The organism is Brevibacillus sp. 7WMA2 (genome assembly GCF_010748895.1).
GTDB lineage: Bacteria > Bacillota > Bacilli > Brevibacillales > Brevibacillaceae > Brevibacillus_B > Brevibacillus_B halotolerans.
Genome location: NZ_CP048799.1, coordinates 3,685,858 through 3,743,528 on the forward strand (window position 1 = coordinate 3,685,858; position 57,671 = coordinate 3,743,528).

A 57,671-nucleotide genomic window follows, 5' to 3' on the forward strand; every position below is an offset into this window, starting at 1 on the left:
CTACTTAAAAAGTGATTTTGGTTTTACTACAACTCAAATCGGTCTATTAAGCTCTGTTATGGCTATTACCTATGGCGTAAGTAAATTCTTTATGGGTAACCTGGCAGACAAGGCTCATACACAACGCTTTATTGCTTTTGGTTTAGTACTGTCTGCCTTGGCTAACATTTTCTTTGGTTTCACTTCGAGCTTTGGTCTGTTTATCGTTTTATTGTTCATGAATGGTATGTTCCAAGGTATGGGGGCTCCTCCATGCAGTATCGTAATGGCAAAGTGGTTCTCCAAGAAAGAACGCGGAACAAAAATGGGTATCTGGAATTGCTCTCATAATATTGGTGGCGGTATCATCGCTCCAATCGTTGGTGTGGGTCTAGGTATTTTCGGTACACAATTCTGGCAAGCAGGTGTATACATCTTCCCAGCAGCTCTAGCTATTCTTATTGCAATTTTTGTATGGTTCTGCGGTAAAGATACACCTCAATCTTGTGGACTTCCGCCAATTGACGAGTATCGTAACGATTATGATGATGTAAAAGATGAATCAAATGGTACTGATCTATCTCCTAAAGAGATCTTGATGAAATATGTTGTGAAAAACAAATTTGTGTGGTTCCTCTGCTTTGCTAACGCATTTGTTTACTTGATTCGCTTCGGTGTATTGAACTGGGTTCCTCTATACCTAACAGATGTAAAAAGCTTTACGCAAGCACAATCCCATATGGCATATCTTGCATTTGAATGGGCTGCGATCCCAAGCTCCCTACTTGTTGGTTGGTTGAGCGACCGTGTGTTTAAAGGTAATCGTATGCCATTATGTATCATTAGTATGGTAGGCGTTGTACTTGCAACATTGGTATATTGGAAATCTTCCAACGTACTAGCAATCAGTATTGCGGTATCTGTTATCGGTTGTTTGATCTATGTACCACAATTTTTAATCGGGCTATCCGCTATCGACTTCGTACCAAAGTTCGCTGTAGGTACAGCAGTAGGTATGACAGGATTGTTCGGGTATGTAGGCGGTAGCTTCGTAGCTAATGCCGTAATCGGATTTTTAGTTGATGCTTCTGGCTGGGATGGTGGCTTCATGCTAATGCTAGCTGGCGGTGTTGCAGCTAGTGCCTTCCTAATCCTTATTCAAATGGGACAAAAGAAGCAAAAAGAAAAACTAGCATAACAGCGGTTTAAAAATAAAAGATGAGGGACGTCTCTATGATGGAGACATCCCTCATTTTTTTGCTTCCATAAAAAATACAGATAAAAACTTCCTTACATTTATGCGACATTTCGTAGTTTTTTCGCCGGCCTCAAGCTCCTTCATTCGCAATCTCACCTCTTTGAAATCAAATAAGCGAGGAGCAAAATGTTCAAATGTAGGATTTGCATAATCGGTTAAGCCTAACGAGGATAAATGTGTAAAGGCTTGTAGCACCATTCGGCGAATCCGTTGCTCCATAGCTCGAACTTCCTTTACAAGTACCTGCTCATCTATTTTATTAGACATTCTCTGCAATACCCGGGCATACAGCTCCTTTAGCTGCATATCCCGCAATAAATGCCCCCCACGTTCTTCCGTAGCCAGCCATTGAATCATGGCAAAAAGATCACGTGCCCCTGCCTCACCTGCAATTCCTAGCTGTAGTAAGAGCTGGCGTGCACTTTGTTCCAGATGGTTCTGTTCAAACGTTCCCAGACGTGGCGCATGAAAGCCTTGATACCCCTGATTAAGCTGTTCCTTCCCCTTAATATCCAATATCTGAAGCGATTTGCGAATAGATTGTAAGGATGCTTCCAATGAGAGATGGTCGGCTACCCGTTTTAATACAGAAAGCACCTCAAGCTTATTAATCGGCTTTTGAATAAAGGTATCTATTCCTTGTAAGTAAGCTTCCCCGATCATTTCCTTATTTTCTACCTGCGATACCATGATAAATTTACCGGTAAAGCCCTCCCCTTGAAGCTTTTTAATCGTCTGTATACCATCCATCCCTGGCATTAATAAGTCAATTAAAACAACGTCTACACCATATAACTGGTCAATCGAAACATGGATACCATCGCTTGCTTGTCCAATGATTTCCCCTAGCTTGCTTTCATGAATCAGTCTCTCCAGCATCCTACGTACAACAGCATCATCTTCAATTAGGAAAAACCGAAGCATAAGCCCCCCTCCTCTCTTAGCAACTGATCGGTTGGTATTCTCACCTCAAAATGTGTGATTGGTTCTGATTCATGTATGATCCTGAGTGTACCATCCAAGCTATGTATGATGCCTTTTGCATGCGTAAGGCCTATGCCTGTAGAGGGCTTTCCTTCTCTGTCATACTTTGTGGTATAGCCTAGTTCAAACACCCATTCCCGATCTTCCTGCAAAATACCCGCCCCATTGTCCCTAACATGAAAAATAATTTCTCTCTTATCAAAACCCACTGAAAGCTCAATTTTTCCTTCAATAGGAATGGCCTCTACTGCATTGGCTACCAGATTATTTAACACAGAGAGTAGCTCATAGATTTGACTAGTGGACAGATTAACATCGCACTTCCCGGTGAACTGTATCCTCTTTCCCATCATTTCGGCATATTTCTGATTTGCGCGTATAACTAATCCACATAATTCCGATATGGATAGCTGAGGCGCTAATTCCTTTTGATTAATAATTTTTAATAATCCAGCCAGCATGCGTTGAGAATCCTTTTTTACCTCATGCACATGCTCCGCTATGTGTAAGGCTCTCGATGATTCAGTATTTTCTGACGATAAAAGCTGTCGATATAATTGATAGCTCTCCCTGGTAATTTCCTCCAACTGCGTCATGGATTTACGCAGGTAAAAGGTTTCCTCATACAAGCCGGTGTTAATCATTCGTAGCCGTTCCAGCTCCTGCTGTCTAACTTCCCCTACCGCTCGTACTTGGCGAATGGAAAAACTATTATATAGACCCACCGCAAAGAAGCTGCGCAGGGCTCCAAAGAACAAAAGCACCAATATACTTTCTCCCCAACTGGCAGGAGCTACTCCACTTATCTCACGTACCCACAGCTCTACTAAATTTGAAGCACAGTCTATCGTAGCGCCTATCAGCCCTAACAGTACCGGAGATTCTACATAGCGGCGGGCGCTCACTATCTGAAACAATAACGTGAAGCTACAATAATAAAAGACGGAGGGCAAATGAATGAACAAGCTTTCTTGCCAGGCTGTCCCGTATGCCACAATGTCCAAGCCTACCCGGAACCACATAGTAAACGCACCCGTTAACAATCCAATCAGCAATACTGGCACAGACTGGAACCACAATAACCCGAAGAAGAAGGCAGCAATCCCTAACGAAAACCGAAACGTCCCTCCAAATGGATTCACTTTCATTTCTCCAAAAAAGGCGGTTGCTAGCATAATTATCAGCAATAACAGAAGACGTTCGCGCATAAAACCTCCTTTTCTAAAAAAAAGAAAAATCTCTTTCCCCTATTTTACTAGGAAAAAGAGATGTGCAAAACCATTTCCTTTATATATGTTTATTTTCTAAGCGTTTAGAGACTCGTGACAAGCTGTAATTCACTACAAAATACATCATCGCCACCATCAAAAAGGTTGGTATCACATAATTAACGTTTCGGCCGTTAATAATTTGGGCATGATTCATTAATTCTGGCAGCGCAATAACAACTGCAAGCGACGTATCCTTAAGTAAGGAGATAAATTGACTTACAATAGGCGGAACCATTTTACGCAGAGCTTGCGGAAGCACCACATGCCAAAGTGTTTGCATATAAGATAGACCGGATGAACGTGCCGCTTCTATTTGCCCCCTATCAACTGAATGCAAACCGCTGCGAACAATTTCAGACAGCATAGCCGCTTCAAAAATTACCAGTGCTAAAATAGCCGCTGCTACCTTATCCAGCTTTAAGCCAACCTCTGGCAAGGCAAAATACGTGAAAAAAATGATTAACAGAAGCGGCAAATTACGAATAAGCTCAACCACCGTAGCAAGCGCCTGAGACACAACAGGAATCCGAGCATATCGCATGGTTCCGATCATAATCGCAATAGCAAAGCTCAAGACAATCGAAATGAATGCTACTTTGAGCGTAACCCCAAAGCCTTCTACCAAAAAGACAAGATACTGAGGAGAGTATGCTCCGATAAAATCCATATATGCCCTCCCCTTTATTTATAGCTCGCCAAGCGTCGCTCCAGATATCCTACGAGGAAGCTTAGCGGCAGAGTTATCATGAGATAAAAAATAGCAACAAATATATAAACATCAAATGTAACAAAGGTCTCGGCCGATATCAGATCACCAAAATACATTAAATCAAGGCCAGCAATCACCCCAAGTATCGAGGAATTTTTCACTAGATTGATAAATTGATTCCCCATGGGTGGAATTACAACTTTAAACGCCTGCGGCAAGATAATGTAGCGCATGGTTTGTACGTAAGTAAGGCCTGACGAACGCGCTGCCTCACTCTGCCCCTTAGGTATAGCCATGATCCCTGCGCGTATCGTTTCTGCAATAAACGCCGCTGTGTAGACTGTAAGCCCCAGCGTACCAGCCAGAAACGGTTTTAATACAATTCCCAATGCAGGTAATCCCACAAAAAATAAAAACACAACCAGAAGGAGAGGAATATTTCGAATAAATTCTACATATGCTACCCCTATCCAATTTAGTGGGCGTACTGGTGCAATACAAAAAACGGCAATAATTGTCCCTAATAACAAGCTTCCCGCTAATGCCAGCACACTCGCTTTAAGCGTATTTCCAAAGCCTTCTATAAATAGATCGGAGTGCTCTAAAAGAATAGAAAAATCGATCATCTCTGCTGTAATCCCCCTTTATCTTCATGACATAAAGGAATGAGCGGTAGGGAGGACGCTCATTCCATTCAGGTCTTCAAATCACTCGGGTCTAATTTTTTGGCTTTTCACCAATCCATTTTTCGTATAGCTTGTCATATTCACCATTTTGCTTCATTTCCTTTAGGAGATCGTTGACCAATGCTACGAATTCCGCATCACCCTTTGGCAAAGCAATTCCATAGGGTTCTTCCGTAAATGTTCCCTCTACGACACGGAAATTCGGATCTTGTTTAGCCATTCCGTATAACAAAGCATTATCTGTAGTTAACGCATCACCTTGACCTGCCTTTAATGCGGTAAAGGCTTCTGCATAGTTTTCAAATTCAAGAACCTCTGCCTCTGGAGCATTTTCACGTATGTTTTTGGCTGAAGTAGAGCCCTTTGCCGTCACTACTTTTTTACCCTTTGTAAAATCCTCAAGACCTTTGATGGTGCTGTCTTTCTTCACGAGGAAGGACTGACCGGCCATGAAGTATACATCAGAGAAATCGACTTCCTTCTTGCGTTCATCAGTAATTGTCATCGTTGCAATAATGGAATCAATCTCTCCGTTTTTTAACATCGGAATACGAGTCTTAGAGGTTACTTCCTTCAATTCAATTTTATTTTCATCGCCTAGAATTTTTTTAGCAATTGCCTTCGCTATATCAATATCAAAGCCTTCGACATTCCCCGTGGCTGGATCTTTTAACCCAAATAAATTCAAATCATACTTAACCCCGACCACGTACTTGCCTCGCTCTTTAATCTTGGCTACTGTACTAGTCGCTGCGGCCTTTCCTGATGAGCTAGCCCCATCCTGTGTTTTACTAGACCCGCATGCTGCTAATGCTGTTGCGCTCAACATTACTGCCAAGCCTACACCCAATACTTTTTTCCAGGTTTTATTTGCTTTCATTTGATTACCCCTTTTCCTTATTTTTATCTAGAAAAGATTAATGATTTAAAATCCGGCTTAAAAATAACTGGGCCCGCTCCTCACGCGGATTGGCAAAGAACTGATCGGGATGCGCTTCCTCCAATATTTGGCCTTGATCCATAAAGACAATTCGATCAGCCACCTCACGTGCGAAGCCCATTTCATGTGTTACCACGACCATCGTCATTCCTTCTTTAGCGAGCTTTTTCATTACATCAAGAACCTCTCCGATCGTTTCCGGGTCAAGTGCAGATGTAGGCTCATCGAACAGCATAATTTTGGGCTTCATGGCTAGCCCGCGTGCAATGGCGACACGTTGTTGCTGACCTCCGGATAATTGGGAGGGTAGCTTATCCGCTTTATCAGGTATCCCGACTTTCTCTAAGTAAGACATCGCCGTCTCTTTTGCTTCTTTCTCAGAAATACCCAATACCTTAATGGGAGCTAATGTGATGTTTTGCAACACAGTCTTGTGCGGATACAGGTTAAAATGCTGAAACACCATACCGATATCGCGACGAAGCCGATTAATATCGGTATTTTTGTCATTGACCTTGATGTTGTCTACAATCAGTTCTCCATTTGAAATCGTTTCTAGGCGATTCATACAGCGAACTAATGTGCTTTTCCCAGACCCGGAAGGTCCGATGACCACGACAACCTCTCCCTGGTTGATGTGAAGATTAATGTTTTTAAGCACGTGGAAATTTCCGTAATGTTTGTTCACTTGATGAAAGCTAATCAACCAGAATCCCCCTTATTTATGGTTTTATATTTCGTATCGTAAAGAGAACCTACCCAATTCTACAGAAAAATACAAAGAATTTTCTTTTTATTAGAATTTTTAAATAAAATGAAAGCTACTCTCCCTATCAAGCTACATAAAGCAGTAAGCCTGTTCCTCTCTGTTGTCCATGTTCTACCTAATTTTTTCTACCTGTTTTGGTAAATAAACGTAACAAAGTTTCCTACTAGAACGTCTAAAGCTAATAGAGCATTTTTTAAAAAAAATCTATTGATTCGGGAGGATTGTAAGAATGAAGCTTCGCCAGTTATTCGCCCTGCTTCTTTTGTTCACACTATGCATCCCCATGATGGGCCAGTCGGTGCAAGCTCAGGCTTCCCAGGGGATTAGTATCTACCTGGATGGACAAAGAATAAATAGTGATGTCCCACCGTACATCATTCCAAAAGTAAATGTCACCATGGTTCCGCTTCGTGTTATCAGCGAAGGCCTAGGTGCCCAGGCTAATTGGGATCAATCTAAGCAAACCGTGACAATTCGTAAGCCAGACACCAACATAAGCATGACCGTAAAGCAAAATTATGCAACGGTAAACGGATCGAAAGTTAACTTAGACTCTTCCGTAGTAAACAAGCAAGGTCGTGTCATCGTTCCGCTACGCTTTGTAAGTCAACAATTAGGTCTTCAAGTAGCTTGGGATCAGCCTACACAAACCATCACACTGCAATCAGGCAACCAAGCGCCACCAGATATTGTAGGTCCGGAAAACGGACTATACCCTGAATATCCTGGCAATGTCATCAGTCCTGAAAATACAAACCCTGGTTTCCCTCCTAATCCCGGAGTGCCTACTACCACCGAGCGTTCTTTGCGAGGTGTTTGGGTATCTACCGTTTATAATTTAGATTGGCCTTCTGCCGCTTCCTATAGCAATATGGGCAAACAACAACAGGAGTACATACAATTGCTAGACTCTATACAGGGAATGGGCTTAAATACTGTATTTGTCCAGGTTCGTCCTTCGGCAGATGCCTTTTATCCATCAACACTAGTTCCATGGTCTAAATACCTGACAGGAACACAAGGGAAAAACCCTGGCTATGATCCTCTTGCTTTTATGATTGAAGAAACACATAAACGCGGTATGGAGTTTCATGCTTGGTTTAACCCTTTTAGAGCTAACGTTGATGCAAACACCGATCAATTAGCTGCTAACCATGTAGCAAAACTCCATCCAGAGTGGATCATTAATGCGAAAAACAAGCTCTACATTAACCCAGGAATCCCTGAAGCACGTCAACAAATCATCACGGAAATTATGGAGGTAGTAAACCGATACCAAATCGATGGCGTTCATCTGGACGATTACTTCTATCCGTCTGACGGGGTATTCCCTGATGACGCTACCTTCAAGGCTTATAACTTCAATTCGTTTGCCACAAAAGCGGAGTGGCGCCGCGATAATATTAATCAATTTGTTCGTCAACTAGGGGAAGCCATTCATAGCGCTAAGCCACAAGTACAATATGGTATAAGTCCATTTGGTGTGTGGCGCAATAAATCGATGGACAGTACCGGATCGGACACAAAAGCCGGCGTGACTGCTTATGACAATATGCATGCAGACGTTCGTACATGGATTAAGCAAGGCTGGATTGATTATGTTATGCCGCAAATCTACTGGAGCTTCTCCTTCTCTGCTGCACAGTACGACAAGCTCGTTACTTGGTGGGCTAATGAAGTGAATGGAACTAATGTGAAGCTATATGTAGGGCATTCTCCTTATAAGCTGGGAACAAAGGAAGCAGGCTGGCAATCAGCTCAGGAGATTATTAATCAATTGCAGTTTAATACTCAGTTCCCTCAGGTAAAGGGCGATGTATTCTTTAGCGCTAAGGATCTTCGTAAGAATCCGCTTGGAATCGCTGATTTGCTAAGAAGCTATTACGGTAAATAGCAAAGGAATATTGGAAGTACGCAAAAACCCCCTCCTCACCCATTTAAAAGGGCGCAGGAGGGGGTTTGGTATGTTGGGGGTCTATCCTATCATATGCAATTACTTCGTTAGCTTCTCGACAATAAAATCAAGCTGTCCCTCTAACGAAATGGGGTCATTAAATACAGAGGAGTTTTTATCCATTGTAAATACGCGATCGTTTTTGACAGCAGGTAGTGATTTCCAAATACTACTATTATAAACAACCTCAGGATTGGCATCATCTCCGGACCATGCGCTTGTAAAAATATAATCGCCTGCATAGGAAGGTAACGTTTCAAGAGATAAACTTCCAAATCCAGTACCACTATCAATGACTTCCTTCTGAATAATAGCTGGTGCTTTTAGCTGCAATTCGTTGTAGAGTACTTCGCCGCCTCTCGAAAAATTGCTACCGAATACATAAATACCCTTAGAGTAGGGATTTAGTATGGAAACCGTTTTGTCGCCTACTACTGCCTTCACTCTTGGCTTGGCTTCTGCTACCTTTTTATCCCACTTCGCAATCCACTCGTTAGCCTTATCCTCTCTATTTGTTATCTTACCAAATTCTCTTACTTGCTCTCTTACATCTTTCTTACCGTACTCAACTGCTACTGTGGGAGCGATTTTTTGCAATTGGTCTATGTTCTCTGCCCCACTGAAGGTAATAATTAAGTCAGGCTTAAGCTCCATAATCTTTTCAGTTGACGTGCCATCCCCGATGTTTTGAATCCCATCTAGTTTTTCTTTAAGATAAATGTTATGAAATGCCTTTTGCGGAATTCCTACTGGCTTGATACCAAGGGCCAAAATATCACCGACGTAAATTTCTTCAGCAACCACCACACGCTTAGGGTCTTTGGGAATGTGGACCTCTCCATTTATCGCTGTGTAGGAGATCGTTTCACTTCCAGCATTGGCACCATTTTTGCCTGCTGTCTCAGTAACATTATTAGAATTCCCGCAAGCACTCAAAACCCCCGTTAGACAAATGGTCAGCATAACCTTGCGAGCTGTTTTAAACCCTCCGAATCTCATAAAAGCCTCCCTAGTTTCATTGGATAATAATGATAATCAATATCATAGTAAAAATCATACCTGAATCTATAAGGTGGCGCAAGACTGTCAATGTAGGCATATCACATATAAATGCAAGAAGGAGTGTTGATCAGCAAAAAAAGACTGCTACTCTTCAAGAGAGAAGCAGTCATCTGCAAGTCTGGTTTCATGCTGTAATCCTTACACTTTAAAACGCTCTAATTCCTCCTGCATTTGCTTTGTCATGCCTGCAAGCGAACTTGCCGTTGCATGAACTTCCTGAGCTGCTGCAGAAGCTTGTTCCGAGGTTGCAGCGATTTCTTCTGAGGAAGCTGCTACTTCTTCAGAAATGCTAGAGCTTGTTTCTACTTTTTCTAAAATCTCTTCTTTTTGTTTTTGCATTTGTTGTGCAGAGTAGCTAATTTGCTCCAGTTTCGGATTGATGTTCTCTATTTCGCGAATAATTTCACGGAAGGAGCTCATTGCCAAATCCATTTCTTCTTTTTGACCAGACATAGCTTGACTCATTGATCTTGCATTTTCTAGCATCTGATCGGAATCAGAGGAGACAGAGGTAATCATATCTGCAATCATTTGAGCTGACTGGCGAGATTGCTCTGCTAATTTGCGCACCTCATCTGCTACTACAGCGAAGCCTCGTCCTGACTCACCTGCACGTGCAGCTTCTATAGCCGCATTTAAAGCCAACAGGTTTGTTTGTTCGGCAATCTCATTGATGGCTGTCGTAATATGATGTACACCGTTTAAATTTTCATTTGCTGCAACGATTCTATCAATAAATTCTTTGAAAATATGATTCACCTGTTCTACCGATACAATCAATTTGTCCATGTTTTCATTGCTTTCACTTGCTCTTGCATGAATGTTTTTCCCGTTGTGGTCCACGTCCTCGATAGAGACTACCATGTCATCTAAGCCTTTGCCATACGAAGTCAGAATTTCACTGATTTCGACAAGCTCTTCTGTTTGAGAAGTTACTCCAGTAGCTACCTCTTGAATTGAATTGGAAACCGTTTCTGTCGCTGTACTCATCTCTTGCGAAATACTACTTAGATTATGGGAGGAACGATCAATTTCAGTCGACTGCTTTTGAATAACGCCAATTAAGCCACCAAAGGATCGTTTCATATCCTCAAGCAGGTGTGACATATCACCGATTTCATCACGGCGGTTTAGTAGCTTCTGATCAATAGCCGTAGATAGCTCACCTTTAGCCATGAAGGAGAAGATATTTTTGAAGCCCTGAATCGAACGTGATAGAGAATAAGAGTAGTAATAAACCGCAATACCTCCAAGAAGCAGGAAGACGGAGGAAATAGCAAATAAATAGTTGCGCATGATAACCGTTCCATTCAACAGGTCATCCTGCTCAATATAGATTGCAAGTCCGCCGCCAGTAAGTGGAATAGGGGCAAAGCCTACATATTTTTTTACGCCGTTATATTCGTAAGACCCTGTACCATTGACCCCACTGATCATTTTTTGGTCTAGCTCAGCCAAATCACGGAGCCCAGGATCAGTTTCAGCCGCTTTTATGACGTTCTCTTGAGAAAAAACTAACTCCATATTTTCATGGGCTACTACCGTTCCTTGTTTATTAAGCGCATAAGCTCGTCCTGTTTTACTAAAAGTTAGGTCTGAAATCATTTCCAATAACTTATCAACTTTATACTCCATGTACAACACACTATTTATTTTTTCTTCTAAGTAGATAGGAGTTGCAAAAATGATGATTAACGAATTATTTTCCATAGAAACAATCACATCTGAAGTATTGGAATGACCAGCACGGGCATTCTTAAAATAGTCTCGCTGTGCGATGCTCGTATTCGATTGAGGTCCTAAAACCACTTTTCCGGAGAGATCAGCAATTCCCCATTTACTTGCTCCACGTTTTTTTATCAGCCGAGAAACACTATCTTGAGCCTCCTGTGGGTTGGTTTGATAGTTTTCGATTTCCTTGCGGGATGCTACTCCCTCAATGAACGTAACCTCATTTTTTAGCTTATCCTCATAATAATTGGCCGTTTGCTGGGCAAGAGGTGAAAGCATCGTTTCGGCTGTATTTTCAATTTGTTTTTGAGCGGTAAAATAAGCTAACAACGTAAGCCCAATACATGTGGTAACAAGCAACCCACCAATGATAAAAAGCAGTTGCGCTTTAATCGATTTAAACTGAAGCCTAAAACTCAAAATAATCCCTCCACTTTCTGTGATATCCGTATTCGAATTTTTCTTGTACATTACTTTAATCGTACAAAACAGTAACAAAATCCATAGATAAACTGTTACAGATTTAATTTTAAATTTTATAAATATTTCTAAAAGTAAAATACCCGTTCAAAAAGGCCTCCCCCAAAACCAAAAAATAGGCAACGATCTACCCCAAATGGAATGCTGATGCATGAATATGAAATAACTAGTAGACTAGATAGCAGAAAACAATTTCTAGCAATCGGAGGATTCGTAACCAACTGGGTCAAAGCACTATCTTTAGGCTAGATTCCTTGGTTTACAAGCTAACGCTATGGATTATTTTTTCGATGAGGATTACCATTTTTTATTCTGACATAGAAGTAGTTTCGCGAGCTTTCGTGCTTTCGACGTTTCCCCTGCGTTATTGTTTCCATAATCTTGGGTAGGTGACTGACAGATGCAAATCAAGGAAATATCAGATAAACTTACTATTTCTCCACGAGCCATTCGCTTTTATGAAGAAAAGGGATTATTAACACCAGCTAAAAATCAGGAGAACAACTATCGTGATTTTACAGAGAAAGACGTCTGGCGCTTGCAAACCATTATTGCCTTACGGGAAGTGGGAATGTCTATTCCCGATATTAAAGTGGCCCTAAAGCAAATCGATGAGGGTAATCATGACGAGCTTCAATATTACTTGGAGCTACAGCGATATGTCATGTTTGCACAATGGCTGGAGCTGAAAGAAAACATTCGTACAACCGATCAAATGATAGAACGCTTGGTACAAAACAAGGAACTGTCGTTGGAGCAGATTTTTACTTTGGCAGAAGGCTCTAAACGTCTAAGAGACTTACGCAAAAACTGGCATGATAAGTGGAATTTTGATCATCAGGCTAGAACCCATGATGTGCATGTCTTATGTAACGAACAGAGCTTTCATATCTACCAAAACTACGAGGAAGCACTTGATATCACGCTTCAATGGGTCGATCCTATTCCTAAAGAAAGAGGATTGGACATGGGCACAGGTACAGGGAATTTAGCAGCACGTTTTATAGAGAAAGGCATCCAGATGGCAGGTGTCGATCAATCAAAAGAAATGCTGAAGCAATGCAAACGCAAGTATCCACAGATGGAAACGAAACTGGGCAATTTCCTAGCCATTCCCTATCTGGACAATCAGTTTGATTTTATTGTGACCAGCTTTGCCTTCCACCATATTACAGATGCTCAAAAGCTGATGGCATTGGACGAAATGCGCCGAGTCTTACAGCCACGCGGCCGGATTTGTATAACCGATTTGATGTTTGAAAATGAAAGACATAAAAAGCAATACCTAGATGGTTTGCTGAAACAGGGGAAAAGAGACATCCATACAGCTATTCAGGATAAATATTATGCAAATAGCGAACAGCTTCTCGATTGGTTTACTCGCAATGGGTATATTGTGAAGCACCAGAAACTACATGAGCTACTCTATGTCATGTATGCCGTTCCTATCAGATAGAGATGTGTCCCTTGGTATTGACCTTCTCGTAACGTCAAGCCTTATGCTAAAGTCCAATAACATATGAGGAGGGCTTTGCATGGCACAACCAAATCATCCCGATATCTATCAAAATCAAGCCGAGAAATACGAACGATTAATTTCAAAGCAACCAAGTCTCTATGCTGTAATGAACCAGATAAAACCGATTGAAAATACAGACATTATTGATCTGGGAGCCGGTACAGGTAGACTTACTACAGTGCTAGCTAAGCAGGCTAAATCCATCGTTGCTCTCGATGCATCCGAGGCTATGCTGCAAATAACAGCACACAAATTAAAGCAAGCCGGTCTGCACAATTGGAGAACACAGGTGGCTGACAACCGTGCTCTTCCCGTAGCTAATGACTCTGCTGATCTATTAGTCTCAGGCTGGAGCATTGGCTACCTAGCAAACTCTACCGATCCTACTTGGAAGCATAATATTAAGCAGGTAATGGAGGAAATAAAGCGCGTCCTTCGCCCTGGCGGTACAGCTATTATTGTGGAAACAATGGGGACCGGATATGAAAATCCGCATCCCCCGGCATTTTTACAGGATTATTACAGATCACTAGAACAAGATTATGGCTTTTCTTTTTCTTGGATTAGATTGGATTATCATTTTGAGAGTGTAGAAGAAGCGACAGACCTGACAAGGTTTTTCTTTGGAGAGGAGGTAGCAGAAAAAGTGGCTAGCCAATCGCTCCTTCAGGTACCAGAGTGCGCAGGAATATGGACCTTACAGGTGTAACAAAAACAAAGACCATTCTTCGTCATCAGTCGAGGAATGGCTTTTTTATATGTTATACTACATATTATTAACAATCAGGTTATAAAAAGGAAGTGGTTATTTTGGATATTGGAAGAAACTCACTCTGCCCATGTGGGAGTGGCAAAAAATATAAAAAATGTTGTTTACCTAAAGATGAGCAACGCGAGTTCCTTCATTCATCATCAACAGGAACCAATCAAGTGTTGCATAAATATATTGATTTAGATTTAACATGGGATAACGAGAATTATATAACTACAGCCCACAATATTGTGAAGAATATGCAGGCAGATTACAAGCCTGACACCATTGCTGCCGCCATCAATCTATGGCATAAATACGCTCATGCTACCCATCCCGTAATCCGAAAAGCTGGAATCATAGAAGCTTCGATTGAATATTCGATTGCGACGATTATGGATATTCCCATCACTCAGGCGGCATTAGCAAGCAAATATAATGTCTCTGCCGGAACAATCTCCAAACGCGTACAGGACATGCTTGATAACGATTGGTTTACAGAACAGACGACTTCATAACAACTACAACAAAACCTAGCACGTCATTGAGGTACTTGTTTTGTACCTATTGATCCGTGCTAGGTTTTTATTTCATAACTTTACATGGTACTGGTTTTTTCCAAACTATTTTTCATGATCCTGTGGTGTACATCTTTAAACCCCACAAATTTCTTGCTTTCCTCACTCCACAGACGGAAGCGGAGTGATCTTAGACTTGATAGCAATGTAATGCTTCTCACGTCCCGTAAGAAGGCATTATTCTTATACGCCGAAGCCAAGTAATAGTTAGGTACACGCGGACTTAAATGGTGAATATGGTGAAAGCCAATATTACCTGTAATCCAATGCAGGACCTTTGGCAATTTGTAAAAGGAGCTTCCTTGTAAAGCCGCTTTTACATAATCCCAATTCTCTTCTTGTTCAAAATACGTATCCTCAAACTGATGCTGTACATAAAACAACCATACACCTGCGGCACCTGAGATAAGAAAGATCGGTCCCTGAATGAGCAAAAACGCTTGCCAACCTAGAGTCCAGCATAGTACACCCGATAGGGAAACGATGCCTAGATTGGTTATATACGTATTGAGGCGTTCCTTTTGCCCTACGCCTTTGCGGTTAAATCGGTAATTAATCAAAAATATATAGATAGGGCCTAGACCAAACATGATGAATGGATTTCGATACAATCGATAGAACAACCGCTTACTAGGTGACAAGGCTACGTACTCATCTACTGTGAGTGTCCATACATCTCCCGTGCCTCGTTTATTTAAATTACTGCTTGTTGCGTGATGAATAGAGTGAGATCTCTTCCATTGCTCATAGGGGCAACACGTTAGAATCCCCGTAATCAAACCAACAATCTCGTTTGCCTTTCGATTTTTAAAGAAAGAGTAGTGGCAACAATCATGAAAGATTATAAATATGCGAATGAGAAAACCTCCGGCAGGGACAATCAATACTAGACTCAACCAATAGGATACCGATAAACATAGATATGCACCATACCAAAGCAGACAAAATGGGATCAACGTATTGATTAGCTGTCGTACACTATACTTGATCTGGGATTTTTCATAGGGGGCGATTTTCTTTCTCCAGTTAACTTGTTCTTCCAGCTTCACGCTAATAGTAATCTTCCTCTCTCTGAATCTTTCTTTTACAGTAAGTAACGCATGGATTCCGAATCAAAGGGGGAAGATGATTCATGCCCATCTATAGTACACTATAACAATGGAAAGGTTTTGATGGTTGTTACCCCTCTCTTTGTTAGCGACATATACGTTACGTTTCACTCGTAACTAATCGTACTTTTCCTTCCTAGCTACCTTTCATCATTATATTCGAAAACCGTTCTCAATTGCCTTATAATTTTTTGCCGAAATCCACCACTTTTCAGAAAATTTTTATTTTTAGTTCTGAGAATCATACTCCAGATTAATAGCTTACCAATAAGTGTGTATAGGCTCTATGTGTCAATAAGACTCTGACAGAAATCGTCCTTCATGAACCCCAATTTTTGGTATATTAAATAGACAAGATACTTCCAAACTCGTTATTTTAAATGGCACATGTGAGTATCGAAATAAAAAAGAGAAGATAGCATATTAATGACCTATCTTCTCTCAATCTATTTCATTTGACAATCAATCTTCAATAATGCTGCTTTTACTATCCAATCACTCATCTCATTCATTATGATGTAAACAGCCATTTCATCGCCTGTGGGAAGTGTTTAATAAAGAAAAGCCCGTCATGCGTCCCGCCTTCTTCTACCACGAGCTTCAGTTGCTCCTTTGGAAATCCATTTCTGATTAAAAACTCATGAGCCTTATACGTATACTCAACCATATTAGCCTGAATGTTGTTCTTATAGATGCCTTCTAGACTTCCTACATACATGTACATTCGTTGCTTACTAGAACCAATCTGATGGTCTCGGATAAAATCTAGCAGTCCTTCAAACCATAAGGAAGCAGATAGCAAGCCTATACGTCCAAATACTTCAGGATACAGGTAAGCGGCATATAATGAAATCATTCCGCCAAAAGAGCCGCCGATTATTCCCGTATGCTCCGCTTCCGCTTTTGTTCGATACACGGAATCTACATGAGGCTTTAACGTATGAACAACGTAAGAAAGGTATTCTGCGCCCTTACCACCAAAATCAGGGTAGCTGCTAAGCAGTGCTTTTGCAGGCCATGGCGTGTATTCATCATTTCGATTGTGCGGTGGGATACACACGAAAATCATTTCGGGTAGCTCCTTGGTAATAAAAAGATGCTCCAGCAAATTCATGCATTTTAGCACCAAATAGCTGCCATCCTGTACGTATACCACAGGAAAGCTCCCCCCGGCTTCATAAGTAGGAGGCAAGTAAATCATAATTTCTCTGTCTCCCACCGTTTCTGTAACGAAGACCTCTCTCATCTCCTTATCCCCCTTCTCATCATGTCTTCATAAATAGTAGTTGAAATAGGGACACGACAGCCATGGATTAAATCCCGAATCATAATGGAGAATTTGAGCTTTCTATAAAAAAAGAAGACCAGTCCAAATGAATGGACTAGTCCTCTTTTTTATAGGTAGGGCTCTTTGGCCACTCCTGCTTCTATTTTGTATACCTGCTCTATTTAGCTGGGACAGACGTTATGTTCACCGGTTTCACATTTGGCTGCAATAGCATATAGATTGGTGTGTTGTCTATTGATTCAGCCTGTCCCTTTTCCACAAATACCGGTGTAGCATCCTCCTCTTCACTAGTAACAGGTGTTGTTACTGTAGCAGGAAGGGTCGCTGGAATAGGAGCCTGGCTTTTGGAATAAAGCATGATCCCTCCAACTGTACCTACCGTAAGCATCGCTAGCAACCCGATCACAGCCATGCCCTTGTTTTGGCGAAAGAATCTCGATACAGCATTTGACGACTCACTCTCTGCCTCATGCAGTATTTCTCTAAATTCCGGGTTACGAATAGCGTACCAACGTTTTCGCCATTCTTTATCCCGTATTCTTTTAGCGTTATCATGCAATAGATATTGCTTCAAGACATGACGATAAGAAGGGACAAGCTTTCTATCTACCAGAAACATCCTTTGCTTTACTACCCATTGAATGAACAGATAGGTAGCTTCTTCTCCCCCATGTTGCCGAGCAAAAGTAAGCATGCTGTCAAAATCAAACGCGGTATGCGAATTCTGGGAATCGCCACGATAAAAAATAAGCGCTATCTTTGGGAAACTGCCTTCGTCTAATGGACTGCCTACCATCTTGCGAATCAGCTTCTGCTGGATTTGGATGTCAGCAGCGTCCCAATTCCGATAAAATTCTTCGGGCAAAGGCGTCCCCGTCGCTGTTTCTAGAGAAAAGACGTTCATTAGTAGTTCCAGCTTATATTCGCTCTGGGAATCTAGTGCTGTGAAAAAGCTTTGCGGTTTATGCTCAAACAACGAAACAATCTTCTTAACATCCTCCTTGGATAAGGCCTCCAAAGAAAGATGCTTCAGTAAACTTTTATCTAGCTCTTCTAACACCCTGCTCGTATAGCTGCGACCGACTTCCCACTTACCCAACGTTTGGTGAACCGACAGTGCCGCTTCTACCTTTCGTTTCTCCTCTTTAAATAAGTCCAGCAATTTTTGCTCCGTACGATTCATGAAAAAAGGATTCTGTAGAGCCTGGGAAGCATGAACAGCCCAAAAGCTCATTTCCTTGACTGCATCATCTAGTTTGGAGCAGTTTGCTAAGCGTTGAGCTACATATTCCTCAAATAAAGGCTTCACAACCTTTTCATAGCTCAAAATGGTATTCATCATAAATGTAAACAATTCATGATTACCTGAGAGTTGCTTGTATACCTGCTCAACGTACTCTGTTTGCTGAGAGCTTTTCCCTTTCAGAAGAACATCCATCAGGTACATCACGATCTCTTTGCGGTTATCTTGATTCTCAACAACGTTATACGCTTCACAGATCAAGGTAATCAGTTCGACGGAGGGCAGGCTCTTGGATGTAACAGCCGTTTTTTCCGCCCCAAATAAAAGTCCAAACAGCGCTAATACTCTCTGTTTGTTTATTAAGCGTTCATTACGAAGGTATTGTAGGAGTACCTGCCATACGGCCGCTTTATTGTGTTCATAGACGCTCAGTTTACCTGTTTCTATCAAAAACAGCGTACACAATTCATAATACGTGGCAATGCTCAAGCCCTTAGCTGAGTTCTCTCCCGCCAGAATTTCGTCAGCGAACTCGTAAAACGACTTGAGCACAACTGCTTCATTTAAGTTCGTCCACGCAAAGCTAAGATACTCATGCTCACCTTGGATATCAGCATGAAGTATCGATTTGTTTGCAAAATCAAACAGAAAATCTTTATTCATATGTCCGTTACCAGACCTAATGCTACCCTTTTCAACAAAAATAACGTGGAGATACTTTTTACTTTCTGGTTCATTTGTATAAGTAAGAAACCCAAATTGTCTACGCATCTCATAAGGCAAGCAGCCATATAAAACCTCTAATAATTGAGCAGCAGCTGTAGAGGTCTCACTGATAGCAACATCCAAGCTAATAAATACCTTTTTCTTGGTTGATAGAGAGCTCATGGTAGCGAATAGAAGCTGTTTAAAGGCTTGCTCATCAATCCCTAACCGCGCTAGAATCTGCTTTCTATCACCAGTGCTAAGACTCTGAAATGGTAAATCCTCTAACTCGGGCAACTCTTTCCCGTCTGTTTCCTCATGATGATTTACAAAGGAACTGATGCCGAAAATTTTTGCTGGCGTTTTACAAAATTCATCTCGTTGCACACTTGGGATCACATAATTATGGGTAAAGAATGTGTTCCGCTGTCCTGTAAAGTCTGCTCCTACATAAACGCTTTTCCCAATGACCATCTCGCCTGATTCAGCGCGAAAACAGAAAAGTGCCTCTGGATACTTCTCTACCTGTGTTTCTCCCTTTTCCTGTAGCTCTTTAGGAGCATTATAGACACAAAACGGATGAAGCGTCTTCTTGATAAATGAATTGTCCAGAGAAGCAGATTTCGAGACGGTGTCGTATCCTTCGTTTGAGCGGAAAATCCCTTGCCGCCCTCGCGTATAGTACTGCTGTTGAATATGCTGCCGTCCCACTATTGCTCCCTCCCATCAATATAATCCAATTGATGTAACAGCCAAATAAATGGTTCATCTACACGAACAGGCGTCACTACGCCAGTCACCTTTTGGTTAACCGGGTTACTTCCCAGCGCAGATACAGCAAAATAAGCCGTATTTGTAAAATAAACCTCCAGTGCATCCTTAAAAGGTCGATCTACTTTTTCAATGAAGCGCCTTATCTCTCCATTGATATTTTCGAATTCACTCGTGTTCAAATACTGTTTATGAACGAAATTTCGAAACACATTGCTATTTGATTTAATATACTCACTATCGTCTTCCTTCAGCATGTGTAGCATATCGCTTTTGGTCATTACAACAGCAGTCGGTATATTGGTTTTGCTCTGCTCCTCATATCCGATAAAGTTCTCAAATAGGGTAATGAGCACTTCACGAGGCTCATCATATCTAGCAGTAAACTCCCCTGGCTCATCGCCTACATTAAACATGATCTTGTCGCGTATCGTTCTAATTTGCAGCGGATCGACAAGGAATAGAATGCCTGAGGAATTTTTCACGTGGGATGCATATAGCTCCAAATATTCACGATCTACCATTCCCTCACCCGCCACATCAAAAAACACTAGAATGAGCGGGGGTTGTTCACTATCCTTAAAAATAAACTGAAAAATAAATGGCTCCTGCCGCTTTTCCTTTTGTGTAGAGTCAAGCAATTGGCCTCTCTCAAATAAAGGAGCCTCGTAATTTTCCCGGAACTTGCGACTAATCTGTGCGTTTAATGGCATGCAGGCAGCATTAAAATGATTTGCCGTTGTATTTTGCAGGGTGTGAATCAGCGATGTCATATAGACAGATTTACCTACCTGTGAGGCACCCACGATGGAAATAATATTACTTGGTGCTTTTCCGGCTGTAATCGGAAGTTCATTATGACATTTCGGGCAAAGTCTGCGTTTGGTAACCATACCGTATCGATCAGTCAGCCCTACCAAAACCTGATCAACATAAAGCTGATTTTCCTGCGGTATCGTAGCCGGGTCAATTACTGCTTCCAGCTCCTCGATCGCATCAAGACCGAATTTATCTCTATACTGGTTTAGAATCTCATCTTCCTGCAAAGCATAATTTTCGTCATCATCACGATGATGCGTGGCTCTAAATACTACCTGATCGGGGGAATATTTCGCAAAACAATAGGGACAGACAATATCATAAAAAGGAAGTCGTTCCTTGACCGGCTGTTTTTTCTCAAACATATTTTTCAAAAATGTAAACACGTTGGTTCCCTCCTATTCAGGAATCAGCTCATAGCTCTGCCCGTATTTTTTTCCGTCTGTCAAAAAGAGGCGAATGTAATCCTTTTTCTTGATCTCGATTTCAGGCATAACGTTCTCTCCTGGTTCAAGATCACGGATAAAAGCATACTGCGTGCCATCATCCTTATTCGCTGGAGGAGAGCCTTCCTTTTTCACATAGCATAAAGCTTCCTTGGGAATAAGAATCTCCGAAAAAATGCGAATCTGTAAAGTTTGATACTGACTAAACCATTTCTTCCCTCTTTTAAAGGAATAATAGATTTTAGCTTTACCGGAACTAACGTGAGCGATGTGATCCTCACCCTCCGGAATTAGCATAACCGGTCTGCCATTCTGTAGCTGGCACGGAAAAATTCGATACGTATATCTTCCATATCCATCAATATATTCACGATATCCCTGATGCACCTTGTACTCCTCACGTGTATAGAGCTTCATATCCTTCTCATTGATTTGGTCAGGATGAAATGGGGTCTCAAATCGGGATTTGTACACGTAGACGCAGGGAACGGATTCTGCCCAGTACCAATTTATCACGCATTCGTTACCCTGCATGTGGGAGGTGACATCCTTAATAAGTGCAATGGATAGCTCTTCCGTTCTGCTCATTTCACATCATTCTCCTACTCTACCTATCAAACTTATTAGTACTGATCTGCTTAGCTTCCTTGTTTTTTGCCGATAAATATCTACCACCGGTAAACCGACTTTTTTCAGAGGCTAGAGCTTGGTTAGGCATAGGGATAAAAATCGTAAACAAAGGCATGACAGCAGCTAACAGCAAGTCAGCTACAAGGCGAACCCCCATAGCCGGATACATGCCAGATGCCAATCCCTTCTCAAGAATCAATCCAGCAAGAAGACCAGACACGATTCCCCCTAAAGTGAAGCCCTTGGCTATATATTTGTTATCAAAGAATAGTCCTACTGCCAAACCTAACAATGCTCCAATCACAAGCAAGCTCACGACACGCAGTATTGCATAGAAAAGGCTATGTTCCGTTGCGCCTACTCTTTCCTTTACAAGCTCACGATCCTGACGACTCATATCATAAATTTGACCGAACACACCTGTAATTTGATCTGTATGTTCAATATCGTAGTAATTACCATTGGTCTCTTCTGCAATGCGCTTCAACAACTGTGTGCCATCTGCGCTAACCGTACTCATCCCCACTGTATGAACAATGATTTGAGATTGTTTGAATGGCTGAAGAGATTTATCTAAATCCACATCACTATAGCCATCTGACATGAGAATAACCGTGTTATTACCAGAATTGTTTGTCTCCCTGTTTATATGGTTTAAAGCGGTTTGCAATGCCTCTTCTATATCAGTGCCACCAGAAGGACCCTCATGACTATTTAGCTTTTGTATAACATCATCTCTTACCTTTTGATTGCTCAAAAGCACCAAGGGCTGTAGCACGCTCGCTTGTTGATTAAAGGTGATGACCGCTACTCTTGTATTAGCATCCATTCTACGAACCACATCGGCTGCTGATTTAAACAGCTGATTATCCTTATCCGACTCCTGCATGCTGGATGAAATATCTAGTAGCATAACAATGTTATTTGAACCCGACGCCTTCTGGAAATTTATTCCATAGAAAAATTGTAATAGCATAGCAACTACACCTAGCATGATAAAGGTACTCGGTACAAGCATCTTCCATGAGAATCCGACATAGCGCTGTCTCCAGCCCTGCCCGTTTAATCGAGGTGAAATTAATTCAGCTATTAAACACATAAGTCCAACAAATAAAGCATACTGTCCAAAATAAAGTCCCATAACCACCCACTGGGGTAGTTCATTAGACAAAAGGTTTACAATCATTTCGCCTACTACAAAGCCGATTATTCCACCTATCAAGCTACAGAAAACCATGAGCAGACTGATTTTTTTTTGACTCATGACAATTGCCCCCCTCCTTGTCGGCGAAATAAAAAGCCATTTTCCCGATAGGATTCATAATATTTCCTATTATTGCGGTAATACATGAGGTCTTCTATGCCGAAACCACCCATGAGCTTGATTTTCTCAATCCCGCTTTTGTTTGCTTCATGAATGCACCCCTGCTTATAAGTCCGCATTCCCTGCTCGGTTCGAAATACATATTGAACAAAATCATTCGTATAATCAGCAAAAAAGTATTTTTCCTCATATCTATACTTTTGCATAAATTGAAAGACTTCTATATGGACAGATGATCTGCTTTCCAACTCTAAAGCCAAATCTCTGTATAGCTGCTCTCGGGTCAAAACAGTCCTGTTGTCGTAAGCCGCCGTCACATTCGCTCTTGCTAGGAGTTCATCCTCAAAGGAAAGGGAGAACGGCTCACTGGTCATAATTTCCTTACGGCACATGTCACATAGCCGCTGGATCATTTCAGTAACTCCCTTATCTAATAGGAAAGAAATGCTCCCCATGTATCTATCCTCAAAGTAAAAGCCAGTTCCTCGTTTGGCTTCTACTATTTCAATCGATTCCTGTACAACAGCTCCGTAGTATTCCTCTATGTTTTTGTCTAGATAGTCTACAGCCTCTTGGATGCTTTTTCGCGCCATCTCACTGACTTGTACCTTGATTTCTTCTAGCTGCATGACCTGTTGTCTTAGCTTCTGATGAATGTCCTCCAATTGTCTTTCATAATCGCTAAGAAGCTCTATTTCCATTTCCAATCCTAAAATCTCATACTTCTTTCCATAAATGACCGGGAAAAAATGCCGTATAAAATTTCGTACACGCTCTTTATCTCGTGTAAAAAGACCACCCGTTTTTATCTCTTGTCGGTCAACCCTCTGACGATAAAGATCCTCTAGCTGATCCTTGCAATACTCTAGCTGTCGAATTGTATCTTTGATTCTGGAACGCAAGACATGAGCAAGACTCTTCTTAGCATCAGATCCCGAGGTTAATTGGTAGGCAGCATATAATCCGTATTTGGGATTTTCAAGAATCTCTTCTCTAATAAGCGGAGTGAGCTTATGCTTTTGTTGAGAAGAATCTCGTTTTGAACGCGCGGCAAGCACAAAATTCGTTGCAAAAAAGGTCTGACTGCTATCCTCGAACAATGCTACCTCTGCCTCTTTAAGAGTCATGCTCGTAAGCTCTTTGTAGCTAACGCCCGAAGTCATCAAACCTGTCATCTCTTCTAATTTGCTCTCATCGGGTAAAACTGACTTCACTTTTTGTAGAATCTGCGAGTCTGTGATCTCCAGTCTTTCTAGTACTTCTGAAACATCATGCGTGCCATTTTGCTGCAAACGTCCTAGAAAGTGATCATACACCTTTGCAAGTACAGTATGTGCAATAGCGTGAGTAGGTCGCTTTACTTTGGAGAGCCCGGCTGAAGCAAATGTAGGTCGTCCAGTAACCCCGGTAATATTATGGATAAATTGTGTGCGATTATAGCTTTCACTACCTTCGTATACTTCTGATTCCACTCGTTTATTGTTGAGTAGCACGATATCGCTAATCAACTCATAATTATCTTCCTTACCGTTATCAATGAACATTCCCTGCTCATTCTTATCACTTAGGATATACACAAGTGAATAAAGCGGAGAACTAGTATGCTCCACAGCCAGCTTCACTCGATCCTCTGTCATCTGAAGATCAGCACAGAATTGGTAATCAGGCTGTTGATATTCATTTAATTCATCAAGGAAGCTAACTCCTATTGACGTAGAAAATCCAAATTCCTGGCCATTATTCTTTTCCTGCATCAAAACATACAAATCCAACGAGACATTTTTAAATAATTCACTAAGATAGCTTTTTACAAGCAGCGTAAATTCCGGTAACAGCACATTAGCAATATCATCTGCTCTGGTGACTACTGCAATATTCATTTGTTGGTGATAAGTAAATAGCTTACCCATTTCTGCTACACGAACACTTACCATCTTCATCATTTTATTTAGTTCGATCAGCAATGATTCATCCTGATAAAACATGTCATAGAGAGAAGCCCGCATCGTTTTTTTATCAGCAGAAGGCTGCGGCAAGCGGCAGTTATACACATTCGCACGCTGTAGAGTCTCTTCCGAATAGGCGTGAACATAGAGCACTCCCTCGCTATTTTGCCACTTTTGTTCATTGGCAGCATAAATCGACTGGAGTGCCTCTAAGCTCTTATCACCTAAAAAGAGAAAAAGCACAGGGTTCTGAATGCTACGCTGTCCGTTCTCACTATCCAGTTGTTTTTCTAAATCCGACACATAGTGAGTTGCGAACTGTTCAATCAAATCCCTCATGCTTTTCTCCCCTAATAATTATTGTAATGTTTTGCGCATATCGTTTACTTTCGACCACACTTTTTTATAAAAACGATACATGTCTTCCCCGTTTACATAGTCATCGCGATCGTACTCAAGCTCGTTCTTCGCTTCCTGAAAAGCAACAGTGATTTCCTCTAGCTTCGTTAACAATTCCTGCGTATCAACAGACGATGTCATCTGATCGCTTCGTTTACTCACTTTGCGTTGAAGAGCAGTCATTTGTTTACCATCCAAATTGCGATATTGATTGTAGATCGCAAACTCTACATGCTTGTTCACCTTCATCAGATTAACGAAAGGCTCCCAAGCCTCTTCTTCCTCGTCCTTATCATACACATACAAGGCGCCCTTTTTACAAATAGTACCTGTGTATAGTGCTTCAATGAAACGATTTAGCAGCTCTTCCTCACCTTGAATCGATTGGATGATCTGTTCTAACTCATTGATTTTACTCTCGATGTCTTCGTATTTACGCACTTCCTGCTGAAGGAGACGAATCAGTTCTGGAGAGCGGATTAAATTTTCCTTGGCCATCTCTTCGTTGATGCTGCCAAACAAATCCTTTGTATATTCCTGCTCCAATCCCTGTTCCATAAAGCCCTTCAATTCAGCAAGACATCTCTTAATCTCCCCTGGGCTACCTTTAGATGGATCGTTGTCCAGCTTGTATGTAGCCAAGAAGGCAGTGATTTCGAACGGCTTGGTAATGATACAGTCGTATCGGTTGCTTGTTTGATTTTCACTGTCTTTTTCGATGATGCATCCGAAACGAACAGCTCTGTCAAATAGCTCACGAATCCTAGCATTGTAATCTTTCACACGAACATTCAGATACGTTTCTCCCCAAGATTTCTCTGGAATAGGAGATGGTAGGTACGTCCAGTTATTCTTGTCTGATTGAACTAAGTGACGACCAACACCCTCTTTTTCAAGAATGGTTCGTTCATAGCTTTCCTCATACACTTTGAGCGGTGTATAAGCAAACAAAGGAACACCATTTTTTGTATTCAACCAGAATATACGATTTTTTACTCCGCTCTCCTTCACTGTAAAACGCGAGCCGCTGATTGACGTATTTTGAAAGTTCTTGATCCCCTTCAAAATAGACGGAGCCTGAAGTGGCACCGAAACAAAGCCCCATGAAGGGAAATTCATATTACCCAGATTATTGCTGAGGTGGAAAACTGGAATCGCTTCTTCATCTAATTTACTAGCTATTTTTCGTTCTACGATACGATCCAGCGTTTCGTCCTGCCCGTATTTCATCAGCAAAAACTCTTCCATCGACGTTGTAATCAGATGGCTGAACTTATCGGATAAAAAGTCTGAAATAGCACCGACGATATCTACTTCTGTTTCCTTGATCCAGTGATCGGAGCGCTTCAGCAATTCAGCAGTGAAATCACGTATTAAATCATCTGTATCCTTTTCATCAATGGTGTTTGCTATAACCTTCGCAATATCAGGTACGCTCACAATATTCCAGTAATACGTTTTATTTCCGGTACGATCCATCTCCTCCCCACCGTTGATGAGGATGTCACCGTTCTTTTCAAAAATTTGGTTGAGCGTATTTAAAATCTCCGTAAATACACTGTAAATCCGATTGTTTTCATCACTTAATCTACGATATAGCTCCTCGTAGAACTCGATCATTTGCTCTAGCTTTTCATGATCTGCCAGAAGCTGGTATTCGGTGATTTTTGCTTCCAAATAGCTATTTTTCTTCTTTTCCTTTGAGATAAAGGCACTGCGAGCATCACCTAGCTTCTCATTAGCTGTTTCGCGCGCTCCCTCAATTTCTCTTGGGAAGCTCTCCAGGTTTAGTTTTAAGCTCTCGATATAAGAGAGTATCATTTTAAGCAAGGAAAAGCCCTTATCGGAATGAATCAGACTCGAAGCAAAAAACGGCCCTTGCTGTGCATGTAAAAATACTCTTGTAATCATTTCACCAAATGTAGTGGTCAGCTCGCCTGGAAGCTGTTTTTTACATTTGATATATTCCTCTCTCGCTTTAGCCAGATAGCCCTGCTCCAGCTCATGATCGATACTTACGACCTGTTGGCTAATGACATTGCTATAGCTGAGACGCTCACTATTTTCATAGCCTGGAATTGGTTCTGGAACACGCTCCTCAAATCTCTTGGAAATCGAGTCGATATCGATGCCTAATTTGCGAGCAAATTTTTCTACATCCTCCTGTGTAGGAGCGGCGATAAACATATTCTCCATCTTTTTAAACAATCGGTATGCCAAATATGTAGTCATCTCTTCAATCGGCAGTACCGCAGACGAAGCACCTATGACGTTATATTGGTAGTTAGCCGCATATGCTTTTGGCATCTGATTAATGTTGGTACGAATATTACTAATATAATCATGAATCGCAAACTCTTCGCCCGACCGTTTTTCTTCACTAGCCATGAAGTTGGTAATATTCTCAGCCGTAACATTCATGCAGTAATCGTAGGCATTTTCTAATGCTTTACCCTCAAGATTTGTTGCCGAAATAAGGTGGCACAAATTGAATGGAGGCATTGGGGAAGAGACATGTAAGGCGTTGCCATATTGCTGCTTAAAGCGATCCATACGTTCGTCTGCATTCATCCAATAATCCAGCTCTTTTAACGCAGCATAACCATTTTTCATGATGTAATCGCGCGTATGCGAGCTGAGGCTTTTATTCGACAAGTTAACATCTGGTGTAAACAGATAGCCAAGCGAGTTAACCTTATCGACCCCTGCACTGCCAAATTCCCGTTCTAAAATACCGCGAACAATATAGGCAATATCCATGAAGCAGCCACTACCGGTTCCGCCTGAGATACCCGTTAAGATAAATACGATCAGCTTTTTATTGGTGCCCTCGGTAAGCATCTTAATCTTTTTCTCAAGGGTTTGGACGACCTGCGTAATTTTAGTAAATAACAGCAACCGCCCCGCCTGTCTAACTCCTGATGCTCCACTGATTCCATCTGTGATTGTCAGCTCAGGTGAAAGCCAATCCGTAATGTATGGTTCTAAAATACTTCTATTCTGCAATACTCCGCCAATCTCCGGATTAGAAAGCAACACAAATTCCGAAATAGGATCAAGCCCAATACCCTTGTAACGTTTGTTGCGATCATGCTCATTTGTTTCAAAGGCGACAAACTCAATATTATCCGGTTTTTCCTTCCGTTTTTTCGATAAAGAATCCACCGGTAGCTTGAAACGTCTGTTTACCTGATATTTTAAACGGAGCAACGCATCAATCCCCGTTCCACCTAAACCAATAACAAGCATCGGGTTATCAATCGTATCTACACGAATCTTCTCACTAACGATTCCCCCGCCTAAAGATACATCCAACTGCTGAATATGTTCTCTCACAACTGCTCTCATATAATCGATCCTCTCCTAGATGATGTAGTCAATAAAGACTGATTTGTTTACACCAGAAAGGGATACCTTGATTCGATCGTTCTTTTTTAATTCCCTTCCTTTACTTGCATCTAGTACTCTTCCAGCCTTTTCAATCTGACAATCAGATTTGTTTTGAATGATAAGCGTGTCATTTTTGCCTGGTAGAAAAATGATTTTGTCTGTCTCCTGAAACTCTGGGGCAAGCTGCAACAATTGATGCAATTTAACCTTCCCTTTAAAGGCATTTAGTTTTTTATACTGTGGACTCGACTTTTCGCCTGTATCCTCATTGATAATTTCGATAGCCATTTGTCCCATAAATCCTTTGTTTGCCTTTTTCCACATGGACAGTACATATAGCGCAATCGCAATAAGTAAAATCAGACCCGAAGTACCACCAATCGTCATGACCCACGGAAAAGGCTTTTCTTCCCCTGTTGGGGCGGTTGGAGGTTGCTGTGACCCCGTTGCCCCTGCATTTGCTGCATTCACAGTAACAGGCTGTGTTTCTCGATAAAAGCTGCTATCCTCCGCTTTCACCTTAATCTCGTATTGATGGGAAGCTGGGATACTAAAGGTTCCTGTAAATCCACTACCTGTATTCGTTAGTTCCATTTCACTTGTTTTATTGTCTGTTACATCGTTAACGAGTAGCTTTGCCTTCATGCTTTTGTAAAGATCAGTGCTAGTCATTTTTTGTCCATTACTAACTAGTTCTGCTTTAATTTGGATATCATCGCCAGCTTTATATGTCTTAGCAGGGATCGGTTCCATTGCGAGCTGCACGTCATAGTTAAAGATCATGTTGATATCAATCTTATCCTTGGCTGCTCCTTTAACCTGTAGCTTCCAATCTCCCTGCTGGGGTTTTAGCATTTTAATCATGGAATATGCATTTGATTTCGAGAAATGAACCTGATTAGACGGAACCGGTACTGCCTTGCCAGATGGATCAAACAGCTTTACCTGTACGGCATTCTTCGACATGATCGAAATATTTGCTTCCAATACATTGGTGTTAGGTATCGAGATTGTTACGTCCTGAAAGGCTCCGTTTGAAGTCATGCTTTTCACAGGAACAACCTTCAGCTTCAGATGATTAGCAAAAATCTCGCTTAGAATTTGGGGTAACTTGTCAGCCGTACTTGTTTCAAAGAACTTGCCATTCGTTTCTGTCGCGATCTGTTGCAAAGTTGTTCTGTTCAATTGTCCATCAGCATTAAGTCCTATCGTATAGATAGGGTACCCTTTGCTTTTGGCCATTTGTACCGCATCCTGCAATTTTTGATCAGACATCTGCTGTGTGCGATTGGAGTCCTTATTTAAAAAGTTGTTTCCATCTGCTAACAGCACAACGATAGGAGAATGCGTCGGGTCATGTCCTGCATCTAAAATTTTGACTGCTTCATCGACCCCTACAGAAATATCTGTGTAAGCACCTTTTTGTAAGCTATCAATAAAAGCTTTGATTTGCTGCTTATCTTGATCGGATTTAACCTCAATCAGTGCCTTTTCGCGCTCAATTTTATCCGTATATGCGATGACCCCGATCTTATTCCCCTGAATAGAGGTCATATCCACAAACATTTTCATTGCTTCGTTACTTACTTTGTTTTTATCACTTTGGGTCATGGAATTGCTGACGTCTACAACCAACACAGCGTCCATTTTATCTCCACCGGTCTGTGCAAAACCAAACGTGGCACCTGTGGTTAGAGAAGTCAACAGAAGTCCCACGCACAATATATGCTGAAAAAACCTCTTACATTGAAGCATGCTATTGAACCTCCGCTACTTAATTTTTTTGTTAAAAATATCCATGTTTTTGAACAACTATTGCAAAGAATGTGACTATATGACAAGATTACCACTATATTTTACAATTAAAAAGAGAAAAGCCATGTAACATCCATATAACGTTATACGGACGTATGTACTATTATGTTACATATTTCGACATTGATATTTGGAGAATGATAGATGATAACTTATATCTTTTTAGCTATTTCTTTGGTACTACTGGGCTATCGTTTCACTCAACTATGGCTATTTAAACGAAAAAGTAAAACAGAAGCTGAGATGGATCAGTATCTTCATGCGCTGTTAAATAACGAAGGTGAGCAAAAATGAAGACAAAAACTGGTGTTCAATTCAGAAAGACTGTCAAAACAACTCATGCCTTTGAACGTTTAAAATATTGTCCAAAATGTCATTCCTATTCTGTGCTGTGGGATACGGAATGCCCCTTTTGCGAAAAAAACGTAACACTCCTACCTATCCGTGCTGTCTCAGCAGCCACTACCAGACGACACGTTCAAATTCGCTTTCTTTGGATCGGTCTCTTTGTCTGTCTCGCAGCTATTTTTGCTGATACGACAATGAATTTGGTACTTGCGTGTAGTGGAGGCATTCTTCTCTTTTTGCTCTTTTGGCTCATGCAGAAGCGGTATGGCTCCTACGAACAAAAGGTTCATTTTGAACAATTCATCAAAACAGAGCAGGAAAATATTAAAAATGCTCTCTATCAACAGCTAGAGGATATTGATGCTGATGTTAAGGCAAAAAAATATAAAGATGCCTATGAAAAAATCAGGGAAGTTGGCTACTTTATCGACTCTGATTTGGTAAAAATCCTCAAGGTCAAATATCTCAATCACTTTGTACTTCGTAAGGACATGGAATTGGAGTTAGATACGCTGATCCCATCTGATTACAATTATCATTTTATTGCCTATCTTCATGAGGTACTAAAAGTCCAACCATGGTTAGTAAAACAAACTGTTGTAGATTATGTTATTTCAAATAAGTCGTATATTCTTCAGGAAAGTAATGGTACGCAAATCCTCGGTCAGGTGGCAGGGGCATCTTTACGAGTACGAGCTCATATAGATCACTATCAGGATTTTATTATTGAGTTCATAGAATATTTACCTAAGGAGCGTTTGATTCGTTTAGCTAAAATGGTTAGTGCCCATCAAAATCAGTGGGCCAAATTATATGAAGCTACCAAGAGACACGTGGATCAGCACTACTCGTTTGATCCCGAACTGAAAGGATTGCTATGAAGAAATTTATTAGCAAGCTACTCCCTGCCTATCAACGATCACTTTGGATACGGAATATCCTACTAATTTTATTCCTGTTGGCTTTAATAGCCATGGGTGTCAAGATTAGATATAGCCTGAAAAAAATCAATTTATATGAAGAAGCCAAAAAGCACTATCAGGAAAGAAATCTGCTTGCGGCCGAAGAAAGCTTCGCTAAAGCACAAGCCATTACTACTATCAGCTATGGTGATGAGGTATGGAATAAGCCATTATCTGCATTGCGTTCCATTCGCCAACAGCTAGAATCCATCTCTGAGCAGATTCATGCTGCCGCAGGAGAGAATCAGGTAGGAGATATGCTAGAGCTGTATACAACCTACCACACCTTTAAACAGCACGCTCAGCAAGAAGAACAGCTATTCGTCGATTTTTTCACACAAGTTTCTGAAGAGCATGCAATCGAAGCTACTTTAAAAAATTACTTTCTTGCAATGAAAAAGACCTATACTACATCTATGCAGGAAAACCTGACCCAGCAAAATTATCGTGATGAACGCTTTGTTCATTCTTTGGTCGCTATTCCAGATGAATTTTTTGGTGGGGAAAAACAGAAGAAGCAGGAGCTCATTTCCCTTTTTCGTTCCTATGATCAAAAAAAATATAGGGATGTAACAAACAGAAGTACCTTCGACCAGGTAATCCAATCAGCTTCCAGAAGCTTACGTGCCTATAAGCAAGTAGATATACAAGGTGAGTGGTTACTTGCTTTACTAGAAAAATATGCTAGCTCCCAGATCAAACGCTCGATTCGCAATAAGGACCTGGACACATTTATCATGCAGGCAAAGGCTTACCGTCAGATTAGTGACGTGCTGCCTGCTGATTCGGAGTCCATCAGCCTTCTTGATCAACATCTCGCCTCTCAGCTAAAGCAAGCGGAGCGTTACACAAAAGCAAACCAGTTTGAAAAGGCACGTGACCTGTATCAAAAGCTAAGCGATCTTCAGGATACATCCCAGCTCGTAACAGAATTAGAAGACCGCTGGATCAAGCATGATCCAATTCGCCTATTGAAAGAAAAATATCCAGATAAATCGTTTGGATTCGTCCTCACAGGAGAGAAGCGTTGGGGGTCTGTCGTTTATACAGCCGGTATTTCAGAGGAAGATCAACATCTTCATTTGGCAGCAAAAATGCCGGATAATCATTCTGTTCTGTACTTAGAGGGGTCTTTTCATACGGACACAAAGCTCAAAAATCTCAATATCTCAGATAAATTAATTAGTAAAGAAACCCCCATCCTTATTATGGAAACAACGGGTAAAAACCGTCTCTCTACATACTATGGATTTGTTCCCGATTTATCCAAAAAAGATTGGGTGAAGCTATTTGAGGTAGAGGCAGATGGATTTACAGTGGAAGGCACAGGCTCCGTCATTCTAGAAAATGCCGAGGGCAAAGGGGAAAAGGAAATAGCAGCCTTTAAGCTAGCGGATAATGGTCTTGTCTATGAGGAAAAGATAAGGGATTATCTATCACCGTCCCCCGAAACTGAGCCTGATGTAGCTTCAGATACGGTAACAGATGAGAAAGCCGCGTCGGGAACAGAAGAAACCTCCCCACACGATAATGAACCAGCCTCTCCTTCCAAAAATGACGAGAGGGGAAATGGCTCGTCCGAGAATTCCATCAAGGTTTATGCGGGTCCAGGTGAAGAATATGGTGTAATTGGCCAGATCAAAAAGGGTAGCCCGATTGAGGGCATAGCTGATCAAAACGGTTGGTACCAAATCTCATTTAATGGAAATTCCGGCTGGGTTCGTTCTGACCCTTCACCGTAAGCGAGTACCCATAGACAACAAAGCAATTTGAAGCCCTACTAACAAACAAGCTGGCAGAACTAAGATTCCGCCAGCTTGTTTTTGTATCTACCTTTTTTGTTCCTACCTGTATAGATAAGGTTATTAGTTTTGAATTTTAAATTGAGATAATAGCTTCTCAAGTTCCTTAACTGTCTCATTCATTTTCATAGAATGATTAGCCATTTCATTTGTAGAAGCCGATTGGTCTTGAATTGATTGTACTGTTTCATTTGTAGACCCAGCTACTTGGGTAGCAGTAGAAGATATTTCTGCTAACGACGCATTTATTTCTTCGGTTCCTGCTGACATTTCTTCCGTTGTTGCAGATACCTCTTGAATTTGATACGTGATTTCATTTATTTCTTCCACAATAGTATTGAAGGCTTTTCCTGCCTCATTGGCTGTAATAATTCCTTGTTTTGCCTCTTGCTGTCCTTTCTCCATGACATGAACAGCATCCTTCGAATCCTGCTGGATATAGGTAATCAAATGATTGATTTCACTTGCCGATTGCTTGGATTCCTCAGCTAGCTTTCTCACCTCGTCTGCAACTACAGAGAAGCCTCTTCCAAATTCACCGGCACGCGCCGCCTCAATCGCCGCATTTAGCGCCAATAGATTTGTCTGTTCAGCAATATCGGTAATAGACAACAAAGCTTTATCAATTTGCTGTGTATTTTCCAGCAAACGGCTTATAACTGCCGATGTTTCCTCTACAGAATTATGAATCGTATCCATTTGTGTAATGAATTGCTGCACTACCTGACTGCCCTCTCTCGCCTGTTCCACTGTAGTGATTGCTAATTCAGCAACAGTAGAAGAAGATTCGGCCACTCGCTGTACTCCGGTCGACATTTCATCCATAGCCTTAGCACTTTCCTGAATACTTAACATTTGTCCTTGGACTTGTTGGTTCATTTCATCAATGGTAACTACAGCGTTACTAGAGATAGCAGAAACATTTTGTGTTTCGTGTAGCATATTGTCTGTTGAAACCATTACGGTGTTTGTTGCTGCTTGAACTTTTCCCATCAACTGCTGAAGATTTTCTAGCATTTTATTGAAAGAGGAGACGATGCTTCCCATCTCATCTTTTGATTCATAGGAGGTGCGAATAGTTAAATCTCCTTGAGCTACTTGTTTCATATCTGCTTCTAGTAGATCAATAGGATGCTTAATCGATTTGCTGATAATATAGCCTATCATACTAATAAAGATAACAACTAGTAAGGCTACAATACCAAACATAAGTATAGTAAAATTGGCCTCCTGATAATTTTCAGTTTGGATTTTATCTGCTTTTTCTTGCAAGTAGGTCAGTAATTTTTGAAGAGAAACAATGGCATCTGTTCGAGAAGGCTGAAGCTCGGCTAGGTAATACGTATACGCTTCTGCATTTTTATTTTGACTAGCCAATGAAATCGCTTTGCTTGTAAGTTCACGCAGATTGTTAAAGCTAGTGCTAAATCCTTCGTATAATTCCTTTTCTTCCACTGGAATACGAGTGCTTTCCAATTTTTTGATTAAATCATCATTCTCCACGCGTAATTCCTTGATGATTTTATCAAGTTCGTTGTTCCTTTTTTCATCAGTGGTAATCATATATTCCACAACATTCATATGAACCCTAAAAAAATTCGATTCTAAATCTCCTAACCACTGAATAGGAAGTAAACAATCCTCATACATGCTTAAGGCAGCCTCGTCCCCTTTTTTTAATCCGCTGTACCCTAATGACGATAAAGCTGCAAAAGATAAGATAGACGTTAGAATGATGAGTAATAATTTCGTTCTTATTTTTAAGTTTTGAAATATCCGCATGGGGGTCTCCTTACTTGTAGAATTTTCTAATTTAATTATATAATGCTCCAAGCTGAAAACGATACTTATTTTGAAAAAAATGTTGGATTTTGTCGAAAAAAATCAAATTATGTCGATAAATATATTTTTTATCGAAATATTAAGATTAGACATATAATAAGACACCTCTGTTCCATATTAAAATTGGAATACTGCCCAACCCTTCTCTTTTTATTATCGAACTTTTTATACGAAACATTTATTCTATCCAACACTTCCTTACTGATTGAGATTTATATATAGACATAATGCATGTAAACCTAATAGCTTTTTTGCTATTAGGCCTACTATTTATCATTCTTATCTAAATTGTCTGTCTTTGTATCATTAAATTAGAGAGCGCTCGTCAGTATTTATCCATTTGTGGGTATGTTCGCATATTTTCATGAATGCTTACGGTTTATCTTGTAATCTTTTAGTAGGAAAAAGTACCAATAAACAGTCTCAACTACTGCAATTGCTACAAAGATTGCCCAAATTTCCCCTGAACAAAGCTTTCTAAAGAAAAATTCAATCTCATTGCCATATCCCCTTGTCAATGCATGTAAAAAGAAAACAATTGGTGCTAGAACGGAGAAAATAAGCGTAACGGCTGAAAAAAGTGTATGCTTTTTCTTAATCATGCAAACAATTGTAAGAATGATAGTTATTAAAATGAATAGATAATAAAGAATCCAAAACCAAAGTGGCATTGTTCCCATGCGCTTTACTCCCTTCCTATTATTCACAATCCACAATATGTTGAACCATTCTGTAAAAGGACTCATGTTAAAGCGTAACGGTTTTCGCGATAATATTGCCTATTTCATAATCATAAAATCTTGAACCTTGATGTCTTCCTTAGGGGGATTACATAATTATTCCATTCTTACTGTCATTATATCAATAATACAGAATTTTCCTACCCTTTAATAACCAATTCTAAGGTAACAGGTAATACGCTTTTTCTCGGACTGAGCTTCATCTCAATTCGTAACATTTTTTTAAAACGTCGATAAGGTGGATTACCCACTTTCTGTGTAATCGAAATATCACTCTGTAAGATTCAATCAAAAAAATGGACAGGCTATTTTTCCTGTCCATTTTCCTGCTTATACACAGCTCAATATTATTTTTCTTGCATCCATTATTTTTCTCGCAATCACTATTTCTCATTTATCTTCTTTTGGCATTGGCAATGGTACTCTCCAATCCAGGTCATAGCTCTTTTCTGCCAGTTCGGATGTAAGGCTGATCTTTTGCGGAAGTTCTTTCATTTCATAACTTTGCAATTTTATTCGGATATGGTTTCTGCCTTGTTCGTCCTTTCCTAACATTTTAAAATCTCCGCCTGTTACATTGTATATTTTGCCCTTCTCATCTTTTATCGTCCAATCAAAGTGATTAATAATTTTATCGGTATCATCATCCACTAAAATTGTAGTTGGTATTTGAACAATATCCTTTACATAAGCCTCTAGTGTAATCGTAGCATGCTTCTCATCCTTGGGAGATGCTTCATTTTGAGGTTTGTCAAAGGTTACTGACTTGATCTCAATCGTTTTGCCATCCTGATCTACTCTTACAGGTTTATCGCCAAGCTGCTTCGGCTCAAATGATATGTCCAGCTTATACGGTTCTGTTTTTACTAAGGAATCCAATACCAGTGTATATTGATGATCAGGAGACAGAGGAGCAAATCCATACTTCCGGATAGAATGACCATATTTATCTAGATACTTGCGAGGAGTAGCAATCTCCGTATTTAGGTCCTTTATTTTCTCTCCCTTTTCATTTTCAACATGAAAATTCAGCTTATAATCATCATAACGAACATAAGGGGGAGCTGAAGCTATTTTTCCTTTCACTTGTTTGCTTTCCTGCACTAATCTTTTCTTTGCCTCTTCCGTCCATTTTGTTTCATATTCGACACGTGCAGCAGTCGGTGAATACATCACGCTGTTCAAATGGATTTGCAATCCCTGCGGTGTTGTATACGTCCCATTCATTGGCAGCACCTTTGAAGCCGTAATTGATTTTTCTAAATCAAAAGGAATCTGTAAGGACCAATCCCCTTTAACAGAGGCAATCTCACTACCCTTGACTTGCAGTAAAAGCTTCTGTTGTTTTTCCCCCACTGGATTTTTCAGAGTGATATAGCCGTATTGACTATCATCGTCATATCCTAATGTATATAATTCGCTAGATACCCTCTTAAATGGATTCCCTTTCAAATCAGTTACTTCTACATTCCCTAGATCTATCTTATCCGGATGAATAACGTTATTCTGCTGATCCTTGACCGAATATACGGCCACAATTCTCATTGGGTCGGCCAATATCTCCTTTATTTCAAGAGTATAGCCCTGATCCGTTACAGAGGCGTTTACCTTCTGTGAAAAGCCCTCCTCTGCTGCATTTTGCAGCTCTTTATTAGAACTTCCTTCAAATAACGATTTCACATAGGCTGCAAATGTGGGCGATACATATGAACCCACCGAGACCGTTAAAAGCAGGGCGCAGCTAATTGAGACTGGCAAAACCAAAGGGCCTAGCAGACGCGACCTTTTTCTTTTATAGGCCACAGCCCGGTCAGGCATTACAAAAGTAGGCTGATCCAACTCTCCAGCTACCTTTTTTAGAGTCTGTGCAATCTGTTTATCTAGATTAGTCATGCATGATCACTCCTATCTCGGTCATTACCTGTGTTTCTTTTTCAGCCTGTATTTTCTCAGCGATTAGCTTTCTGGCCTTATGCAGCCTTGATTTTACCGTTCCCTCAAACACACCAAGGATTTTTGCAATTTCAGCTACACTAAACTCTTCATAATAGTAAAGAATAACAGCAGAGCGATGCTTCGGCGTCATCGACTGGATCGCTCGCCAAATCTGTTGCTCTTGCTCCTTTTGCAGAATACTCTCCAATGGATTTTGGTCAGGATCAATGGAGTCTGCGTATGCTTCCGTTTTTTTCTTTCTACGCACCATATTAAGTGCCCGATGTGTCACAATTTTCATAAACCAAGCCCGAAACGATGTCCCTTTTCGTTCATCGTAGCGATAAAGTGATTGATACGCCTCCCATAGTGCTTCTTGAACAGCATCCTGAGCGAAATGGTAATCATGAACGATTAAAAAAGCGACTCGAAATGCCGTAGGTAAGTGAGGCTGAACAAGTGCTTCAAAACCCACTGGACCTCCTTCTCCAGTTATTGGAGAATAATGATTTTCCTCCACATAAAAAACCTCCTCGTTTTCCCTGTCACTCCTTATTCACCAGTTCTCGTATTTTGGTTCATTTCAAAGCGAGAAATTTTTTCCCTTACTTTCACTGAGTTAAACCGTAATTGGACAATTGATGCAATCTATGTATTCTTTTCTTGATAAAGTAATTGATGATTCAGACACTTAGGTGAATCATCATGATTCGAAAAATTCCTTTCTCAACAGTCGTTGCTTCGTCAGGAGACAATGCTTTCCTTACACAAATCTTTGTTTACTATGCATTACTATCTACACTGTACTAAAAAATAAGCTTTGTCAGAAACGTTACCAACAAAAAGAAGCGTCAAAGGAACAAAAATGTTCACTGACGCTTCTTTCATATAAGTACAGGAAAGAAATCAGTAGTACGATTTCTAAGCTTGTGGGATTTTATTTAAAATAAAGGTCTCAACAACCTTTGCCACACCATGATTCATATTTGTATCTGTTACATAGTCCGCTATTTCCTTAATGTCATCTGGTGCATTGCCCATTGCAACACCAAGCCCTGCAAAATTAATCATGGCAAGATCATTGTAGCTATCACCGATCGCAATAACCTCTGCTTGTTCAATTCCTAATTTATGAATGAGCTGATGTAAGCTGGTTCCTTTATCAACACCCGCTTCTGTAAACTCCAAGAAAAACGGCTTCGACCGCATCACACTCAATTGACCCTCTAGCTGTTTTTGCAGTTTCTTTTCCACAATTGCTAGCTTAGTAGGATCGTCTACCATTAGCACTTTTACTACCGGTCGTGTGATGGCTTGCTTAAAGCTTTCTACCTCTTTAATGTTCATTCCCGTAATCTCAGACTCTTTTTGGGTGTACGCAGTAACTGTTTCAGCTACGATATCATCCCCATCATAGGAGAGAATCCCAACCTGTTCTTTTTTACTGATATCGTATAGCTCATGTACGGTTTGTACTGGCAGTGTGCTGCTAAATAACTCTTCTTTTGTTTTCCAGTTTATAATTTTTGCACCGTTGAAGGACAAAATAAAGCTACCGTATTTTGCTAGCTCCAATTCTTCAGCAATATGCGTCATGGCGTACGTGGGACGACCTGATGCAAGAACTACCTTTACTCCGGCTTCTTGAGCCTTCATTAGTGCAATTTTTGTACGTGTTGAAATGGTGTGATCATCTTGAAGCAATGTATCGTCTAAATCGAGGACAATCATTCTATAATTTTGCATGACAAAACCATCCAATCTAATCTAGTTGTATAAATCACTATAATCATATCATTGATATTGTAATTTATGTGTAAAAATAGTTAGATGGATGAGTTTGGCTTCATAGGCCAATATGTTTCCATAAAAAAGAACGCTCCTAAGAGCGTTCTAAGGAGAGATACAATTAAAATCCTGGATCGTATACATACTGAATAGCATGAGGTTTACTAGCTTCTGCGACATGAGAGAAAGAATCAATAGAACCAATAGAAGTTACCAATGCTAAAGTCATGAAAATCGTTATAATTGCCTTTTTCATCTCAATCCCTCCTACGCTAATTAATTTCTTTATTCTTTATAATCCTATTATATACATCTTGAAGCTTCTGTACCATTTGTAAATCTATAGATTTTTCCATAGAGAAATAAAAGGAGAGAATACTCTTCATACAGTCATTAATTTCTTGATAAGCATTTATCTTGCCATAGATCTCCATGCTAGTAAGATAACTATCCAATCCTTCTTGATAGGATTTAATTAAGATTTGATAGTTTGCCTTATTTTGGTAGTACAATCCTATTGAATAATATTTATACGGTGTTTTCGATTCAACCTTCAAAAAGTTATCTTCCCCGGCCACTAATTCTGCAATGGCATCGAAATTTTCCATTTGCAGATACAACTCAATTAACTCATTTACGGCATGAATTCTTGAATCCTCACTCGTATTTTGTAAGCAATCCAGCAATAATGGAATGGCTGCTTCGTAGTCTTTCTTTTTTGCCTTTACGATTGCACCAGTTAATGCCGCGGATTCATGCACAAAATGGAATGTAAATGTTTTATAGGTAGAAAGATGTTTTTCGACTTCTTCATATTTGCCTGATAATAAGAGAGCATTAATCATAGCGAGATAGGCTCTAACCTTTAATTCATTTATGGTGTGATCTCGCAAAAGCCCCATTTTTGTTAATTCAATACATTGCTGATATTTTTTGATAGCAAATGCGTGCAAACCCATCCTAAAATAGAAAGTGATTTTTTCTTCCTCGGACAAAAAGTCTGCATAATGAATAATTTCTTCCCCGATTTTAAAAGACTCCTCTAAATTTTTGAAATCCTGTCTCTCTATTAGGTATCTTTGTAGGGATGGTTTGGCTATATAATTTGGGATTCCATGTACTCTAGCATACTTAATGATAGCGCTATAGAGAATAAGTTTAATCTCGTCGCTAGTGATGCTATTGCATAGGTCATAAAGACGTTCTAAAGCTGTATATGTATCTTCTTGGGGATTTTCAAGAATTTTTTGTGCAACCTTACTAATTAGCGTTATATTAGATAGTTCAATCATTTCTAAAAGAAGTTCATATAAAATTTCTACACGCTGTTGTATTTCGATATAATTCGCTATTATCTCTTCATATGGCAATACTAGTACAGTAGTGATTGCCTTAATGGTTCGAAGCTCTGGTCTCTTGGTTTCACATGATTCAATTTTAGAGAGTACGCCCTTACTAACCCCTGACAGCCTTCCCAATTCTGATAAACTCAAATTTGCTTGTTGTCTTTTATTTTTTATTAATTCACCTAGAGAGGAGTAAAGTACTGCTTCATTTCCTTCCATCATATTCCCACCTTAGGACATAATTTCTCAGGACAATATTCGACAACGGTATTCTGTTCCATTCATTACTCCTCTATAATTCTAGTTTAATTGTATATTATTGTAAATATAAATAAAGATTAGTGGATAAATTATTGTTAAATAAGTAATTTATTAATGAAAATTAAAGGAAAATTACCCTTTATTAGTTAATTGCTTCATCTATCTTTTGCTATTGCCTGTTTTAATCGAGAGTAATGGATTTGGAAAGGTTTACGCTGCCCTTCTTTCCGAATAATACCTTCTGCTGTGAAATCCTGTAATAATCCCGTCACAGTCTCACGAATACTGCCCATCATTGTTGCTAATTCTTGATGCGTAACAGCTATATCAAGCTGAATCCAATCTTCTTCTTGATGCAAGCCCTCTCCCTTATATATTTTAACTCCGAATTTATCCGATAGTTTATTTAATAAAAATAGAAGCCGTTTTCGAACACTTCCATATGCCATATATTCAAGCAGCTCCTCTACCTCCTGTAAACGTTTGGACAAAATTTCAATAAACTTTAACGCAATATCAGGCTTTTTTTGCAAAAAGTTCTCAAACTCAGTTTTATCAATCGTACAGATCAAGGAGTCCTCCCATGTTTGGGCAAATAGATTTTCAGACCCTGTTGTAAACGTACCCACTTCCCCAAATATATGTCCGACACCTAATACATCAAGAGTTAGTTCACTGCCTTCTGACGTTATCTGATATAAGCGAACCTTTCCCGCTTTGATTAGATACAGGAATTTTTGAGATTGATGCGGGGTTGTAATCAGTGTTCCTTTTTTCATAATTGTAATCGGGGCAACAGGTTCGATTTTTTCTAATTCTTCTACCTCAAGCTCACTAAATAACTGTATTCTTGATAAATATTTTATTTTCTCCATACAATACCCCCAGAATTTGTCAATGTAGTCTAGACTACATCTTTTTCATCAAAACCTGAGTATACTCTCCTACAAAGACATCCCATCTTACCTATCTTATCAGAGGAGGGCACCATCATGCATTTCACTATTTTACTTTTCCAAATTGTATGTATTGGTTTGTTTTCCGTTTCGATTTTCAACAAATTCACAAGTTCAAAGACAATGGTTCAGCATTGGAATGACTATGGCTATCCAATGTGGCTCATGTACGTCACAGCCACTTGCGAATTAATCGGATTTATTGGAGTAATCGCTTCCTTTTGGATACCGGCGGCCTTGAAGTTTTCGGCTTCTATTTTTATTATCATTATGATTGCCGCTCTGTACGCCCATATCATTAGAGCGAAGCATAAACCAATCACGTCACTTCGAGCTGTTATTGTACTTATCTTATGTATCATAGTGGTTTCCGGGTAAAATAGTAGCTGTATCTAGCGTATTGCAAAAAAAATTGAAGGTTAAACACGTTTTTCGTAACATTGGTTTTTCATAAACCTGCTAATCCTGCTATAATCTCTATTAATAAACAATAAAGCGAAAGTCAGAGGGTTCCGACTTTCGCTTTTCTTATGGAGGTTACTATGAGATTGCATAGGGGTGAAACTCTATTTCGCCAAGGAGAAACCGGCCCGCTGTATCATCTGAAAAGCGGCCTGTTAAAAGTAATTCGGATTCATGAGGATGGAACGACAACTTTAGTAAATATCATTGTGCCTAATGAAATCATCCCACACCATTCTCTTATTAGTCCAAATCCTTATTTCGGTACGGCTATCGCACTTATCACTTGTGAGATCGAGGTTCTTAATGCGCGGGAGTGGTATCAACAGCTACAGAACAACCCGGACAGATGCCGAACCATTGCCTTACAGCTTCAGGAAAAGCTCCGTATGATGCAGCATCGGATCGATCAATTAACAGAAGTATCGGCCGCCGATAAATTGCGAAAGCTCCAAGCTTGGTTTGAGTTCTATATTGCTCCCACCACTTTGACCGAAGTGCTTACACAGGATGAGATCGGGCAATTTATCGGACTGCGCCGTGAGACTGTAAACAGATTATTGCGTGCTCAATCTGCCTCGAAACCGGATTCATAGTCCTACAGGCTATCAGCAGGGCCAAAAAACTCAAAATGAATGTCTGCTTCCGCAATTCCGTATTCCTTCAGGGTATGGTTCACCGCCTTCATGAAGGGAGTCGGACCACAGAAATAGAAGCTGGCATCTTTAGATGGAACCATGTGCTCTAATGTAGAGATATCTACATAGCCTTCTTTATGAAAAGCGTTTGTTGCTCTGTCATAGTCAGTTGGTTTGTCATAACACCAATGAACAGATAGTTGTGAGTGCTGGCGAGCTAGCTCTTCTACATGCTCTTTCATCGCGTGCACCTGCCCACTTTGAGCCGCATGAATGAAGGTTACTTGGCGGTTCGGATTCGTCTCTACAAGTGTGTTAAGCATACTAACTAAAGGTGTTAATCCAACCCCACCGCTGATCAGGACGACAGGACGAGCATCTTTTTGATCTAAAACAAAATCCCCTGCTGGTGCCGAAAGAAATAAAAGATCTCCTGGGTTAACCTGTTCATGTAGATAGACAGATACCTTACCTGGAGGCTGATCCTGATTGCCATCCTCTCGTTTAACAGAGATGCGATAGTAAGACTTGCCTGGCGCATCAGATAAGCTATATTGACGAATATGGGTATTTTTTTCACCAGGAATGTCCACTTTCACACTAATGTATTGGCCTGGTTCAAATCCAGCGATAGCTTTTTCATCCTGTGGAACAAGATAGAAGGAGGTAATAACATCACTCTCTTTTACCTTTCTGTCCAACTTAAATGCTCTAAAACCTTCCCAGCCACCCTGCTGTTGTTCAGCTTGCTTATAAAACTCAGCTTCTACACCAATAAAGGCCTCTGCAATTACACCATAGGCCTCTGCCCATGCCTGCAAAATCTCGTCTGTCGCCAGATCGCCAAGTACATCCTTAATCGCAGCAAGCAGATTTTCTCCAACAATCGGGTAGTGCTCTGCCTTAACTCCAAGACTACGATGCTTATGACCAATCTGCTTTACAACAGGAATAATCGTTTCTAATTTGTCTATATATTGGGCGGCAGCATACACTGCATTGGCTAATGCCGTCTGTTGTCTCCCTTGCTTCTGATTGGCATGATTAAAAATATTTAATAGCTCTGGATGTTTTGTAAACAATAATTGATAAAAACGTTTTGTAATATCGACTCCATGTTTTTCTAATACGGGTACCGTAGATTTAATGGTTTGAATAGTCTTTTCACTTAGCATCTTGATTACCTCACTTTCGTTTTGCGTGGTATGACCTCAGTATATAGAGTGAGAAATGTCACCCTGTGTGATCGAGATCACTGTAAAAGGCACAGATTTGCGAAGATAACTTCTTCTAGCAAGTTGCTATGTATCAATATCTGAATGAAAATGGAACAAATGTTGAGTTAATAGCCTCTCATCGTAGCTACTATCCCTATCAGTTATCCAATTATTCAGCTATTTTCGCAGGGAGTGTAATGACGTGTAGTAGCAGGCTCCTTATTTATTCTTTACTAATTTATGTAAAATTATAATTGATTCGCCTTCCTGTTGCCTCTTTTCAATGATGACTTCCTCCCCAGTCACACATCAAATTGTTATACCTACATTTGCTATTTACGGTGCTGAGCATCATCTTACAGATGAAGAGGTAGAACAAAGTGCTAGAGATCATGTAAGACATATTCTAAAATCTTAATTCGTATTTTTGCCACCTCTATTTTTTGACATCATATAAAACAAAAACAGCCTATTTCACCTTTTTGAGGAGTAAATAGGCTGTTTTTATTACCTATTTCTTTATATCGCTCACCTTTACCAGTTTTCCATCTTTATAGCCAATGATGCACGCTTCCAGCACATCTCCCTTACCAACGCCTGTCTGAATTACCTTCATAGCATGGTTAAAAGCAAATATTTGTTGCGTCTTGTCATTGTAGACAACATCCTGCTCACGCCAAAGCTCTTTTATGTCTTTTGCATCAAACAATTTAAGGGTGCTAATTAACAGGTTTCTTTGTTTGCGTTTCTTCTGATCCACCTACCTATTTTGAATATTCACATAAATAATAAGATAACTTCGCTTTTATTTTTATCTACCTACAATATACTATATAATTTAGCTTTTACCGATGATTCTTCCTACCTCATGTAAAAAACCCCTCTGTCCAGCGATAGAAGGGGATACTTGCTTAAACATGCACCTGATGTTGCTGCTACTCTATTTCATGAGAAAACAACGGAAGCTCTTGTAAAAATACAATATCACTCCGCTCGGCTGCCTTTCCCTCAGCAAGAATTGCCGCTCTAGCTACCACAATGCCGCCAGCTTGAATGACCAAATCCTCAATAGCCTGCAACGACTTACCGGTACTAATTACATCATCAATGATGGCAACTCGTTTTCCTGCGATTTCACTGGCGTCCGCTCCGTCTAAGCAAAGAACTTGCTTTTTCTGAGTAGTGATTGATTCTACTTCATTAATTAACGGCGTTTGCATATAAGGCTTTGTGCTTTTTCGAGCAACATAGTACTTCTTCATTTTAAGCACGCGCGATACCTCATGAATGAGAGGAATTCCCTTGGCTTCTGCTGTAATAACTACATCTACTTCAGGAAGCTTTGCCGCAAGAAGTGGGGCTACTGCTGTTACCAGCTCTGTATCCCCAAGAATGACAAAGCTGGCAATGCTGAGTTTTTCTGTTATCGGAATAATTGGTAAATGCCGAGTAATCCCTGCTACCTCTAACATATAAGTCTTTTCCATGAAACTCCCTCCTACATCCCAAATAAGCTGATTAATGCTCTCATTAATAAGCCTGCTAGCATCCCAAAGAATGGATCAGAAATCGAGGTAACCACCATGGTTACACCACCTACCAGGCTAGAGGAAGCCTCTCCGCCAGTCAATGCAGATATAGCGTTGGTGGGTACAGTTACAATTGCACCTAACACAAACAGAAATCCAGAGATAGATTCACTAGGAATATAACGACCGATTTTGGGCAACAAGCCAGCTAGAAGAATTCCCGCCATTACTACCATCATCAGGACACCTGAGGCAACAGGATGTGGAGCGCCCGCTGTAGCAGAAATGATCGCTTCGACAGGAGCCCCGCCAAATAGAGCAGACACCATGTCCGCTACACTGCTAATTACGCTAAGCGTGTCAATGTTCACATCCGTCTTAGCAATTTCACCATTAATTTGGCCAAAAGCAATATTTGCGCCAATATTGAGACAAACCATCGCCATAGCGCCTCGTAAAATACCTGCTGAAAACCTTGGTTTTTGAAAAGCAAAGCGGTCATTTTCCAGCGGTTTGATGGTATTACCCTGTTTAAGAAGCAGCGAAATGAGACTAGAAATAAGAACGGAAATCGTAACGGTATAGACCAGATCTCTTGTTACAAAATAGGTGAGTAACCCTGTACTCATCGAAACGATTCCAACAGGCATATTATTGCGAGCCATATCCCAAGAAACACGCGCTAGCATAATACCAACGCCAGCCATCATTCCACTTGTAATGACAGGTCCGATGAAGCTTACGATTTTCTCTAAGAAGCCGAATAGACCGATCGTGGCCATAATTGCTCCGCCAACAAAAATCATAGATAACCTATCCCTCATCGTTTTTCCCAAAGTTCCAGCTAATGCAATCGTCTCGACCTGATAAGATACAACCGCTACAGAGCCAGTAATTGCGTTTCCAGTCGCACCAATTAAGAACGCCAAAGCTGTAGGTACGGAAGCAAAACCCAGAGATAGTGCTAGTAGACCCTGCGGTAATCCGTTGAGTACGACGCTAAGTGCCGCGATAATATCTTTCCATTCCATTTCTGACTTTCTCCTTCTGTTATATGAAATGAATGTCACACCTGTAAAATATCATAAAAGACGATCAATATCAAACAAAAACTTTAAATAGTTCGTGTTTTGGTATATTTTAAATAAAAAATTAGCTTTATCATTCGTATTTTAAAGGTAAAATTAGAATTTATTGGGTTGATCTCACGTATTGAACATAGGTAGATTTATTTAGCTTTAGGGTACATACAAGCGTTTTTGGTAAAAAAAATAGCCAGATGAATAACTGGCTATCTCGTGCCTATATTACGATTTGCTAGTGGTAACGACTAATGGCTCATCTAGCCTCATTATTCCAGAAAAAAAACCCATGATCCCTATCTATTCTAGAGATCACAGGCTTTGTAATTGGTTAGATATCCATGAAGACCTACTAGATTGTGATGTGGTGTTTACCTCAACTCACTTCGTCAAGGTAAACACCCTGCTCATCCTGAATCAATCAGTAGTTTAAAACGTGAGACGTTACTTAACACATGATTCTCATTTGGAAGTGCACAAATACCTATCAGATTTTACACCCAAAACTACGTTCTTGTGCCCTTACATACTAATTACCAACAGCTAGGATGATGTGGTTTTCTAACTGGTCTTCTTCTTTTTTTCTTAACAAAGCATTTACAAACCAACTCTACCTTCTTCTTAGGATGGTGATGGTGATGATGATGACAGCTAGGATGATGTGGTTTTCTTCTTTTTTTCTTAACAAAGCATTTACAAACCAACTCTACCTTCTTCTTCTTAGGATGGTGATGATGATGACAGCTACTCATGTGTCTCACCTCCTTCGTCTGACTTACTATATACTATGTTGTCGTTCGCAACTTGTACTAGTCAAAAGACTTTTCTTTGCTAAATTAGATATATGTGAAGGTAGAGTCATTTAGAGATTCTAAAAACGAAGCGCTCGGGAGCAAAATGAAGACCGTTGAATCGTAATCTAAGGTTATTAAAAAAGTCTACGAGGACTCACTCGTAGACTTTTTGCCGTGCGTTTATATAGATACGCCTTACATTTCTTTATCCTTTTGATTTAAAATGTTATCCTCCAGCACAGCGAACTTATCTCCATATTCCTTGATAATATGCTTCTCTCCCCACACACATAAGGAATCTAATATCGGCTTTAAGCTCCACCCGTACTCACTTAGTTCATACTCCACCTTTGGAGGAACCTGATTATAAATAATTCGATTTACAATACCATCCTGCTCTAATTCTCTAAGCTGTTGCGTTAACATTTTTTGTGTAATGCCAGGCATAACCCGTTTTAATTCGCTTGTGCGTTTTTTCCCATGTGTTAAATGACAAAGAATTACACATTTCCATTTTCCACCTATAACCTCTAAGGTAGCTTCGACAGTGATATTATATTTTTTCTTAATCACAGCTTATTCCTCCTAAACACACCCATGGAAACTTTTTAGTACCTATATTACTTTTTAGTAAGTATGTAACTTTATTGTTTGTATATTACTTTATAGTGCGTACTATTCATTTTCATTATCTTACATCATAATAGCATGTACCGGCCGGTCATACCATACTGTAGGAGTGGAGTGAATGTTATTAGATCAAAAAAGAAGCACGTTGGCGCTCCTTGCGTTAGCGATTAGTGCATTTGCAATTGGAACAACAGAATTCATCAGTGTGGGACTACTTCCGCTTATCGCTGATGATTTAAATATATCTGTCTCAACATCCGCGTTAACCGTTACTTTATATGCATTAGGAGTTACCTTTGGAGCACCGATTTTAACCTCTCTAACCTCTGGCATCCCTCGCAAAGCCTTATTATTGTGGATCATGCTAGTGTTTATTGTAGGAAATACTCTTGCCGCCACTGCGAATGGAATTGTCGTATTGCTGATAGCAAGAATGATTTCCGCGTTGTCCCATGGTGTATTTATGTCAATCGGCTCCACTATCGCTGCTGATCTGGTACCAGAAAATCGCAGGGCTAGTGCAATCGCCTTTATGTTTTCAGGACTTACAGTAGCGACCGTCACCGGAGTTCCTTTAGGCACATTTATCGGACAGCAATTAGGTTGGCGTGCTGCTTTTATTGGAATCGTCGCAGTTGGCATCTTAGCTTTCCTAGCCAATATCATTTTAATTCCTTCCGATTTGCGTAAAGGGACCAAAACACCGCTGCGAGAACAGCTTACACTGATTACTAATGGAAGATTGCTTCTTGCCTTTCTCATTACCGCTATTGGGTATGGTGGCACTTTTGTCGTCTTTACGTATTTATCACCATTACTTCATGAAATAACTGGCTTTAAGGAAACGACCGTTGCCATTATTCTTCTTGGCTATGGAATTGCTATTGCGATTGGAAACATCATTGGTGGAAAGGCAGCCAACCGCAAACCTATTTCCGCCTTATTTTATATGTTTACTATACAATCCATCATACTCTTCGTCTTAACGTTCACCGCCCCGTTTAAAGTTGTCGGATTACTAACAATCCTGCTCATGGGCTTGTTAGCTTTTATGAACGTGCCCGGATTGCAGGTCTATGTCGTCATGTTAGCTGAACGTTATGCACCGAAAGCAATAGATGTAGCTTCGGCTATGAATATCGCCGCTTTCAACGCAGGTATCGCAATCGGAGCATACCTGGGCGGACTCGTTACTGACAAGCTTGGACTGATTCATACCCCCTGGGTAGGAGCATTGATGGTTTTAGGAGCCGTACTTTTAACAGGTTTGGCTCGCGCCTTGGAAAGAAAAGATAAGACTACCAACAAGAATGAGCTTGCTCGCCTGTAAAAGTCTATGTTTTCATGATCGCTTTTGATTAAAAGGAAGGGACTCTCTTGGCGATATTTTTGTTACTGATCATTTGTACCGCGTTTTTCCAGTACATCATTATGTAAAAAATGACATAGGAGGCTATTCATATGGCAAAAAATTTACAGGATACAACAGCACTACACAACGGTATTAAAATGCCTTGGTTTGGAATTGGCGTATTTAAAGTAGAAGAAGGCTCTGAGCTAGTAGCAGCCGTCAAATCAGCTATTAAGCATGGTTACCGCAGTATTGATACGGCTGCTATATATGGAAATGAAACAAGTGTGGGACAGGCGATCCACGAAGGCATTCAAGAAGCAAACATCTCCAGAGAAGACCTCTTTGTGACCTCAAAGGTTTGGAATGCCGATCTGGGATACGAAGCCACCCTGGCTGCCTTCGAAACAAGTCTAAATAAACTCGGCTTAGAATACCTCGATTTGTATCTCATTCATTGGCCTGTGAAAGGTAAATATAAGGAAGCTTGGCGAGCGTTAGAGAAGCTCTATAAAGATGGACGTGTAAAAGCAATCGGGGTCAGTAATTTTCAAATCCATCATCTTGAAGACCTGATGGGGGAAGCTGAAATAAAACCCATGATAAACCAAGTGGAATTTCATCCATATCTGACGCAAAAGGAATTGATTACCTTCTGCCGGACGCATGATATTCAAATGGAAGCATGGTCCCCATTAATGCAGGGCCAATTGTTAGATAACCCGGTATTACAAGAAATTGCTGATAAGCACGGTAAAACAGTTGCTCAGGTCATCCTTCGTTGGGACCTCCAGCATGGTGTTGTCACCATTCCGAAGTCCACTAAGGAGCATCGAATTGTTGAAAATGCATCCGTGTTTGATTTCGAGTTAACACAAGAAGAGATGAATCGCATTGATGCTTTGAATCAAAATCATCGAGTCGGTCCCGATCCGGACAACTTTGATTTTTAATTTTGTAAGAGAAAACGTAGTAAGCCGCCATTTCTTTTTTCGGTGAGAAATGGCGGCTTATTATTTTGCATGACCAATACACGTAAGCTTTTTTTCGTTTACAGTACAAGGAAGAAAATGAGAGTAACAAATAAGCAAGTAACCCTTAAAGAATACTCATTAATAAGAAAATATTGATTTTTTAAAATATATATATTTATCTTATTCTTCAATAGTGATATCGTAATGTCATCAGTAATAATATGGAAAAAACGATAGTTAGGTGGTTCTAACATGAAGAGACTAAAAATTATCTTACTTTTATGCTTATTATCCCTTTCAATAATATTGCTAAATGGATGTGAGCAAATAAGTAATAATGAAACCGCACTTAATTCAACAGAAATTGAACAATTTAATGATAAGTTTTTACATATTAAAGCTAATTTTAAACAAGAGGATTTCATTGAAGTTACTGATGACTGGGATATAAGAAATTTGGTTCCAGAGTTGCAAGGAGAGCCTCGGGACAAGCACTCTCAATTCAGAGAAACGAATAAAACTCTCGTTTACAAAAATTCCAAAAATGGAGTTATTGTCATGGTCGGCATTAGCCTTAATCCTCTAAAAAATTCTGAATGGAGAAATGCCTTACATTATTCTCCAAGCTTTTATAACGCAAAAGAGGAAGAAAAAGGTATTACAAAAAATTACAGTGATATTTTCCCTAATACTACTTTAACCATTTATAACTTTACAAGCAAAGGAATGAATATAAGTATTGCATCAATTTCAGATCGTTCGAAGATTCCCGATCCAGACGATATCCATTCTAACTTTTTTGCATCATTAACGAAATTTATAAATGATCAAATCTAACTTTGTGATTATAGCGATTCTTGCTATAAAATATAATTTTTCTATCATTCAAGCAAGCTTCCTCTGTAATATGGAATAGCTCCGAAATAATACCTCCATGTGTCCTCCTTTTACCATATATTTGTCCCCATCCAATGCAAATACGCTATGCACCATAACAATACCGTCACCTACATAGCTATTTATCGGGTTCAATATCGTTTTGCTGATGCCCAGTTTATCCAAAGATCCATGAACCATTTGAAGATTTTGAATGGTACTACTCTCTATTCCCGCAATAAGTGTAACAGCAATATTTCGTTTTGAAATGATCTCTTGCGTTGCATTTAATTCATCAAGAAAGGCATTTTTCACATGCATACGTCTATATGGGATAAAGCGTGAGTACCCTCTATCATCCTCTAACAAATAATCACCATAATCCCTAGAAGGTACACAGTCTAATAAGCTTGGAAAACAAGTATGTATGGCCCTTAGTGGATTGGCTGGGTTCATCCCTTGCAAGTAGCTCAAATACAGATTCATATAAATTGAAACAACATTTATATGAGATTCTGACCTATTCTCGATAATACCTCCTGTCCAGTAAGCATAATTAGCTGGTGATCCTGCATTAGGAGAACATAGAATAATAAGCTGTTCAACATCATCCTGATAATAATTGCTCTGAACATAAGCTCTAGCCACAAGCCCTCCCATACTGTGGCAGACTAAATTAACTTTACTAGCACCTGTTCGCTGTTTCGCTTCTCTTATGGTTTGAACAAGATAAGTGTGAGCCGAACACGGGATTGGTTGTCTCCAATCATAAAAGGCAATAAATAGCGTCAAATTTCTTTGATAGCCCATGCTCTCTAATACATGGATAAATGGTTTATATATTGCACCAGAAATACCAAAGCCCCAAGTTCCTGTCCCGGGAATAATCTCATTACTCATTGAACCAAATAGTCCTGGAATAAAGATAAGAGGTGTTTTGTGTATACGATGTATTTGCATAGTTTCCCCCCTCTATTTTTGTAATTCCATCATTGTCGGGCAAATGTTACCTGCTCCAAAGAGGTAAAGTAACTGCTTTATAAGCTATGCATCAATTCGTCAGGTTAAGAAGTAATACTCACCTTTTGAGGGATGTTTATTTAGAAAAATCCTGTAGAAATGTTGTTAAATCAATTTCTTTCCTTATATAAAAACTCATATAGAAAATGTATGCCTCATTTTCAGAATGACAATCAGCTACCTTTTAGAATACTTTTTTCAAATCCGCCAACCATAACCTAGGGTAAAAACACCTTGTTTAGGATGTGCATGCCATGAGTCTTCCCTCTCTTTCACATAAATGTAAAAAACCAAACTTTCTCGTACTGCTCGTGGATGAGGAACGATATCCCCCCGTTTATGAACAGGAGGAATTAAGAAAATGGCGCCGAACAACTCTCATTACACAGGAGCTTTTAAAAGCTAATGGTATGGAATTTCACAGACATTACATTGGTAGTGCAGCTTGCTGTCCTAGTCGGGCTACCTTGTTTACCGGTCAATATCCCTCTTTGCATGGCGTTAGTCAAACGGTCGGAGTCGCAAAGGAAGCCTTTGACTCTGATATGTTCTGGCTAAACAGAAACACAGTGCCTACAATGGGAAACTATTTTCGTGAAGCAGGATATCAAGCCTATTACAGAGGAAAATGGCATATATCCTATGAAGATATAATCATTCCCAGTACACACAAAAGCGTCCTTAGCTATCATCCCATAACCGGTATACCTGATCGTCAACAGGAAGATTTGTATTTACATGCTAACCCGCTGGATAGCTTCGGTTTTTCCGGCTGGATTGGTCCAGAACCCCACGGTAAAAATCCGCGTAACTCCGCTTCATCCGCTGCTATCGGCCTCAGTGGCAGAGACGTGGTCTACTCTTCAGAGGTGGACCTTATCGAGTCTCTTGATCGTGAAAAATGCCGGGATGGGTTAGGAGGAAATTCCAAACCAATCATTCTGCATACATTTTTTGGAATAAATTCATTTACATATGGTATAATTTAATAAATTAAGCTTACTAGGGGGGTTAAATGTTAGAATACGGAAATTTAACGACAGAATCAGGTAGTATAATACTTCCAGTAGTAAGTTTTATAATTTTGTTGTTCGTTGTAACAATAACAATTATTGTAATTAATAATCACAAAAAAAATACAAGAAAACTCAATGAGATTGAAAAAAGGATTTCTGAGATTGAAAAAAACATTCCAAAACAAATAGAACGCTGATCAAATATGGATCAGCGTTCTATTTGTTTCAATTTTACCAACTAGCCGATGAATAATATCTATCATTTTCAACATTTAGTCTTAGTCTACTGATAACGGAACCCGCAGGTGCTACATGGGTAAATGTTAAGGTTGCAGCCGCTGGAGAAATCTTTTCTAATTCAACTTCACGATTTATAGTAAGACTCTCTCCACTAGAATAACCATAAAGAATAAGGATTCCATTTATAAATGATTAAAAGAAGAAAATGACATTTCTTTTAATATAAAAATTTCTCACAAACAGCGAAGTAATCATTTATCAATCGCAAAAATTACAAAAATTCTTGAAGAATTAATAATAGATAGATTGATTTATTTTTTCTTATTAGAGTGCTTTGGAAGGAATTTTTGAAAGATCGAGATAGAATTGGATTAAGTTATAGATAATCTTAGGTGTTCTTATAAAAATCAGGTACTAATATCCAATGATAGTCATATAATTAGCCTTTTATCAAACAACAAAGACAGTCCAAAACTTTTTAAAGTAAGTTTCGAACTGTCTTTGCAGTTATAGAAAAAGCTTTTTATTGAGTCATCCCCATCATTTGTTTCATGTCCTCCTGCGCATGTCCGATCAGTTTAACATTAAACAAATCCTGCAAAACGGTTAGCACGCCTGGCTGAATAAATTCAGGCAGCTTTGGACCAATTCGAATATCCTGGATTCCCAAGCTGAACAACCCGAGCAGGATAGCCACTGCTTTTTGTTCAAACCAGGAAAGCACAATACTAACCGGCAAATCGTTGACCTCGCAGCCAAATGCGTCTGCCAAAGCGGCTGCAATCTTAATTGTAGATACAGAGTTATTGCACTGCCCTAAATCAATGTAGCGAGGAATATCGGTTCCTGGCACTGTTCCATAGTCCACATCATTAAAACGGAACTTTCCACAGGACGTGGTAAGAATAACTGTTTCCTTTGGTAAAGAAGTGGCCAATTCCCGGTAATATTCGCCGCCTTTCCCCGGTGCGTCACAACCTGCGATTACGAAGAAGCGTTTGATCTTGCCTGCTTTCACAGCATCAATAATCTCTGGTGCAATCCCTAATACCGTTTCATGATGGTATCCAGTAGTTAAAGTGTGATCTGATTGGATATTTGCTTCTGGCAGGGAGAGTGCTTTTTCGATCAGTGGAGCAAAATCGTCGTTTTCAATCTTAGTCACTCCCTCCAATCCAGCGACATCGTAGGAATAAAACCGGTCAGCGTAACTGCCTTTTATCGGCATAACGCAGTTTGTAGTCGCAAGAATCGCCCCTGGAAACTCTTCAAACAGCCGTCGTTGGTCGTACCATGCTTTGCCGATGTTTCCTTTTAAATGCGGGTATTTTTTCAAGGCAGGATATCCGTGAGCAGGTAGCATCTCGGAATGAGTGAAGATGTTTATGCCCTTTCCCTCTGTCTGTTTCAACAATTCCTCTAGTGCAAATAGATTATGTCCAGTAACCACAATGCATTTGCCTTCAATTTTATTTTGCGATACGGTCACAGGCTGCGGAATGCCGAAGTGCTCGGTATGTGCTTTGTCCAATAGCTCCATCACCTTGATCGCGGCTTGACCTACCTTCATCGCCATTTTTAGATGATCATCCAGATTAAAGTTAACGTTAGTCAAAGTAAAATATAGCGCTTCCTGAGTGATGCCATCCACTTCAGAGTCGATATAACCCAGTTGGCGAGCATGGGTTGCATACGCTGCAATCCCTTTTAACGCAAAAACGATCGTGTCTTGAATGCTAGCCAATTCCTCTGTTTTCCCACAGACACCGATCACCTTACACCCACCGCTCGGGGTTTGTTCGCATTGGTAACAGAACATCACGATCTCTCCTTTTCTCTTTTACTCTTTATGAGTTGATTATAAAAATCAGCCGTTCTATTCGATGTGATGCGGCTCACATAAAGGGTGGAGAATCGGTGACAAGCGGGTGGAAAAAATTTATAAAGCTATCCGTAGCCTCTCACTGCGAGTATGAAAAAAGAACCTTCGATCCAAAGATAGATCAAAGGTTCTTTTTTTCCTTGCCAATAATACCTATTATTTACGTAGCTTTTTATTTTCCCCCTGTTTTTCCAATAATCTCTGTTCAGTCTCTTCATCATAGAAGCAATTATCCATTAATGAAAAATGTTGCTTACCCTTTTTCATTACATATCTTTGTTTCTACATCCAAAGAATTAGCTAAAGGCTGGTTCTTTTTCACTTAGACCAAGCGTCTGCGCTGTTGAAGCAAGAATCTCTTGGAAAAACTCTGGGTTTTCCACTAGTGACACGCCATAAGAAGGAATCATTTCTTTAATTTTCGATTCCCACTCGTTCATATGTTGCGGGAAGCATTTTTCTAATACCTCCAGCATTACGTGAACGCAAGTAGAAGCACCCGGAGAAGCGCCTAGCAATGCAGCTATCGAGCCGTCAGCGGCACTAACCACTTCCGTACCAAATTGAAGTGTTCCTTTACCGCCAGCCTCAGTATCTTTGATAACTTGCACACGTTGGCCCGCTACCACGATATACCAATCCTCGCTTTTAGCGCTCGGGATAAACTCGCGCAAGTCTTCCATGCGCTTTTCATTCGATAACATAACCTGCTGGATCAGGTATTTTGTCAATGACATCTCTTTTACGCCCGCTGCCAACATAGTGAGGACATTATTCGGTTTTACGGAGCCTATCAAATCAAAATTGGAACCCGTTTTTAGGAATTTTGGTGAGAAGCCGGCAAACGGTCCAAATAGCAATGTTTTTTTGTTGTCGATATATCTTGTATCAAGATGAGGAACGGACATTGGAGGAGCCCCAACTTTAGCTTTACCGTATACTTTAGCGTGGTGCTTCTCTACAACTTCCGGATTGTTACATGCCATAAATAATCCGCTTACCGGGAATCCTCCAATATGTTTTGACTCAGGAATACCGGTTTTTTGGAGTAAAGGCAGACTTCCGCCGCCACCGCCGATAAAGACGAATTTTGCTGTATGGTGTTGGATTTTACCGCTATTGATATCATGCACTTTGACTTCCCACAAGCCGTCGCTATTACGCTTAATATCCTTAACGGTGTGCTTGTAGTTAATCTCGACATTTTTACTCTGTAAGTGGTCAAACAGCATACGTGTTAAAGCACCAAAGTTGACATCTGTTCCAGAGTCAATTTTGGTTGCCGCTATCGGTTCATTTGACGTACGCCCCTCTATGATAAGCGGAATCCATTCCTTCAGTTTTTCAGGATCATCGGAAAATTCCATCCCTTGGAACAACGGATTTTGTGAAAGCGCTTCAAAACGTTTTTTCAAAAATGTTAC

General features: G+C 40.2%; 47 protein-coding genes and 1 pseudogene (2 of these 48 only partly in view). 15 read left to right on the top strand and 33 right to left on the bottom strand.

All coding sequences use genetic code 11. The annotated features are described in order from the left end of the window. Positions 1 to 1,177 carry the 3' portion of an MFS transporter gene (locus tag GOP56_RS15460; RefSeq protein ID WP_003334089.1) on the top strand. It extends 158 nt beyond the left edge of the window, so the window shows 1,177 of its 1,335 coding nt (coding positions 159–1,335); its start codon lies beyond the left edge, outside the window; the stop codon is at positions 1,175 to 1,177. A gap of 51 nt (positions 1,178 to 1,228) precedes the next feature. Here GOP56_RS15460 and GOP56_RS15465 read toward each other — a convergent pair whose 3' ends face one another. The 6 genes from GOP56_RS15465 to GOP56_RS15490 form a co-directional block, all read right to left on the bottom strand. Further along, the gene (locus GOP56_RS15465; RefSeq protein WP_003334088.1) at positions 1,229 to 2,161 is read right to left on the bottom strand and encodes a response regulator; all 933 of its coding nucleotides are present in this window, start codon (positions 2,159 to 2,161) and stop codon (positions 1,229 to 1,231) included. Next, positions 2,143 to 3,429, bottom strand: coding sequence for an ATP-binding protein (locus GOP56_RS15470; RefSeq protein WP_163245997.1), 1,287 nt, complete (start codon positions 3,427 to 3,429; stop codon positions 2,143 to 2,145). The genes GOP56_RS15465 and GOP56_RS15470 overlap by 19 nt, the downstream gene beginning before the upstream one ends. 79 nt (positions 3,430 to 3,508) lie before the next feature. After that, positions 3,509 to 4,159 carry an amino acid ABC transporter permease gene (locus GOP56_RS15475; RefSeq protein ID WP_003334085.1) on the bottom strand — a complete coding sequence of 217 codons (651 nt, stop codon included), beginning with the start codon at positions 4,157 to 4,159 and terminating at the stop codon, positions 3,509 to 3,511. Positions 4,160 to 4,173: 14 nt separating this feature from the next. Beyond that, positions 4,174 to 4,827: an amino acid ABC transporter permease gene (locus GOP56_RS15480; protein ID WP_163245998.1), complete on the bottom strand. Its 654-nt coding sequence runs from the start codon at positions 4,825 to 4,827 to the stop codon at positions 4,174 to 4,176. Positions 4,828 to 4,918: 91 nt separating this feature from the next. Further along, on the bottom strand, positions 4,919 to 5,767 hold the full coding sequence (locus tag GOP56_RS15485; protein ID WP_022586065.1) for a glutamate ABC transporter substrate-binding protein: 849 nt from the start codon (positions 5,765 to 5,767) through the stop codon (positions 4,919 to 4,921). 37 nt (positions 5,768 to 5,804) lie between these two features. Next, positions 5,805 to 6,533, bottom strand: a complete 729-nt coding sequence (locus GOP56_RS15490; protein ID WP_003342894.1) for an amino acid ABC transporter ATP-binding protein — start codon at positions 6,531 to 6,533, stop codon at positions 5,805 to 5,807. 292 nt (positions 6,534 to 6,825) lie between these two features. Between GOP56_RS15490 and GOP56_RS15495 the strand changes: the two genes are divergently transcribed. After that, positions 6,826 to 8,490 carry a family 10 glycosylhydrolase gene (locus tag GOP56_RS15495; protein WP_163245999.1) on the top strand — a complete coding sequence of 555 codons (1,665 nt, stop codon included), beginning with the start codon at positions 6,826 to 6,828 and terminating at the stop codon, positions 8,488 to 8,490. Between the two features lie 99 nt (positions 8,491 to 8,589). On the opposite strand, the gene GOP56_RS15500 is transcribed toward GOP56_RS15495, so the two are convergent. After that, positions 8,590 to 9,549 carry an iron-hydroxamate ABC transporter substrate-binding protein gene (locus tag GOP56_RS15500; protein WP_068792241.1) on the bottom strand — a complete coding sequence of 320 codons (960 nt, stop codon included), beginning with the start codon at positions 9,547 to 9,549 and terminating at the stop codon, positions 8,590 to 8,592. A 201-nt stretch (positions 9,550 to 9,750) separates the two neighbouring features. Next, positions 9,751 to 11,763, bottom strand: coding sequence for a methyl-accepting chemotaxis protein (locus tag GOP56_RS15505; RefSeq protein WP_163246000.1), 2,013 nt, complete (start codon positions 11,761 to 11,763; stop codon positions 9,751 to 9,753). Positions 11,764 to 12,223: 460 nt separating this feature from the next. On the opposite strand from GOP56_RS15505, the gene GOP56_RS15510 reads away from it, so the two are divergent. The 3 genes from GOP56_RS15510 (at position 12,224) to GOP56_RS15520 (ending at position 14,611) form a co-directional block, all read left to right on the top strand. Continuing rightward, positions 12,224 to 13,279: a MerR family transcriptional regulator gene (locus GOP56_RS15510; protein WP_003342902.1), complete on the top strand. Its 1,056-nt coding sequence runs from the start codon at positions 12,224 to 12,226 to the stop codon at positions 13,277 to 13,279. A gap of 79 nt (positions 13,280 to 13,358) precedes the next feature. Continuing rightward, on the top strand, positions 13,359 to 14,051 hold the full coding sequence (locus GOP56_RS15515) for a class I SAM-dependent methyltransferase (RefSeq protein WP_121473138.1): 693 nt from the start codon (positions 13,359 to 13,361) through the stop codon (positions 14,049 to 14,051). Positions 14,052 to 14,143: 92 nt separating this feature from the next. Beyond that, positions 14,144 to 14,611, top strand: a complete 468-nt coding sequence (locus GOP56_RS15520) for an SEC-C domain-containing protein (RefSeq protein ID WP_003334076.1) — start codon at positions 14,144 to 14,146, stop codon at positions 14,609 to 14,611. Between the two features lie 80 nt (positions 14,612 to 14,691). Here GOP56_RS15520 and GOP56_RS15525 read toward each other — a convergent pair whose 3' ends face one another. From GOP56_RS15525 to GOP56_RS15565, 9 genes are all read right to left on the bottom strand, one after another. Then, the gene (locus GOP56_RS15525; RefSeq protein WP_003334075.1) at positions 14,692 to 15,720 is read right to left on the bottom strand and encodes a Delta(5) desaturase DesA; all 1,029 of its coding nucleotides are present in this window, start codon (positions 15,718 to 15,720) and stop codon (positions 14,692 to 14,694) included. A gap of 571 nt (positions 15,721 to 16,291) precedes the next feature. Continuing rightward, positions 16,292 to 17,026 (bottom strand): alpha/beta hydrolase, encoded by a 735-nt coding sequence (locus GOP56_RS15530; RefSeq protein ID WP_163246001.1) that lies wholly within the window; start codon positions 17,024 to 17,026, stop codon positions 16,292 to 16,294. Positions 17,027 to 17,225: 199 nt separating this feature from the next. Beyond that, a complete protein-coding gene (locus GOP56_RS15535; RefSeq protein ID WP_163246002.1) occupies positions 17,226 to 19,727 on the bottom strand; it encodes a GAP1-N2 domain-containing protein in 2,502 nt (833 codons plus the stop codon). After that, positions 19,727 to 20,992, bottom strand: coding sequence for a TRAFAC clade GTPase domain-containing protein (locus tag GOP56_RS15540; protein WP_003334068.1), 1,266 nt, complete (start codon positions 20,990 to 20,992; stop codon positions 19,727 to 19,729). The genes GOP56_RS15535 and GOP56_RS15540 overlap by 1 nt, the downstream gene beginning before the upstream one ends. 12 nt (positions 20,993 to 21,004) lie before the next feature. Further along, the gene (locus GOP56_RS15545; RefSeq protein ID WP_003334067.1) at positions 21,005 to 21,640 is read right to left on the bottom strand and encodes a hypothetical protein; all 636 of its coding nucleotides are present in this window, start codon (positions 21,638 to 21,640) and stop codon (positions 21,005 to 21,007) included. Between the two features lie 19 nt (positions 21,641 to 21,659). Next, positions 21,660 to 22,946 carry a vWA domain-containing protein gene (locus tag GOP56_RS15550; RefSeq protein WP_163246003.1) on the bottom strand — a complete coding sequence of 429 codons (1,287 nt, stop codon included), beginning with the start codon at positions 22,944 to 22,946 and terminating at the stop codon, positions 21,660 to 21,662. Next, the gene (locus GOP56_RS15555) at positions 22,943 to 25,291 is read right to left on the bottom strand and encodes a hypothetical protein (RefSeq protein WP_163246004.1); all 2,349 of its coding nucleotides are present in this window, start codon (positions 25,289 to 25,291) and stop codon (positions 22,943 to 22,945) included. The genes GOP56_RS15550 and GOP56_RS15555 overlap by 4 nt, the downstream gene beginning before the upstream one ends. 18 nt (positions 25,292 to 25,309) lie before the next feature. Continuing rightward, entirely contained in the window at positions 25,310 to 28,699 is a 3,390-nt protein-coding gene (locus GOP56_RS15560; protein WP_163246005.1) for a tubulin-like doman-containing protein, read from the bottom strand. A gap of 15 nt (positions 28,700 to 28,714) precedes the next feature. Continuing rightward, on the bottom strand, positions 28,715 to 30,496 hold the full coding sequence (locus GOP56_RS15565) for a vWA domain-containing protein (protein WP_163246006.1): 1,782 nt from the start codon (positions 30,494 to 30,496) through the stop codon (positions 28,715 to 28,717). A gap of 204 nt (positions 30,497 to 30,700) precedes the next feature. Here GOP56_RS15565 and GOP56_RS23445 point away from each other — a divergent pair, with 204 nt between their 5' ends. The 3 genes from GOP56_RS23445 to GOP56_RS15575 are packed head-to-tail and all read left to right on the top strand — an operon-like array spanning position 30,701 to position 33,608. Next, positions 30,701 to 30,850, top strand: coding sequence for a hypothetical protein (locus tag GOP56_RS23445; RefSeq protein WP_003342922.1), 150 nt, complete (start codon positions 30,701 to 30,703; stop codon positions 30,848 to 30,850). Continuing rightward, complete coding sequence (locus GOP56_RS15570) at positions 30,847 to 31,785, top strand: hypothetical protein (protein ID WP_163246007.1); 939 nt, start codon at positions 30,847 to 30,849, stop codon at positions 31,783 to 31,785. Before GOP56_RS23445 ends, GOP56_RS15570 begins: the two co-directional genes overlap by 4 nt. Beyond that, positions 31,782 to 33,608, top strand: a complete 1,827-nt coding sequence (locus tag GOP56_RS15575) for an SH3 domain-containing protein (RefSeq protein ID WP_163246008.1) — start codon at positions 31,782 to 31,784, stop codon at positions 33,606 to 33,608. The genes GOP56_RS15570 and GOP56_RS15575 overlap by 4 nt, the downstream gene beginning before the upstream one ends. A 123-nt stretch (positions 33,609 to 33,731) precedes the next feature. Here GOP56_RS15575 and GOP56_RS15580 read toward each other — a convergent pair whose 3' ends face one another. The 8 genes from GOP56_RS15580 to GOP56_RS15610 all read right to left on the bottom strand — a co-directional run bounded on the left by GOP56_RS15580 (position 33,732) and on the right by GOP56_RS15610 (position 42,455). Continuing rightward, positions 33,732 to 35,450 carry a methyl-accepting chemotaxis protein gene (locus GOP56_RS15580; RefSeq protein ID WP_163246009.1) on the bottom strand — a complete coding sequence of 573 codons (1,719 nt, stop codon included), beginning with the start codon at positions 35,448 to 35,450 and terminating at the stop codon, positions 33,732 to 33,734. 422 nt (positions 35,451 to 35,872) lie between these two features. After that, a complete protein-coding gene (locus tag GOP56_RS15585; RefSeq protein ID WP_163246010.1) occupies positions 35,873 to 36,190 on the bottom strand; it encodes a hypothetical protein in 318 nt (105 codons plus the stop codon). Positions 36,191 to 36,640: 450 nt separating this feature from the next. Further along, positions 36,641 to 38,143, bottom strand: a complete 1,503-nt coding sequence (locus GOP56_RS15590) for a DUF4179 domain-containing protein (protein WP_163246011.1) — start codon at positions 38,141 to 38,143, stop codon at positions 36,641 to 36,643. Beyond that, a complete protein-coding gene (locus GOP56_RS15595; protein ID WP_003342933.1) occupies positions 38,136 to 38,705 on the bottom strand; it encodes an RNA polymerase sigma factor in 570 nt (189 codons plus the stop codon). The genes GOP56_RS15590 and GOP56_RS15595 overlap by 8 nt, the downstream gene beginning before the upstream one ends. A 401-nt stretch (positions 38,706 to 39,106) precedes the next feature. Further along, positions 39,107 to 39,931: a Cof-type HAD-IIB family hydrolase gene (locus GOP56_RS15600; protein ID WP_022586045.1), complete on the bottom strand. Its 825-nt coding sequence runs from the start codon at positions 39,929 to 39,931 to the stop codon at positions 39,107 to 39,109. Between the two features lie 163 nt (positions 39,932 to 40,094). Next, entirely contained in the window at positions 40,095 to 40,229 is a 135-nt protein-coding gene (locus GOP56_RS24210; protein WP_003334051.1) for a hypothetical protein, read from the bottom strand. 16 nt (positions 40,230 to 40,245) lie between these two features. Continuing rightward, positions 40,246 to 41,541: a helix-turn-helix domain-containing protein gene (locus GOP56_RS15605; protein WP_163246012.1), complete on the bottom strand. Its 1,296-nt coding sequence runs from the start codon at positions 41,539 to 41,541 to the stop codon at positions 40,246 to 40,248. A 194-nt stretch (positions 41,542 to 41,735) separates the two neighbouring features. Further along, positions 41,736 to 42,455 (bottom strand): Crp/Fnr family transcriptional regulator, encoded by a 720-nt coding sequence (locus tag GOP56_RS15610; protein WP_163246013.1) that lies wholly within the window; start codon positions 42,453 to 42,455, stop codon positions 41,736 to 41,738. 117 nt (positions 42,456 to 42,572) lie between these two features. Between GOP56_RS15610 and GOP56_RS15615 the strand changes: the two genes are divergently transcribed. Both GOP56_RS15615 and GOP56_RS15620 read left to right on the top strand, forming a co-directional pair. Continuing rightward, positions 42,573 to 42,914, top strand: coding sequence for a DoxX family protein (locus GOP56_RS15615; protein ID WP_163246014.1), 342 nt, complete (start codon positions 42,573 to 42,575; stop codon positions 42,912 to 42,914). 164 nt (positions 42,915 to 43,078) lie between these two features. Continuing rightward, entirely contained in the window at positions 43,079 to 43,594 is a 516-nt protein-coding gene (locus GOP56_RS15620) for a Crp/Fnr family transcriptional regulator (RefSeq protein WP_003342946.1), read from the top strand. A 2-nt stretch (positions 43,595 to 43,596) separates the two neighbouring features. Here the strand turns inward: GOP56_RS15620 and hmpA are convergent, their stop codons facing one another. The 5 genes from hmpA to GOP56_RS15645 all read right to left on the bottom strand — a co-directional run bounded on the left by hmpA (position 43,597) and on the right by GOP56_RS15645 (position 48,828). Continuing rightward, positions 43,597 to 44,811, bottom strand: coding sequence for an NO-inducible flavohemoprotein (gene hmpA, locus GOP56_RS15625; protein ID WP_096886337.1), 1,215 nt, complete (start codon positions 44,809 to 44,811; stop codon positions 43,597 to 43,599). A 553-nt stretch (positions 44,812 to 45,364) separates the two neighbouring features. Then, entirely contained in the window at positions 45,365 to 45,613 is a 249-nt protein-coding gene (locus GOP56_RS15630; protein WP_163246015.1) for a hypothetical protein, read from the bottom strand. 175 nt (positions 45,614 to 45,788) lie between these two features. Continuing rightward, entirely contained in the window at positions 45,789 to 46,340 is a 552-nt protein-coding gene (locus tag GOP56_RS15635; protein WP_163246016.1) for a phosphoribosyltransferase family protein, read from the bottom strand. An 11-nt stretch (positions 46,341 to 46,351) separates the two neighbouring features. After that, a complete protein-coding gene (locus tag GOP56_RS15640) occupies positions 46,352 to 47,413 on the bottom strand; it encodes a SulP family inorganic anion transporter (RefSeq protein WP_163246017.1) in 1,062 nt (353 codons plus the stop codon). 1,040 nt (positions 47,414 to 48,453) lie between these two features. Beyond that, on the bottom strand, positions 48,454 to 48,828 hold the full coding sequence (locus tag GOP56_RS15645; RefSeq protein ID WP_035301640.1) for a winged helix-turn-helix transcriptional regulator: 375 nt from the start codon (positions 48,826 to 48,828) through the stop codon (positions 48,454 to 48,456). Positions 48,829 to 49,006: 178 nt separating this feature from the next. Here GOP56_RS15645 and GOP56_RS15650 point away from each other — a divergent pair, with 178 nt between their 5' ends. The 3 genes from GOP56_RS15650 (at position 49,007) to GOP56_RS15660 (ending at position 52,050) form a co-directional block, all read left to right on the top strand. Further along, positions 49,007 to 50,218, top strand: coding sequence for an MFS transporter (locus GOP56_RS15650; RefSeq protein ID WP_163246018.1), 1,212 nt, complete (start codon positions 49,007 to 49,009; stop codon positions 50,216 to 50,218). A gap of 131 nt (positions 50,219 to 50,349) precedes the next feature. Next, positions 50,350 to 51,192, top strand: coding sequence for an aldo/keto reductase (locus GOP56_RS15655; protein WP_163246019.1), 843 nt, complete (start codon positions 50,350 to 50,352; stop codon positions 51,190 to 51,192). A gap of 273 nt (positions 51,193 to 51,465) precedes the next feature. Next, entirely contained in the window at positions 51,466 to 52,050 is a 585-nt protein-coding gene (locus tag GOP56_RS15660) for a hypothetical protein (RefSeq protein ID WP_163246020.1), read from the top strand. Positions 52,051 to 52,098: 48 nt separating this feature from the next. Here the strand turns inward: GOP56_RS15660 and GOP56_RS15665 are convergent, their stop codons facing one another. Next, the gene (locus GOP56_RS15665) at positions 52,099 to 53,049 is read right to left on the bottom strand and encodes an esterase/lipase family protein (RefSeq protein WP_163246021.1); all 951 of its coding nucleotides are present in this window, start codon (positions 53,047 to 53,049) and stop codon (positions 52,099 to 52,101) included. Positions 53,050 to 53,363: 314 nt separating this feature from the next. Between GOP56_RS15665 and GOP56_RS15670 the strand changes: the two are divergent. Both GOP56_RS15670 and GOP56_RS15675 read left to right on the top strand, forming a co-directional pair. Further along, positions 53,364 to 54,011, top strand: a pseudogene (locus GOP56_RS15670) (sulfatase-like hydrolase/transferase); the annotation flags it as partial. 113 nt (positions 54,012 to 54,124) lie between these two features. Then, positions 54,125 to 54,322, top strand: coding sequence for a hypothetical protein (locus GOP56_RS15675; protein ID WP_035318980.1), 198 nt, complete (start codon positions 54,125 to 54,127; stop codon positions 54,320 to 54,322). 566 nt (positions 54,323 to 54,888) lie between these two features. Here GOP56_RS15675 and hcp read toward each other — a convergent pair. Both hcp and GOP56_RS15685 read right to left on the bottom strand, forming a co-directional pair. Continuing rightward, on the bottom strand, positions 54,889 to 56,184 hold the full coding sequence (hcp, locus tag GOP56_RS15680; RefSeq protein WP_035318981.1) for a hydroxylamine reductase: 1,296 nt from the start codon (positions 56,182 to 56,184) through the stop codon (positions 54,889 to 54,891). Between the two features lie 359 nt (positions 56,185 to 56,543). Further along, positions 56,544 to 57,671: the 3' portion of a malate:quinone oxidoreductase gene (locus tag GOP56_RS15685; RefSeq protein WP_003334032.1), read on the bottom strand. 375 nt of this gene lie beyond the right edge of the window; only the last 1,128 of its 1,503 coding nucleotides appear in the window; the start codon falls outside the window, past its right edge; its stop codon occupies positions 56,544 to 56,546.

Bases quoted from the DNA above. Each gene is read 5' to 3' on its own strand.
- GOP56_RS15635 (WP_163246016.1), bottom strand. From the start codon at position 46,340: ATGGAAAAGACTTATATGTTAGAGGTAGCAGGGATTACTCGGCATTTA.
- GOP56_RS15660 (WP_163246020.1), top strand. From the start codon at position 51,466: ATGAAGAGACTAAAAATTATCTTACTTTTATGCTTATTATCCCTTTCA.
- GOP56_RS15550 (WP_163246003.1), bottom strand. From the start codon at position 22,946: ATGAGTCAAAAAAAAATCAGTCTGCTCATGGTTTTCTGTAGCTTGATA.
- GOP56_RS15620 (WP_003342946.1), top strand. From the start codon at position 43,079: ATGAGATTGCATAGGGGTGAAACTCTATTTCGCCAAGGAGAAACCGGC.
- GOP56_RS15585 (WP_163246010.1), bottom strand. From the start codon at position 36,190: ATGGGAACAATGCCACTTTGGTTTTGGATTCTTTATTATCTATTCATT.
- GOP56_RS15605 (WP_163246012.1), bottom strand. From the start codon at position 41,541: ATGATGGAAGGAAATGAAGCAGTACTTTACTCCTCTCTAGGTGAATTA.
- GOP56_RS24210 (WP_003334051.1), bottom strand. From the start codon at position 40,229: ATGAAAAAGGCAATTATAACGATTTTCATGACTTTAGCATTGGTAACT.
- GOP56_RS15560 (WP_163246005.1), bottom strand. From the start codon at position 28,699: ATGAGAGCAGTTGTGAGAGAACATATTCAGCAGTTGGATGTATCTTTA.
- GOP56_RS15640 (WP_163246017.1), bottom strand. From the start codon at position 47,413: ATGGAATGGAAAGATATTATCGCGGCACTTAGCGTCGTACTCAACGGA.
- GOP56_RS15675 (WP_035318980.1), top strand. From the start codon at position 54,125: ATGTTAGAATACGGAAATTTAACGACAGAATCAGGTAGTATAATACTT.
- GOP56_RS15655 (WP_163246019.1), top strand. From the start codon at position 50,350: ATGGCAAAAAATTTACAGGATACAACAGCACTACACAACGGTATTAAA.
- hcp (WP_035318981.1), bottom strand. From the start codon at position 56,184: ATGTTCTGTTACCAATGCGAACAAACCCCGAGCGGTGGGTGTAAGGTG.
- GOP56_RS15475 (WP_003334085.1), bottom strand. From the start codon at position 4,159: ATGGATTTTATCGGAGCATACTCTCCTCAGTATCTTGTCTTTTTGGTA.
- GOP56_RS15530 (WP_163246001.1), bottom strand. From the start codon at position 17,026: ATGAGAGAGGTCTTCGTTACAGAAACGGTGGGAGACAGAGAAATTATG.
- GOP56_RS15665 (WP_163246021.1), bottom strand. From the start codon at position 53,049: ATGCAAATACATCGTATACACAAAACACCTCTTATCTTTATTCCAGGA.
- GOP56_RS15545 (WP_003334067.1), bottom strand. From the start codon at position 21,640: ATGAGCAGAACGGAAGAGCTATCCATTGCACTTATTAAGGATGTCACC.
- GOP56_RS15495 (WP_163245999.1), top strand. From the start codon at position 6,826: ATGAAGCTTCGCCAGTTATTCGCCCTGCTTCTTTTGTTCACACTATGC.
- GOP56_RS15470 (WP_163245997.1), bottom strand. From the start codon at position 3,429: ATGCGCGAACGTCTTCTGTTATTGCTGATAATTATGCTAGCAACCGCC.
- GOP56_RS15590 (WP_163246011.1), bottom strand. From the start codon at position 38,143: ATGACTAATCTAGATAAACAGATTGCACAGACTCTAAAAAAGGTAGCT.
- GOP56_RS15515 (WP_121473138.1), top strand. From the start codon at position 13,359: ATGGCACAACCAAATCATCCCGATATCTATCAAAATCAAGCCGAGAAA.
- GOP56_RS15600 (WP_022586045.1), bottom strand. From the start codon at position 39,931: ATGCAAAATTATAGAATGATTGTCCTCGATTTAGACGATACATTGCTT.
- GOP56_RS15610 (WP_163246013.1), bottom strand. From the start codon at position 42,455: ATGGAGAAAATAAAATATTTATCAAGAATACAGTTATTTAGTGAGCTT.
- hmpA (WP_096886337.1), bottom strand. From the start codon at position 44,811: ATGCTAAGTGAAAAGACTATTCAAACCATTAAATCTACGGTACCCGTA.
- GOP56_RS15480 (WP_163245998.1), bottom strand. From the start codon at position 4,827: ATGATCGATTTTTCTATTCTTTTAGAGCACTCCGATCTATTTATAGAA.
- GOP56_RS15575 (WP_163246008.1), top strand. From the start codon at position 31,782: ATGAAGAAATTTATTAGCAAGCTACTCCCTGCCTATCAACGATCACTT.
- GOP56_RS15570 (WP_163246007.1), top strand. From the start codon at position 30,847: ATGAAGACAAAAACTGGTGTTCAATTCAGAAAGACTGTCAAAACAACT.
- GOP56_RS15485 (WP_022586065.1), bottom strand. From the start codon at position 5,767: ATGAAAGCAAATAAAACCTGGAAAAAAGTATTGGGTGTAGGCTTGGCA.
- GOP56_RS15510 (WP_003342902.1), top strand. From the start codon at position 12,224: ATGCAAATCAAGGAAATATCAGATAAACTTACTATTTCTCCACGAGCC.
- GOP56_RS15580 (WP_163246009.1), bottom strand. From the start codon at position 35,450: ATGCGGATATTTCAAAACTTAAAAATAAGAACGAAATTATTACTCATC.
- GOP56_RS15555 (WP_163246004.1), bottom strand. From the start codon at position 25,291: ATGAGGGATTTGATTGAACAGTTCGCAACTCACTATGTGTCGGATTTA.
- GOP56_RS15500 (WP_068792241.1), bottom strand. From the start codon at position 9,549: ATGAGATTCGGAGGGTTTAAAACAGCTCGCAAGGTTATGCTGACCATT.
- GOP56_RS15650 (WP_163246018.1), top strand. From the start codon at position 49,007: ATGTTATTAGATCAAAAAAGAAGCACGTTGGCGCTCCTTGCGTTAGCG.
- GOP56_RS15465 (WP_003334088.1), bottom strand. From the start codon at position 2,161: ATGCTTCGGTTTTTCCTAATTGAAGATGATGCTGTTGTACGTAGGATG.
- GOP56_RS23445 (WP_003342922.1), top strand. From the start codon at position 30,701: ATGATAACTTATATCTTTTTAGCTATTTCTTTGGTACTACTGGGCTAT.
- GOP56_RS15615 (WP_163246014.1), top strand. From the start codon at position 42,573: ATGCATTTCACTATTTTACTTTTCCAAATTGTATGTATTGGTTTGTTT.
- GOP56_RS15565 (WP_163246006.1), bottom strand. From the start codon at position 30,496: ATGCTTCAATGTAAGAGGTTTTTTCAGCATATATTGTGCGTGGGACTT.